At 66.4% G+C, this 56,995-nt stretch carries 50 protein-coding genes (1 of these 50 cut by a window edge); 18 read left to right on the top strand and 32 right to left on the bottom strand.

The features are described from left to right. Positions 1–581, bottom strand: partial view of an N-acyl amino acid synthase FeeM domain-containing protein gene (locus tag E4O92_RS02260; RefSeq protein WP_135188122.1) — the 5' portion only. 163 nt of this gene lie to the left of the window's left edge; only the first 581 of its 744 coding nucleotides appear in the window; it begins with the start codon at positions 579–581; its stop codon lies off the left edge, out of view. A gap of 374 nt (positions 582–955) precedes the next feature. Between E4O92_RS02260 and E4O92_RS02255 the strand changes: the two genes are divergently transcribed. Together E4O92_RS02255 and E4O92_RS02250 are read left to right on the top strand one after the other, a co-directional pair. Beyond that, entirely contained in the window at positions 956–2,200 is a 1,245-nt protein-coding gene (locus tag E4O92_RS02255; RefSeq protein ID WP_135188121.1) for a TIGR03087 family PEP-CTERM/XrtA system glycosyltransferase, read from the top strand. A 25-nt stretch (positions 2,201–2,225) separates the two neighbouring features. Next, positions 2,226–3,383, top strand: a complete 1,158-nt coding sequence (locus E4O92_RS02250) for a TIGR03088 family PEP-CTERM/XrtA system glycosyltransferase (protein ID WP_135188120.1) — start codon at positions 2,226–2,228, stop codon at positions 3,381–3,383. On the opposite strand, the gene E4O92_RS02245 is transcribed toward E4O92_RS02250, so the two are convergent. Together E4O92_RS02245 and E4O92_RS02240 are read right to left on the bottom strand one after the other, a co-directional pair. Beyond that, positions 3,353–4,393 carry a glycosyltransferase gene (locus E4O92_RS02245; protein ID WP_135188119.1) on the bottom strand — a complete coding sequence of 347 codons (1,041 nt, stop codon included), beginning with the start codon at positions 4,391–4,393 and terminating at the stop codon, positions 3,353–3,355. The genes E4O92_RS02250 and E4O92_RS02245 overlap by 31 nt on opposite strands. Continuing rightward, positions 4,390–6,213, bottom strand: coding sequence for an asparagine synthetase B family protein (locus E4O92_RS02240; protein ID WP_135188118.1), 1,824 nt, complete (start codon positions 6,211–6,213; stop codon positions 4,390–4,392). The genes E4O92_RS02245 and E4O92_RS02240 overlap by 4 nt, the downstream gene beginning before the upstream one ends. A gap of 306 nt (positions 6,214–6,519) precedes the next feature. On the opposite strand from E4O92_RS02240, the gene E4O92_RS02235 reads away from it, so the two are divergent. The 4 genes from E4O92_RS02235 to E4O92_RS02220 all read left to right on the top strand — a co-directional run bounded on the left by E4O92_RS02235 (position 6,520) and on the right by E4O92_RS02220 (position 10,852). After that, positions 6,520–7,368, top strand: a complete 849-nt coding sequence (locus E4O92_RS02235; RefSeq protein ID WP_135188117.1) for a hydrolase 2, exosortase A system-associated — start codon at positions 6,520–6,522, stop codon at positions 7,366–7,368. Continuing rightward, the gene (locus E4O92_RS02230) at positions 7,365–8,153 is read left to right on the top strand and encodes a hydrolase 1, exosortase A system-associated (RefSeq protein ID WP_135188116.1); all 789 of its coding nucleotides are present in this window, start codon (positions 7,365–7,367) and stop codon (positions 8,151–8,153) included. The genes E4O92_RS02235 and E4O92_RS02230 overlap by 4 nt, the downstream gene beginning before the upstream one ends. 112 nt (positions 8,154–8,265) lie before the next feature. After that, on the top strand, positions 8,266–9,900 hold the full coding sequence (gene nadB / locus E4O92_RS02225; RefSeq protein WP_135188115.1) for an L-aspartate oxidase: 1,635 nt from the start codon (positions 8,266–8,268) through the stop codon (positions 9,898–9,900). 55 nt (positions 9,901–9,955) lie between these two features. Next, positions 9,956–10,852 carry a DMT family transporter gene (locus E4O92_RS02220; protein WP_135188114.1) on the top strand — a complete coding sequence of 299 codons (897 nt, stop codon included), beginning with the start codon at positions 9,956–9,958 and terminating at the stop codon, positions 10,850–10,852. A 558-nt stretch (positions 10,853–11,410) separates the two neighbouring features. On the opposite strand, the gene E4O92_RS02215 is transcribed toward E4O92_RS02220, so the two are convergent. Both E4O92_RS02215 and E4O92_RS02210 read right to left on the bottom strand, forming a co-directional pair. Continuing rightward, entirely contained in the window at positions 11,411–11,860 is a 450-nt protein-coding gene (locus tag E4O92_RS02215; RefSeq protein ID WP_135188113.1) for a hypothetical protein, read from the bottom strand. Between the two features lie 142 nt (positions 11,861–12,002). After that, positions 12,003–13,148 (bottom strand): family 1 glycosylhydrolase, encoded by a 1,146-nt coding sequence (locus E4O92_RS02210; protein ID WP_135188112.1) that lies wholly within the window; start codon positions 13,146–13,148, stop codon positions 12,003–12,005. Between the two features lie 180 nt (positions 13,149–13,328). Here E4O92_RS02210 and E4O92_RS02205 point away from each other — a divergent pair, with 180 nt between their 5' ends. Beyond that, positions 13,329–14,168: an NAD-dependent protein deacetylase gene (locus tag E4O92_RS02205; protein WP_135188111.1), complete on the top strand. Its 840-nt coding sequence runs from the start codon at positions 13,329–13,331 to the stop codon at positions 14,166–14,168. 37 nt (positions 14,169–14,205) lie between these two features. Beyond that, a complete protein-coding gene (locus E4O92_RS02200) occupies positions 14,206–15,252 on the top strand; it encodes an alpha/beta fold hydrolase (RefSeq protein ID WP_229482954.1) in 1,047 nt (348 codons plus the stop codon). A 158-nt stretch (positions 15,253–15,410) separates the two neighbouring features. Here the strand turns inward: E4O92_RS02200 and nadC are convergent, their stop codons facing one another. The 3 genes from nadC to E4O92_RS02185 form a co-directional block, all read right to left on the bottom strand. Next, positions 15,411–16,277 carry a carboxylating nicotinate-nucleotide diphosphorylase gene (nadC, locus tag E4O92_RS02195; RefSeq protein WP_135188110.1) on the bottom strand — a complete coding sequence of 289 codons (867 nt, stop codon included), beginning with the start codon at positions 16,275–16,277 and terminating at the stop codon, positions 15,411–15,413. Next, on the bottom strand, positions 16,274–17,407 hold the full coding sequence (gene nadA / locus E4O92_RS02190) for a quinolinate synthase NadA (protein WP_135188109.1): 1,134 nt from the start codon (positions 17,405–17,407) through the stop codon (positions 16,274–16,276). The genes nadC and nadA overlap by 4 nt, the downstream gene beginning before the upstream one ends. Before the next feature lie 180 nt (positions 17,408–17,587). Then, on the bottom strand, positions 17,588–19,189 hold the full coding sequence (locus E4O92_RS02185) for an ABC-F family ATPase (protein WP_135188108.1): 1,602 nt from the start codon (positions 19,187–19,189) through the stop codon (positions 17,588–17,590). Between the two features lie 195 nt (positions 19,190–19,384). Here E4O92_RS02185 and E4O92_RS02180 point away from each other — a divergent pair, with 195 nt between their 5' ends. Beyond that, entirely contained in the window at positions 19,385–19,570 is a 186-nt protein-coding gene (locus E4O92_RS02180) for a hypothetical protein (protein WP_167759670.1), read from the top strand. A 3-nt stretch (positions 19,571–19,573) separates the two neighbouring features. Here E4O92_RS02180 and E4O92_RS02175 read toward each other — a convergent pair whose 3' ends face one another. The 6 genes from E4O92_RS02175 to queE all read right to left on the bottom strand — a co-directional run bounded on the left by E4O92_RS02175 (position 19,574) and on the right by queE (position 24,431). Further along, entirely contained in the window at positions 19,574–20,839 is a 1,266-nt protein-coding gene (locus E4O92_RS02175) for an NAD(P)/FAD-dependent oxidoreductase (RefSeq protein WP_167759671.1), read from the bottom strand. A 4-nt stretch (positions 20,840–20,843) separates the two neighbouring features. Next, positions 20,844–21,767: an LD-carboxypeptidase gene (locus tag E4O92_RS02170; RefSeq protein WP_135188106.1), complete on the bottom strand. Its 924-nt coding sequence runs from the start codon at positions 21,765–21,767 to the stop codon at positions 20,844–20,846. After that, on the bottom strand, positions 21,764–22,690 hold the full coding sequence (locus E4O92_RS02165; protein ID WP_135188105.1) for an alpha/beta fold hydrolase: 927 nt from the start codon (positions 22,688–22,690) through the stop codon (positions 21,764–21,766). The genes E4O92_RS02170 and E4O92_RS02165 overlap by 4 nt, the downstream gene beginning before the upstream one ends. Before the next feature lie 174 nt (positions 22,691–22,864). Then, positions 22,865–23,350 (bottom strand): tRNA adenosine(34) deaminase TadA, encoded by a 486-nt coding sequence (gene tadA / locus E4O92_RS02160; RefSeq protein ID WP_135188104.1) that lies wholly within the window; start codon positions 23,348–23,350, stop codon positions 22,865–22,867. After that, positions 23,343–23,789 (bottom strand): 6-carboxytetrahydropterin synthase QueD, encoded by a 447-nt coding sequence (gene queD / locus E4O92_RS02155; RefSeq protein WP_135188103.1) that lies wholly within the window; start codon positions 23,787–23,789, stop codon positions 23,343–23,345. The genes tadA and queD overlap by 8 nt, the downstream gene beginning before the upstream one ends. Positions 23,790–23,795: 6 nt before the next feature. Continuing rightward, complete coding sequence (queE, locus tag E4O92_RS02150) at positions 23,796–24,431, bottom strand: 7-carboxy-7-deazaguanine synthase (RefSeq protein WP_135188102.1); 636 nt, start codon at positions 24,429–24,431, stop codon at positions 23,796–23,798. A 226-nt stretch (positions 24,432–24,657) separates the two neighbouring features. Between queE and E4O92_RS02145 the strand changes: the two genes are divergently transcribed. Together E4O92_RS02145 and E4O92_RS02140 are read left to right on the top strand one after the other, a co-directional pair. After that, entirely contained in the window at positions 24,658–25,545 is an 888-nt protein-coding gene (locus E4O92_RS02145) for a sensor histidine kinase (RefSeq protein ID WP_167759669.1), read from the top strand. Between the two features lie 107 nt (positions 25,546–25,652). Continuing rightward, entirely contained in the window at positions 25,653–26,618 is a 966-nt protein-coding gene (locus E4O92_RS02140; RefSeq protein ID WP_167759668.1) for a sensor domain-containing diguanylate cyclase, read from the top strand. Between the two features lie 9 nt (positions 26,619–26,627). On the opposite strand, the gene E4O92_RS02135 is transcribed toward E4O92_RS02140, so the two are convergent. Next, positions 26,628–28,133, bottom strand: coding sequence for a YsnF/AvaK domain-containing protein (locus tag E4O92_RS02135; RefSeq protein WP_135188100.1), 1,506 nt, complete (start codon positions 28,131–28,133; stop codon positions 26,628–26,630). A gap of 24 nt (positions 28,134–28,157) precedes the next feature. Then, positions 28,158–28,580: a YsnF/AvaK domain-containing protein gene (locus E4O92_RS02130; protein WP_135188099.1), complete on the bottom strand. Its 423-nt coding sequence runs from the start codon at positions 28,578–28,580 to the stop codon at positions 28,158–28,160. Between the two features lie 165 nt (positions 28,581–28,745). Between E4O92_RS02130 and E4O92_RS02125 the strand changes: the two genes are divergently transcribed. Further along, a complete protein-coding gene (locus tag E4O92_RS02125; RefSeq protein ID WP_206076797.1) occupies positions 28,746–30,545 on the top strand; it encodes a PHA/PHB synthase family protein in 1,800 nt (599 codons plus the stop codon). Between the two features lie 247 nt (positions 30,546–30,792). Here the strand turns inward: E4O92_RS02125 and E4O92_RS02120 are convergent, their stop codons facing one another. Together E4O92_RS02120 and E4O92_RS02115 are read right to left on the bottom strand one after the other, a co-directional pair. Continuing rightward, entirely contained in the window at positions 30,793–31,056 is a 264-nt protein-coding gene (locus tag E4O92_RS02120) for a hypothetical protein (RefSeq protein ID WP_229482952.1), read from the bottom strand. Beyond that, positions 31,053–31,829 (bottom strand): DNA/RNA non-specific endonuclease, encoded by a 777-nt coding sequence (locus E4O92_RS02115; RefSeq protein WP_135188097.1) that lies wholly within the window; start codon positions 31,827–31,829, stop codon positions 31,053–31,055. The genes E4O92_RS02120 and E4O92_RS02115 overlap by 4 nt, the downstream gene beginning before the upstream one ends. Positions 31,830–31,961: 132 nt before the next feature. Between E4O92_RS02115 and E4O92_RS02110 the strand changes: the two genes are divergently transcribed. Genes E4O92_RS02110 through E4O92_RS02095 form a run of 4 tightly spaced genes read left to right on the top strand, consistent with a single transcriptional unit; the run spans position 31,962 to position 34,192 of the window. Beyond that, on the top strand, positions 31,962–33,221 hold the full coding sequence (locus E4O92_RS02110; protein ID WP_135188096.1) for a methyl-accepting chemotaxis protein: 1,260 nt from the start codon (positions 31,962–31,964) through the stop codon (positions 33,219–33,221). Positions 33,222–33,272: 51 nt separating this feature from the next. After that, complete coding sequence (locus tag E4O92_RS02105; protein ID WP_135188095.1) at positions 33,273–33,665, top strand: hypothetical protein; 393 nt, start codon at positions 33,273–33,275, stop codon at positions 33,663–33,665. Position 33,666: 1 nt separating this feature from the next. After that, the gene (locus tag E4O92_RS02100) at positions 33,667–33,927 is read left to right on the top strand and encodes a DUF5985 family protein (protein ID WP_135188094.1); all 261 of its coding nucleotides are present in this window, start codon (positions 33,667–33,669) and stop codon (positions 33,925–33,927) included. Position 33,928: 1 nt separating this feature from the next. Next, the gene (locus tag E4O92_RS02095) at positions 33,929–34,192 is read left to right on the top strand and encodes a DUF5985 family protein (RefSeq protein WP_135188093.1); all 264 of its coding nucleotides are present in this window, start codon (positions 33,929–33,931) and stop codon (positions 34,190–34,192) included. A gap of 4 nt (positions 34,193–34,196) precedes the next feature. Here the strand turns inward: E4O92_RS02095 and E4O92_RS02090 are convergent, their stop codons facing one another. Next, positions 34,197–34,622 carry an NUDIX hydrolase gene (locus tag E4O92_RS02090; protein WP_135188092.1) on the bottom strand — a complete coding sequence of 142 codons (426 nt, stop codon included), beginning with the start codon at positions 34,620–34,622 and terminating at the stop codon, positions 34,197–34,199. A 185-nt stretch (positions 34,623–34,807) separates the two neighbouring features. Here E4O92_RS02090 and E4O92_RS02085 point away from each other — a divergent pair, with 185 nt between their 5' ends. Further along, entirely contained in the window at positions 34,808–35,161 is a 354-nt protein-coding gene (locus E4O92_RS02085) for a KGG domain-containing protein (RefSeq protein WP_135188091.1), read from the top strand. 81 nt (positions 35,162–35,242) lie between these two features. Here the strand turns inward: E4O92_RS02085 and E4O92_RS02080 are convergent, their stop codons facing one another. The 7 genes from E4O92_RS02080 to E4O92_RS02050 all read right to left on the bottom strand — a co-directional run bounded on the left by E4O92_RS02080 (position 35,243) and on the right by E4O92_RS02050 (position 46,447). Then, positions 35,243–35,674 (bottom strand): YjjA family protein, encoded by a 432-nt coding sequence (locus E4O92_RS02080; protein WP_135188090.1) that lies wholly within the window; start codon positions 35,672–35,674, stop codon positions 35,243–35,245. A gap of 143 nt (positions 35,675–35,817) precedes the next feature. Further along, a complete protein-coding gene (locus tag E4O92_RS02075; protein ID WP_135188089.1) occupies positions 35,818–38,430 on the bottom strand; it encodes an NAD(P)-binding protein in 2,613 nt (870 codons plus the stop codon). A 697-nt stretch (positions 38,431–39,127) separates the two neighbouring features. After that, on the bottom strand, positions 39,128–40,345 hold the full coding sequence (locus tag E4O92_RS02070; protein ID WP_135188088.1) for a hypothetical protein: 1,218 nt from the start codon (positions 40,343–40,345) through the stop codon (positions 39,128–39,130). Positions 40,346–40,402: 57 nt separating this feature from the next. Then, positions 40,403–42,004, bottom strand: a complete 1,602-nt coding sequence (locus E4O92_RS02065) for a methyl-accepting chemotaxis protein (protein ID WP_135188087.1) — start codon at positions 42,002–42,004, stop codon at positions 40,403–40,405. Positions 42,005–42,085: 81 nt separating this feature from the next. Beyond that, entirely contained in the window at positions 42,086–42,802 is a 717-nt protein-coding gene (locus tag E4O92_RS02060) for a GntR family transcriptional regulator (protein ID WP_229482950.1), read from the bottom strand. 155 nt (positions 42,803–42,957) lie between these two features. After that, positions 42,958–45,093: a glycoside hydrolase family 28 protein gene (locus tag E4O92_RS02055; RefSeq protein ID WP_135188086.1), complete on the bottom strand. Its 2,136-nt coding sequence runs from the start codon at positions 45,091–45,093 to the stop codon at positions 42,958–42,960. A gap of 91 nt (positions 45,094–45,184) precedes the next feature. Continuing rightward, positions 45,185–46,447, bottom strand: a complete 1,263-nt coding sequence (locus E4O92_RS02050) for a porin (protein WP_135188085.1) — start codon at positions 46,445–46,447, stop codon at positions 45,185–45,187. A gap of 375 nt (positions 46,448–46,822) precedes the next feature. On the opposite strand from E4O92_RS02050, the gene E4O92_RS02045 reads away from it, so the two are divergent. Beyond that, entirely contained in the window at positions 46,823–48,115 is a 1,293-nt protein-coding gene (locus E4O92_RS02045) for an NCS2 family permease (RefSeq protein WP_135188084.1), read from the top strand. On the opposite strand, the gene E4O92_RS02040 is transcribed toward E4O92_RS02045, so the two are convergent. From E4O92_RS02040 to E4O92_RS24680, 6 genes are all read right to left on the bottom strand, one after another. After that, on the bottom strand, positions 48,090–51,215 hold the full coding sequence (locus E4O92_RS02040; RefSeq protein WP_135188083.1) for an EAL domain-containing protein: 3,126 nt from the start codon (positions 51,213–51,215) through the stop codon (positions 48,090–48,092). The genes E4O92_RS02045 and E4O92_RS02040 overlap by 26 nt on opposite strands. Positions 51,216–51,223: 8 nt before the next feature. Next, positions 51,224–52,288, bottom strand: coding sequence for a chemotaxis protein CheB (locus E4O92_RS02035; RefSeq protein ID WP_135188082.1), 1,065 nt, complete (start codon positions 52,286–52,288; stop codon positions 51,224–51,226). A gap of 10 nt (positions 52,289–52,298) precedes the next feature. Next, entirely contained in the window at positions 52,299–54,422 is a 2,124-nt protein-coding gene (locus E4O92_RS02030) for a hybrid sensor histidine kinase/response regulator (RefSeq protein WP_135188081.1), read from the bottom strand. Positions 54,423–54,425: 3 nt separating this feature from the next. Further along, entirely contained in the window at positions 54,426–56,060 is a 1,635-nt protein-coding gene (locus E4O92_RS02025; RefSeq protein ID WP_135188080.1) for a methyl-accepting chemotaxis protein, read from the bottom strand. Between the two features lie 13 nt (positions 56,061–56,073). Beyond that, the gene (locus E4O92_RS02020; RefSeq protein ID WP_167759667.1) at positions 56,074–56,676 is read right to left on the bottom strand and encodes a chemotaxis protein CheW; all 603 of its coding nucleotides are present in this window, start codon (positions 56,674–56,676) and stop codon (positions 56,074–56,076) included. After that, positions 56,673–56,995: hypothetical protein (locus E4O92_RS24680; RefSeq protein ID WP_206076796.1), on the bottom strand; the 323-nt coding region annotated here is incomplete at its 5' end. The genes E4O92_RS02020 and E4O92_RS24680, both read right to left, overlap by 4 nt.

Genomic DNA, 56,995 nt, shown 5'->3' with positions numbered 1-56,995 from the left:
GGCGCGTCCACGCGGGCGCACGGACGTTCGCCGCCGAAATCGGCAAAGCCGAGCATGCGCTTGTAGAACGCCACGTGGCGCGGGTTGACCTCGATGACGTAATCGGTAAAGCCCTGCAGCTTGTGCGCATACAGGTAGGAGATGTGGATCAGGGCCGCGAACACACGCTTGGTCACGCCCTTGTCGATTGCCAGCCGGGCCGGCTCCGCAAGGCGCCGGCCCTGGCGCCTGAGCGCGTCGAGCTTGTCGCCGAAGTTCTCGTCGGCCGGCAGCTGTCCGGCCCGGTCCAGGCACAGGCTCATGGTGCCCACCAGCGTGCCGCCGGTTTCCGCGAACAGGGTGATCTGGTTGGCGTCGTGGTCGTCGCTGACCTCGAACGCATAGCCGCGCCAGGCATACATCTTTCGCAGCAGCAGGCTGGCCGCCTTGCGCGGTTCCGACGCCGTCGCCAGCCTTACGTGAAACACCTGAGCGCCGCACGCCGTTCCATGGGCGATGTCGGCGCGGCGTTCGCTGATGCCCAGCGTCCGCAACGCGGGGGGCGCTTCAAATGTCGCAATACAATCCTCTTCTACCAGCATACTCGTCTTCCTCCGGTTGGGCGTCCGGGCGTGGCGGCCTGGACGGATATTGGTCCCAGTCAGACAAGGTCAGCAGCAGCCCGGTTCCGCGCCAGCCGCCGTTGCGTTTGCCGTATAAACATGGATCAAGCCCAAGAAACATCGCGCTCAAGGATCGCTGAAATCGCAGCGCGCAAGGCCCCGCCACGCACCTTTGATACGAGTCAACGGCCCGGAGAAGTCGGCGTTTGCCGTGTCCGCTCGGCCATATAATCGTCAGGTGGCAAGGCCGGCATTGGCGCTGGCGGACAGACAAACGGAGAGCGACAGGACATGAAGCACATCACCGGCCCGCTGCTGTCCAGGCATGGCCCTCTTATTGCACGGGGGCACCGATGAGCGCCGCGCTGCTGCCCCTGGCGGCCCAGCCAGAACTGCTGCTGCTCGCACCAAGCCTGCCCGCCCCGATCGACCGCGGCGAGCGCCTGCGCTGGTACCACATGCTGCGCTACTTGAGCCAACATTACCGGGTGCACCTGGGCTGCTTCATTGACGAGCGGCACGACCGCGCCCACATCAGCCGCATCAAGGCGCTGTGCTACGAAACCTGTTTGGTGCCGATTCCCCGTACCGCGCGGCTCGCTAGCCTGCACTGGCTCGGGCGCGCACGCACGGCCGCGATCGCGCGCCAGCCCGATCCCGCGATAGCAAGCTGGACCGAACGCCTGCTGCGGCGGCACCCCATCCAAGCCGTGCTGGCCTGCTCGGCCCGCATGGGAGCCTACCTTGCGCCAGCGGCTGGTTGCCTGCGCGTGGTCGATCTGGTCGACGTCGAATCGGACCAGCGGCGCCACGCCGCGTCGCGCCTGCGCTGGCCGCTTGCGGCGCTCGCGCGGCGCGACGCGACCCGGCTCCTCGACCACGAACGCACCCTTGCACGCTCGGCCGACCATCTGCTGTTCGCAGCAAACGGCCATGCCGACCTGTTCGCCCGGCTCGATCCCGAATCGGCCCACAAGCTGCACGTCATCGGTAATGGCGTGGATGCCGATTACTATTCGCCCCATATCCTGCACCGCAATCCGTTCCCGGCCGGCCAGCGCGCCCTGGTATTCGCGGCAAGCATGGACGACCGCGCCAATGCTGCCGCGGCCATCTGGTTCGCGCGCCACGTGTTGGTTCCGCTGCGCGCGGACGATCCGTCGCTGCACCTGTGGGTGGTCGGCGCACGGACCGCCCCGCGGTTGCGCGCTCTGGCGGGCATCGCCGGCGTGAGCGTTACCGGCGGGGTGTCCGATGTGCGCCCCTACCTCGCGCACGCGGCGCTGGTGGTGGCGCCGCTGCAGGCCGGCCACGGCTTCAGGCACAAGGTGCTGGAGGCGATGGCAATGCAAAAGCTGGTGATCGCCTCGCCGCAGGCAGTGGACGATCTGTCGCTGCGGCCGGGCGATGAACTGCTGATCGCCGACGGCGCGCACGCTTACCTCAATCAGGTGCGCGCGGCGCTTGGCCGCATCGACACGGCGGCCATCGGACGCGCCGCGCGCGCCCGGGTCCTGCACGAGCACGGGTGGGCCGCGCGCATGGCGCCGCTCGCGGCCCTGATCGAGTCCTGTGGCGCGCGCCACGCCAGCGCCTGACGCGAGGTCGCACAGCGGAGCCATCATGCACGATCCCACCGAACAACCGCCGCTGGTCGTCCACGTCGTCAGCCAGCTTGACCTGGGCGGCATGGAAAATGGCCTGATCAACCTGATCACCCACATGCCGGCCGGGCGCTACCGGCACGCCATCGTGTGCCTGAAGGACCACGGCGACTATCACGCGCACATCCGCGAACGCGGGGTCGAGATCATCAGCCTGCACAAGCGCGACGGCAAGGATCTGGGCCACTACCTGCGCATGTACCGCACGCTGCGCAAGCTGCAGCCGGACCTGGTCCACACGCGCAACCTGCCGGGCCTGAAGGGCCAGCTGGTCGCGGCGCTGGCCGGCGTCAAGCTGCGCGTGCATGGCGAGCACGCGCGCGACCTGTGCGACCTGCATGGCACGCGCCGCCGCTACCGGCTGCTGCGGCGCGCGCTGCGCCCGCTGATCGGCCATTTCATCACCGTCAGCGCAGAGCTCAGGCGCTGGCTGATCGAGCACGATGGGGCCGAGCCCGAGCGCGTATCGCAAATTCCAAATGGGGTCGACAGCGTGCAGTTCCATCCGCGCCTGGGCCCGCCGGCGGCGGTGGGCCCCGCCGGCTTCATGCAGGACAACGCGTTCGTGATCGGCAGCGTCGGCCGCATGGACGAGGTCAAGAGCCACGTGACCCTGGTCGACGCCTTCCTGCGCCTGATCGCCTCGCCGCATCCGGCGCACCAGCGCCTGCGCCTGATGATCATCGGTGACGGGCCGATGCGCGCGGAATGCCAGGCCATGCTCAGCCGGGCCGGCGCGGCGCACCGCGCGTGGCTGCCAGGCGAGCGCACCGACATCGCCCAGCTGCTGCGTGCGATGGACCTGTTCGTGCTGCCCTCGCGGGCCGAGGGCAGCTCCAACACAATCCTGGAGGCGATGGCCACCGGGCTGCCGGTGGTGGCGACCAATGTCGGAGGCAACCCCGAGCTGGTCCATCCCGGCTTCACCGGCATCCTGGTGCCGCCGTGCTCGCCCGATCTCATGGCGGCGGCGATCGCCGACTACTGCCGCATTCCGGAAATGGGCACACGCCACGGTGCGCGCGCACGCAGCCAGGTGATCGCGCACCACAGCCTGCCGGCGATGGCGCGCAGCTACCTTGCCATCTACGATGCTTTGGCCAGCGCCGCGCGGTAGCAGGCAACGAGGGCAATACCGACGGTATTCCAGTCGAGATGGCGCACCAGCGCGCGCACCGCGTCGCGCCGGGGCGGCGCCGCCAGCAGGCCGGATACCTGCCGCTTGAGCATCTCGCCATCTCCCCGGTCCACCGTGCGCACCGCGAACCCGGCGCCTGCCAGGCCAGGCAACGTCGGTGCACCGATCACGGGCGTGCCCGCGGCGAGCGCCTCGGCGCAGGCCATCGCGCCGGCCACATGCGCGCCCTGCACGAACACCGAGGCCGCCGCGTAGGCGCTGGCCAGGAGCGGATCCTCGTGCCTGAGCGGGCCGGTGCAGCTCACGGTGCGCAGGCTGCGCAGTTCATCGAGGTAGGCGCAATCGCGCTCGCGCGCTTCGCCAATCACGACCAGCGGCAGCGCCAGCTCCGCCAGCGTGCGCGCCACCGCCAGCTGGCCAGCATAGGGCGAAACCCGGCCAACCATCAAGGCAAAGCGGCCGAGGATGTGCTGGCGCGCGCGGAACAGCTCCGGATCGGCATCGAAGAAACGCGCGGACACTCCGTTCGGCACCACTCGCACCTTGGCCGGGTCGACCAGGAATGCCTCGCAGATCGCGTGGCGTTCGGCCTCGTGCTGTGCCAGCACCAGGGCCGCGTGACCGAGCGCGCGCCGGATCTGCGCGTATCCGCTGTCCAGGTCGCAATCGTTACGGTTGCCGAACACCCTGTCCGCCACCCGCGCCCTGCTCCCGTTCGCCCGGCTCCATCCGGGAGCCAGCCGCGGCGACAGCACCACCGGCAACGCCTGCGAAGCCGCATCCTCGACCGCGCGCGCCAACGGCTCGCCGCTGCCAAACACGTGCAGCAGGTCGCACGGATCCGCCAGCGGCCGCGCCAGGCCGACGATCGCAGCCTCGATGCCCAGCGCCTGCAACGCGCCCAAGGTGGCGCGCAGCTGTGCCCGCAGGCCGCCATGCCGCTCCGCCTGCAACGGATCGGCCAGGAGCGCAACGCGCATCGTGCTCATGATTCGCTCACGCTGGCTTGAACCCGCCGGCGCACCGGCGCGAGGCCCGACCCGCCGGGATGCTGGGCCAGCCACTGCTCGAGCATCATCAACATCCACACCATGGCGCCGTGGCGCGCCGGCTGCGCGGGCAGATGGCGCGCCAGTAGCGTGTCGATGAAATCCCCGCGCACGATGTGCCGCCGGCGCAGGCCATTCAGGCTGTCGAAGGCGATCGTGCGCAACCGGGTATCGGCCTGCAGCCAGCGTCCCAGCGGCAGCTCGAAGCAGCGCCCGCGCGCCGCCGCCAGCCGCGGCGGCAGCACGGTGCGCAACGCACTGTGGAGCAGGCCGCGCGACCACGCGGTCTGCCGCTTCAGGCGTGGCTCGACCCGCGCCGCGAACGCGACCATCGCGTCGGAGAGGTAGGGCCAGGCCACCTCGATGCCCGCCAGCTGGCAGGCCTGCTCCAGCGCCGGCAGCGTGCGGTCCGCCAGTCCGTACTGCAGTTCGACGGCGATCATCCGGTTCAGCTCATCCCTGCCCTGTGCCAGCCACCAGGCCTGTTCCTGCGCCGCCTGCGGCGCGCCCGGGTCGAGCGCGTCCAGGAAGTCCGCCTCGAACACGTTGGAGGCGCCGTAGGCGGCCAGCGCACTGGCGTGCCGCAACCGCGCAGGCAGCGGTTCCATCGCCTGCACCACGCGTTCGCGCAGGGCCGCCACCGGTCCGTGCAGGCTGCCCGCGACCCGGAACAGCATCGGCTCGAAGACCAGCTGGCGCAGCGCGGCAGGCAGGCGTTCGTAGCTGGACAAGCGCAGTTGCGCGGCGCATGGCGGGCGCACGCCGAACAGCAGCGAGGCGCCGGTGCCGCCCAGCAGGCGCTGTATCCCGGCCTCGCGCGCCGCCAGCGCGCAATGGAAGGCGCCCAGCGCCGCGGGATCGCCGTATGGCTGGTCGAACCCGGCCGCGAGCTGGGGGATCGCGTCCGCCACGTCGCCAGGTCCCACCACGCGCTCGTGGTGGGTGCTGTTCAGGCGCCGCGCTGCACCCAGGGCCCCGCGCCCGTGCGTATCGGCGCCGGCCGCACAGGTCGGCACGGCGCCGCCAGCCTCCGTCTGCGCGAGCGCGGCAAGCGCGGCGCTGTGGACGCCACCGCCCAGCATCACGCCCACCTGGTGCTGGCCGAGGCTGCCCTCCACCGCGCCGCGCAGGGTGTCGACCAGCTCGTCCCGTAGTAGCGGCAATTCGCCCGCTTCGTGTTCGTGAAAGCGCAGGCGCCAGTAGCGTCCACGTTCCAGGCGCCCGCCGTGCAAGTGGATAAATTCGCCCGGCGCCAGCTTGCGCTGGCCCTTGTAGATCACGGCGGGGCCAGGCACGCCGCAGAAATGCACGTAGTTGTACAGCGTCTGGGGATCGATGTCGCGCCCGGCGCCGGGATGCAGCACCAGGGCGTCGGCACGGCTCGCGAACACCAGGGTGTGGCCGACCAGCTGGTAGTACAGCGGGCGGGTGCCGGCCCGGTCGACCGCCAGCAAGGCTTCGCCGCGGCGCTCGTCAAGCAGCGCGAACGCAAAATGGCCGGACAGTGCCGAACAGGCCTTGGCCCCATGCAGCCGCCACAGGCGCGCCAGCGCGTCGACGCGCTCGCCCCAGTACGCGATCAAGAGGCCGTCCTCATGGTACAGGCCGGCGCGATCGAGCCCGCCCGCCAGCGCGACCGTCCCGGCACTATGCGAGGCCGTGCGCAGCGGCGCCTGGTCCAGCCGGGACAGCGGCGCGGCCATGCGCGCGATCGGCAGTGCCGCCGGCTCGTGTGAGAACCATCCGCACAGGCCGCTCATGGCCGGGCCCCGGGCAGCCGCCGGTCATGCGACAACGCATGCTTCCCCAGCGCTCGTTGGCAGATCAATGGGTGGACCAGCCTTGCCATCTCGCCTCCCTGGAAAATGCCTCCCGTAAAGATTCATCATTCAGAAAAAGCCGTTCCCGCTCATTGACTCGGCTCAACGAACCCTGCTTCCGCGCCCTTGTGGGCAATCAACACTTGCCACTGGCGGGGGTGTCTAATTGACATAAATGCATGCCGTCTACCGAGTGGCGAGGTGCTGCGCGTGACCCGTCACACTTGTGCAGGAGATGCTCGCGCCATGAATGCCCCGCTGCTGTCCACGCCGCGCGTGGAGCCCTTCTTCTTCGATGCCGAGCCTGGCACGCGCTTTTGCCTGTACCACGCACCCAATCCGCATGTCGAGCCGCGCGGCGCGATCCTGTACGTGCACCCGTTTGCTGAAGAGCTTAACCGCACTCGGCGCATGGCGTCGCTCCAATCGCGCGCGTTCGCCGCCATGGGCTACACGGTGTTGCAGATCGACCTATTCGGCTGTGGCGACAGTTGCGGCGAATTCAACGCCGGCCGCTGGGAACTGTGGAAACTCGACCTCGGCGTGGCGGCGCGCTGGCTGCGCGACCGCACCAACGGCCCGCTGCTGCTGTGGGGCGTGCGCCTGGGGGGCCTCCTGGCGCTCGACTTCGCACAACACGCCCAGGTGGCCGGCCTTATCTTGTGGCAACCGTTCATGAGCGGCCGCGCCTGCATCAACCAGTTCCTGCGCCTGCGCCTGGCCGAATTGCAGCAGAACGCGCCCGCCAACGCGCCGCGTAGCACCGCCGCCCTGCGCGCCCAACTGGCCGTGCATGGAGTGATCGAAGTAGGCGGCTACGAGGTCGCGGTCCCGCTGGTGAAGGCGATCGACGCCTGCCACGCGTCGAACATCAAGCTGCCGCCCTGCACCGTGCACTGGTTTGCGAATGGCGACCCGGTGTCGCCCCGGCTCATTGCCACCGCCGGCGCTCTGGCGACGCAATGGGCAAACGATGGGGTCACGCTGCACTTTCATACGGTGAACGGTGCGGAATTCTGGGGTGGCGACGACGTGATCGAATGCACCGCGCTGCTCGATGCCACCAGCGCCGTATTTTCCGGGAGCGCATCATGAAGATGGAACAGCGCGCACTCAGCTTTTTCTGCAAGGGCAGCAGCCTGGTGGGCATCATCGACGTGCCCGAACGCCCGCTGCAGCGCGGCCTGCTGGTGCTGGCCGACGCGCCCCAGTACCGGGTTGGCGGCCACCGCCAGTTCACCCTGCTCTCGCGCGCGCTGGCGGTGCGCGGGATTCCCGTGATGCGCTTTGACCGCCGCGGCATGGGCGACAGCGAAGGCGAACCGCGCGCCAGCGACACGGTCGACGAGGACGTGCGCAGCGCGCTCAAGGAGTTCTTCGCCCACATGCCGGAGATGAAGGAAGTGGTGATCCTCGGCCTGGGCGACGGCGCCACCGCGGCCGCGCTCTACGCGCCACAGGACGAACGGGTGCGCGGCCTGGTGCTGCTCAACCCGCAAATGCGCAAAACCCACGGCAGCGTGCACCACTCGCTGGGCCACCACTACCTGGCGCGGCTGGGCGAAGTCGCGTTCTGGAAGAAGATCGCCGCCGGCAAGGTGGACCTGGCCGCCAGCGCCGCGGCCCTGCGCCAGAACGTGCGCGAGCACCGCCAGACGCTGCCGCGCCGCCTGATCGCGAGCCTGGCCGGCTTTTCGGGCCAGGTGCTGGTGGTGCTCGGCGGCGCCGATCCGGCGGCCCAGGAGGCCACGCGCCTGCTGGCGCGCCATCACGTGCGCTGCCGCCGGGTCGAGATTCCCGAAGCCGACCACGCATTTGCCAGCCGCGCCTGGCGCGAACAGGTCGCCGCCACCAGCGCCAACTGGATCGTCTCCTGGTAGCACCGCGCAGGCGGACCGCAAGTCTTGATCGCGATGCAAAAAGCATCCGGGCCGCCACGCGGCCGGGCCAAATGGTCTATAGTGATGCCTCTCTACAAAAACCAGACTTCCCATGAAATTCGACGTCGCAATTGTCGGCAGCGGCCTCGCCGGCCTGACGGTGGCGCTGCACCTGGCCCAGACGCGCCGGGTCGCCATCATTTCGAAACGTGAACTGCTGGACGGCGCCAGCAACTGGGCCCAGGGCGGCATCGCGGCGGTGCTCGATTCGGGCGACAGCCACGACCAGCACATCGCCGACACCCTGGTCGCCGGCGCCGGCCTGTGCGACGAGGGGGCCACGCGCTTCATCGTCGAGCACGGACGCGAAGCGATCGAATGGCTGATCGCGCAGGGCGTGCCGTTCACCCGCGACGAGTCGGCCGAACTGGGCTTCCACCTGACCCGCGAGGGCGGCCACAGCCAGCGCCGCATCATCCACGCCGCCGACGCCACCGGGCACGCGGTCCAGGTCACGCTGGAACAGAAGGTGCGTGCGCACCCGAACATCACGCTGTTCGAGCACCATTGTGCGATCGACCTGATCACCTCCGACAAGCTGGCCGCAATGGGCGTACCAAGTGGCGTTGGCGCGCCCCAGCCGGTCGGCCAGCCGCACTGCCACGGCCTGTACGTGCAGGACACCCGGAGCAGCAAGGTGCTGACCGTCGAGGCCGCCCACTGTGTACTGGCCACCGGCGGCGCCGGCAAGGTCTACCTGTACACCACCAACCCCGACACCTCCACCGGCGACGGCATCGCCATGGCCTGGCGCGCCGGCTGCCGCGTCTCGAACATGGAGTTCATCCAGTTCCACCCGACCTGCCTGTACCACCCGTATGCCAAGTCATTCCTGATCAGCGAGGCGGTGCGCGGCGAAGGCGGACTGCTCAAGCTGCCGCCCGAGGCCGGGGCGGCGGCGGGCACGCGCTTCATGCCGGCCCACGACGAGCGCGGCGAACTGGCCCCGCGCGACGTGGTGGCGCGCGCGATCGACTTCGAAATGAAAAAGCGCGGCCTGGACTACGTCCACCTCGACATCACGCACCAGAGCCCGGAATTCATCCGCGAACACTTCCCCACCATCCACGCGCGCTGCCTCGAACTGGGCATCGACATCACCAAACAGCCGATCCCGGTGGTGCCGGCGGTGCACTTCACGTGCGGAGGCATCGTCACCGACCTGACCGGGCGCACCGACATCGCCGGCCTGTACGCGGTCGGCGAAACGGCCTGCACCGGCCTGCATGGCGCCAATCGCCTGGCCAGCAATTCGCTGCTCGAATGCCTGGTGATCGGCCGCGCCTGCGCCCAGCAAATCGCCGCCGCGCCCAAGCGCGAGGAGCCGACGCTGCCGGCCTGGGACGAAAGCCGCGTCACCAACGCCGACGAGGAAGTGGTCATCGCCAACAACTGGGACGAGCTGCGCCGCTTCATGTGGAACTACGTGGGCATCGTGCGCACCACCAAGCGCCTGGAACGCGCCCAGCACCGCATTGCGCTGCTCAAGGATGAGATCGACGAGTACTACCGCAATTTCCGCATCACGCCAGACCTGCTCGAGCTGCGCAACCTGGTCGAAGTGGCCGAGCTGATCGTCGGCAGCGCGCTGCAGCGCCGCGAAAGCCGCGGCCTGCACTATTCGCGCGACTACCCCGACACCCTGCCCAAGGCGCTGCCCTCGGTGCTCACGCCGCCGCGGCGCTAAGCGCTCGCGTCTCATCCGCCCGCGCCGCCGCGGGCGGTTCGGTACGTTCCTGCCCATGACCCGCAAGCTATCCTTCTCGACTGCTGTCCTGCTCACCATCCCGCCCCTGCTCTGGGCGGGCAATGCCATCGTCGGGCGCCTGGTGCGCGACGCGGTGCCGCCCATGACACTGAACCTGCTGCGCTGGCTGGGCGCGCTGGTGCTGCTGCTGCCGCTCGGGCGCGCCGCTTTCCGCTACAGGAGCAGCATACTGGCCAACTGGCGCCGATACAGCATGCTGGGCCTGCTCAGCGTGTGCCTGTATAACTCGCTGCAGTACCTCGCGCTGCACACCTCCACGCCGATCAACGTCACCCTGGTCGCCTCCGGCATCCCGGTCTGGATGCTGCTGATCGGTCGCCTGTTCTACGGAGTGCCGGTCCGTGCGCGCCAGGTGACCGGCGCGCTGCTCTCGATCGCCGGCGTGCTGGTGGTCCTGTGCCGCGGCGACTGGCACCAGTTGGCCGCGTTGCGGCTGGTGGCCGGCGACCTGTACGTGATCCTGGCGACGATTGCCTGGTCGTTCTACAGCTGGATGCTGCTGCAGAAGAATGACGAGCCTGCGCTGCGCGCCGACTGGGCCGCGTTCCTGCTGGTGCAGGTTGGCTTCGGCGTGCTGTGTTCGCTCGGCCTGACCGGGGCTGAGGCGGCACTGACGGGCATCCACATCGCGTGGAGCTGGCAGCTCGCCGCGGTGCTGCTGTACCTGGCGATTGGCCCGGCCATTCTCGCCATGGTCTGCTGGGGTGCTGGCGTGCAGCGCGCCGGGCCCGGCATCAGCGGCTTCTTCATCAACCTGACCCCGTTGTTCACTGCGCTGCTCTCGTCCGCCTTCCTTGGCGAGCTGCCGCACCTGTACCACGTGATCGCGTTTGCGCTGATCGTTGGCGGCATCGCCTGGTCGTCGCGCTAGTGTCCGGAATTGCTGATTCGTTGAAAAAATAGATTTGGCGGAATCAAGCTGGGACAAGGAACAATGCGCGCAAGGCCGAGGCCTTGCGCGCATTTGTGAGGCAGTATCAGTGGTGATCAAGTGTGCCGCTTTCGATCCAAAGCAGACCTCCGTGCTTCCACATCGAGCTATACGCACGCCGGAGCCCACAGGCACCCAGGAACGAAAGCAACTATGAAATATGCTACGTAAGACCAAATGCAAACTGCTGCTATCCGGAGCAGTTTCGCCGCCCACGAACGTTCAAAATAGCTTGCGGCCAAAATTGCTGCTCCTAATGCAAGAAGGAGTGCAATAGGCTCCAAGCCCTTGGGTAACGGCCACTGCAATCGGTACTCCCCGTACATCAGCGTGATCTTGGTAGCAGGAACACATCCTGTTGCGAACACAATCGCTATGATGTCCAGTTTTTGATCGGGTTTGTTTGAGTTCCTAGCATGTCCGAATGACTGCTTCTGGCCGACTGTTGCCTGTCGCGGTCGGCAATACCCGACCATTGCAGGCGCTTCGTGCCTCTTCTCATGCAGAGAAGTAGCCCGACACCCCAATCCCGACCGTGGAAAAATACGGCACTTCTTTGTCGTCGTTGTCAGTCCTCCAGAAAGCCAGCTCAAGAGAGGGAAAGATATACGTGTATCCGAGTTCCGGATCGGTTTCGTCAAGTTTGGCACGATGTTCGACCTCACGGATTAGGACCGGCGCCGCTGTAGCAAAGACCGGTAGCCCGAACAGAACCGCCTCAAAGTTGTGGCCGTTAGATAGTTCGATGAACGCAACCGTAGGTTGGTCACCTTCGTAGAACACCTGGAATCCATTCTCGAACCACGCGTCGGTTGGATACCTCGAGTCTGGCGTCTTATAGAAGCTAGACGTTGGTGTGCCGAGGGCTGCAAGCACCGCTTCTCGACTTGCCCCAAGACGGATGAGACTGAGGCCGTTCAGCGGATCGAGGACAAATTCCTTTTTCATCAACATCCTTCGTCTATGGATTGAACGAGTCCGCACATCCGCTCTGGTAGAGAGTCCGCTTTTGGCGATAGCGGTCGTTCGTCGAGGCTTCAGTCTAGGGCTCATGTTACTCTGATTGCAAGTTAAGATTTTGTTAGGCGCTCTAAGCGCGCCTGGCGGCGGCGCCGTCCAGCGCCTGCCCAACCCGCTCCTGCGCACTTGTCAGCGCCCGCAGCATCGGCCGGTCGATCACGCGGCGCATGCGGCGCGCCGGATCGAGGTCCCACAGGCCCATCGGCATCCAGCGCCCGGGCGCGTGCCAGTCGAACATGCCGATAATCGGGTAGATGCACACCCCGCGCAGCGGCACTCCGGCTTCGAGCAGGAACGCCACCTCATCGGCCAGCTCCCGCATCCAGCCGGCGCGGTTCTCGCCCCAATGCGCGGTCTCCGAGATCACGATGTCTGTGCCAAAGCGGCGCCACACCCTGAGCACCAGTTCGCGCAGCGGCAGGCGGCGCGGATCGTCGTCGGCGAGCCAGGTATCGTCGGCGCCGATCTCCCACTGTGAATTCCAGAAGTAGTTGATGCCGATGACATCGAGGTGATCCGGCGAGCCGCCCAGCTCCGGGCGTGCCCGGCCGCACAGCATGTCCCAGCTTTCGAAGACCCCGCATTCGTTGACATGGCGCGCCGCCTCCTCGGATGCCGGGTCGTCCGCGCAGGGTGCGAGATTGAGGATTGGGTCGGTATTGAGAAAGCGCGCATCTGGCGCCTCGGCCCGGATCGCGTCGATACCGCAGATGGCCGCCCGCACGAAGGCCACCTTGAACTCTTCATGACAGCCCACCACATGCGGCGCGAAGCGCCCCGCCTGCCCGGCCGCCCATGAAAAATACGATGGCTCGTTCATCGGCGTGAACCACAGCGGGCCGTCGCTGCGATTGCGCAGGTAGCGCGCGCAGGCCGCGCAGTAGTCGGAAAAGCGTTCGGCGAAGCCTTCCGACAGCGGGTCCAGGCCGCGCGGCAAGCCGAAATGACAGAGGTCCCACACCACGTCGACCCCGTGCCTGCGTGCGGCCCTGGCCATCGGTTCGACCGAGGAAAAATCGAAACCGCCTTTGCCACGGTCCACCACGGGCCAACGGATGCCGTCGCGCACCGCATGGATGCCGACTTCGCACAGGCGCCGGTAGTCGGCGTCGACGTACTTCAGGTGCGAAGTGGCCTGCACCATATCCACCCAGTCGCCGTCGCGGTTGTAGCCTGCCATGCACTCGAACCCGCCGAGGAAGAAGCTCCTGAACATAGGCCACCCTCCCTTCCGCTTATTGGAACATCACGTTCGGACAGATGGGCGCGCAAAACGTTCAGCGCGACTTGCTGGCTGGATTGCCTGGGGCGGCGCACGGAGGGGCGTATCCGGAAACGTGTTCCGGTCCCAACGGCAACGGTGATACGATCCCGACCAAATTGAGGATGCAACATCATGGCCGAAGGATTCACCATTCACGACCACGCGCAGGCGCTGGCGGACTTCCTGGCACGTTATCCGTACGCGTTGTTGCTGACCGGCGCCGGGCTGTCGACGGCGTCAGGCATCCCCGATTACCGCGACCGCGACGGGGTCAGGCGCGGCAAACTGCCGATCCAGGGTCCGGAATTCCGCAAGTCAACCGACGTGCAGCGGCGCTACTGGGCGCGCAGCATGGTTGGCTGGCCGCTGCTCGCGAACGCACGGCCGAACGCCGGCCACTTCGCCATTGCTCAACTTCAAGTGCAGGGCCGTCTGGGACCGGTGCTCACGCAAAACGTTGACGGCCTGCACCAGCAGGCTGGCAGTCGCGACGTCATTGAACTGCACGGCAATATTCACACGGTAGTCTGCCTCGTGTGCCACTCCCGCTTTGCACGCGCCGATGTCCAGACTCAGTTACTCGACGCAAACCCTCAACTGGCCGGCGCACTGGCCACGCCGCTGCCCGATGGCGACGCCCGGCTCGAACCCGAAGCGCTGGAACAGTTCCGGCTGCCCTGCTGCGCGCACTGCGGCGGCGCACTCGCACCGGATGTGGTGTTCTTCGGCGACGGGATTCCGCCCGCGCGCAGCGCACAGGCGCAGGCCCTGATGGAGGCCGCGGACGCGCTGCTGGTCGTCGGGTCTTCGCTGATAGTCTATTCGGGCTACCGCTTCTGCCGGATGGCAACCGAAACCGGCAAGCCAATCGCCGCACTCAACCTCGGCCGCACGCGTGCCGACCATCTGATCAACCTGAAGATCGAGCAATCCGTCGAGCGCGTCCTGCCGCTCGTGCCAAGGCTGCTGTAAAGCCGGCGGCGGTTCGCTACTTTCGAGGAGGAATGCCGTGATCAACGCACTAACCAACATATTGCCGACTACTCGCGCGTCAAACGGCTGGCGCAACGCCGTGCTAGTGGCCGGTCTTGGCATGGCAGCGTCCTACCTGTTTGTGCGCGCCAAAACCCGACAGGCAGAGCGCGAGCATCCGCCACAGGGCAAGTTCGTCGAGGTCGACGGTGTGCGCCTGCACTACCTGGAGCGCGGCCGCGGTCCCGCGCTGGTACTCTTGCACGGAAACATCGTCGCCTCGGATGACTTCGACCAGAGCGGCGTGATTGATCGTGCTGCCGAACGCTACCGCGTCATCGCGTTCGACCGTCCTGGCTACGGTTACAGCGAACGCCCACGCACAACCCTGTGGACACCGCAGGAGCAGGCGCGGCTGCTGCACCACGCGCTGCAGGAGCTCGGCGTGGACTCGGCGCTGGTGCTTGGGCACTCGTGGGGAACGATGGTCGCGCTGGCGATGGCGCAGGACGTGCCCGATTTCGTGCGGGGACTGATCCTGCTATCGGGATACTACTACCCCAGCTTGCGGCTGGACGTCCCGCTGATGTCGCCGCCGGCGATCCCGGTCCTTGGCGACCTGCTGCGCTACACGGTGTCGCCGCTCGTCTGGCGCCTGCGCTGGCCGCTGATGGCAAAGTTCATGTTCTCGCCGCAGCCGGTTCCGGAGCGCTTTTGGCGCATTCCGCCATGGCTGATGGTCAACCCGCGCCAGCTGAGGGCCAGCGCCGCAGAGAGCCTGCTCATGGTGCCATCGGCAATGGTGCTGTCCAGGCACTACGCGGAACTGAAAGTACCGGCGGCGATTGTCGCTGGCACGCACGACAAGATGGCCAGCTTTAAGCACAACGCGGAGCATCTCGCCGAACAGGTTCCGGAAAACGAGCTGACGCTCGAGCCCGGTGTTGGGCACATGACGCATTACGCGCACCCGGAAAAGGTGATGGAGGCGATTGATGCCATGGCGGCGGCGGTTGGTGAACCGCCGGCGATTCGCAGTCCGCGTGCCGAGGCGTTGGCGCGTGCCAGCGAAAGCGGGGTGTAGTCAGGGGGGCAAGCGGATGCCAACACCGGGCAAACGTACCGCGTGCGCACAGGTGCGCACCCTACGGATTGTTCAGCGCTACGGCTTAAGCCATCGTAGGGTGCGCACCTGTGCGCACGCGGTTCGCGAAGGCGGCTCAGCGAAAGATCATCCGCAAGTCACTCCACAATGCGCAACGAATAGTCGGTGGCCCGCACATCCTTGGTCAGGCTGCCGATCGATATCCGGTCCACACCCGTCTCCGCGATGGCGCGCACGGTCTGCATGTTGATGCCGCCGGAAGCCTCGAGCAGCGCCCGGCCTGCATTGACCTTCACCGCCTCGCGCATCGACTCCAGATCGAAGTTGTCCAGCAGGACCGATGTGGCGCCCGCAGCCAGTGCCTCCTGTAGTTCCGCAATCGTCTCGACCTCGATCTGGACCGGCACCCCAGCGCCAAGCGCGTTCGCCGCCTCCAGCGCGCGGGTCACGCCGCCAGCGGCCGCGATGTGGTTTTCCTTGATCAGGATGCCGTCATACAGCGCCATGCGCTGGTTCTTGCCGCCGCCGACACGCACCGCGTACTTCTGCGCCAGGCGCAGCCCCGGCAGCGTCTTGCGGGTGTCGAGGATCGCGGCATTGGTGCCGGCCACCACGTCGACGTACTTGCGCGTCGCCGTCGCCACGCCCGATAGCAGTTGCATGAAGTTGAGCGCCGCGCGCTCGGCCGTGAGCAGCGAGCGCGGCGATCCTTCGATCGTGCACACCACCGAATCAGGCGCCATCAGGTCGCCCTCGGCGTAGTTCCAGTCGATATCGATCGACTGGTCGATCGCCAGCATCACGCCTTCGAACCACGGCGCGCCGCACAGCACCGCCTGCTCGCGCACGATCACGCGCGCCTGCACCCGGGGCTCTTCCGGAACCAGCTTGCCGGTCAGGTCGCCGCTGCCGACGTCTTCCAGCAGCGCCGCCAGGATATTCTGCTCGAAAGCCGCCTGCAGCTTGTCGTCGAACTCATTGTAGGGATTGCGCAGGGTCGTCATGCCGGGCCCACTCCCGAGAACAGTTTCGCTTCCGTTTCCAGCGAACCGGTCGGCAGCGCCTTGGCCTTCTTGGCGGCCGCAAAATCCAGCATGCGGTCGATCGCGCGCACCGCCTGGCGGCCGATTTCGGGGTCGACGAAGATTTCGTTTTTGCCGCTTTCGAGCACTTCGACCAGATTCTGCAGGCCGTTCATCGCCATCCACGGGCAGTGCGCGCAGCTCTTGCAGGTTGCGCTGTTGCCGGCCGTCGGCGCCTCGATGAAGTGCTTGCCCGGAGCAGCCATGCGCATCTTGTGCAGGATGCCGTTGTCGGTGGCGACGATGAAGGTGGTGGCGTCCATCGTCTGCGCGGCATTGATCAGTTGGGTGGTCGAGCCGACCACGTCCGCCTGCGCCACGACCGAAGCCGGCGATTCGGGGTGCACCAGCACCTTGGCGTCCGGATGTTCGGCACGCAGCAGGTCCAGTTCGACGCCCTTGAATTCGTCGTGGACCAGGCACGAGCCCTGCCACAGCAGCATGTCGGCCCCGGTCTTCTTCTGGATGTACGCACCCAGGTGGCGATCCGGCGCCCACAAGATCTTTTTGCCCTGCGCGTGCAGGTGTTCGACGATATCCAGGCCGATCGACGAGGTCACCATCCAGTCGGCGCGCGCCTTGACGGCAGCGCTGGTGTTGGCGTACACGACCACCGTGCGGTCGGGATGCTGGTCGCAGAACTTTGCAAACTCGTCGGCCGGGCAGCCCAGGTCGAGCGAGCAGGTGGCGTCCAGGTCCGGCATCAGGATCGTCTTTTCCGGGCTCAGGATCTTGGCGGTTTCGCCCATGAAGCGAACGCCAGCCACGACGAGGGTCTTGGCCGGGTGGTCGCGGCCGAAGCGCGCCATTTCCAGCGAGTCCGAGACGCAGCCGCCGGTTTCTTCTGCCAGATCCTGCAGGTCGGCATCCACGTAGTAGTGCGCGACCAGCACCGCCTCGCGCTCCTTGAGCAGGCGGCGGATGCGCTCCTTGAGCTCAGCCTTTTCATGGGCGGACGGGATGGCGGGAGTGCGCGCCCAGGCTTCTGCGGTCGAGCAGACGCCACCGAGCGGACGGTCGTATTCGAAGGTTTTGATGGGTTGGGTGTTCATGCGAATATGATCTCACATTGCGTGAGAACGTGCCGGGCTGGGCATAAGGTGTTACGAACGGCGAGCGCTGGTTGAACGCGTGGGCGGGAGACCCGCCCACCCTACAGGATACGCAGCGTGTCGCGTAGGGTGGGCAGATTTCTGCCCACGCGTTCAAACAGTGCCAGCGCAGCCGATAAATCAGTCGATACCCTGGCTCTGCAGGTATTCCTCGTAATTGCCGCGGAAATCGATGACCTGGCCATCCTTCACTTCGAGGATGCGCGTGGCCAGCGAGGACACGAACTCGCGGTCGTGCGACACGAAGATCAGCGTGCCGGCGTACTTGTCGAGCGCGATGTTGAGCGACTCGATCGATTCCATGTCCATGTGGTTGGTCGGCTCGTCCAGCAGCAGCACGTTGTGCCGGCCCAGCATCAGCTTACCGTACATCATGCGGCCCTTTTCGCCACCGGACAGCACGCGTACCGACTTCTTCACCTCGTCGCCACCGAACAGCAGGCGGCCCAGGATCGAGCGCACGGCCTGGTCGTCGTCGCCTTCCTTGGTCCACTGGCCCATCCAGTCGGTCAGGGTCGCGTCCGTCGCGAACTCCTCGGTCGGGTCCTGCGGCATGTAGCCGGGGTTGGCGTTTTCCGCCCACTTGACGCGGCCGGTATCAGCCGCCAGGCCCGTGATCTCTTCACCGCCGATCGAACGCAGCAGTGTGGTCTTACCGGCGCCGTTGGCGCCGATGATCGCGATGCGCTCGCCCGCCTCGACCATGATCGAGAAGTTTTTGAAGATCTGATGATCGTATGCCTTCGACAGGCCCTGGGTCTCCACCGCCAGGCGGTGCAGCTTCTTCTCGCCTTCGAAACGGACGAACGGATAGGCGCGCGAGGACGGCTTGAATTCCTCGATCTTGATCTTGTCGATCTGCTTCAGGCGCGAAGTGGCCTGGCGTGCCTTGGACTTGTTGGCCGAGAAGCGGCGCACGAAGTCCTGCAGTTCGGCGACCTTCTCCTTGGCCTTGGCGTTGTTGGCCAGCTGCTGGTTACGTGCCTGGGTCGACGCTTCCATGTAGTCGTCGTAGTTACCTGGATAGACCTTCAGCGTGCCGTAGTCCATATCCGCGACGTGCGTGCAGACCTGATTCAGGAAGTGACGGTCGTGCGAGATGATGATCATGGTCGAGTTGCGCTCGTTGAGCACGTTCTCGAGCCAGCGGATGGTGTGGATGTCCAGGTTGTTGGTCGGTTCGTCGAGCAGCAGGATGTCCGGATCGGAGAACAGCGCCTGCGCCAGCAGCACCCGCAGCTTCCAGCCCGGCGCCACGGCGCTCATTGGGCCCTGGTGCAGGTCGGACGCGATGCCCACACCCAGCAGCAGCTCGCCGGCGCGCGCTTCGGCGGAGTAACCGTCGTATTCGGCGACCTTCCCCTCCAGATCGGCGGCGCGCATGTAGTCGTCATCGGTCGCGTCCGGGTTGGCGTAGATCGCGTCGCGCTCGCTGATCGCGTTCCACAGTTCGGTGTGGCCCATCATGACCACGTCAAGCACGCGCACGTCTTCGTATGCAAACTGGTCCTGGCGCAGCTTACCCAGGCGCTCGTTCGGATCAAGCATGACGTTGCCTGCCGACGGTTCAAGGTCGCCGCCGAGGATCTTCATGAAGGTCGACTTGCCGCAGCCGTTCGCGCCGATCAGGCCGTAGCGGTTGCCGTCGCCAAATTTGACGGAAATGTTCTCGAACAACGGCTTGGCGCCGAATTGCATCGTGATGTTGGCTGTACTTAGCACTGGTAGGAAACCTTTAGAAGCAGAGTTTTCGATTAACCGCGCATTTTAACATTTTGCGGTGCGCCTGGCGCGGTTGTCTGACCCATCGGCGGCGGCGATGCTCTCCGTGCTCTGTTTGACAAGTGTCGTGGCGTGCGAAGCCTGCATGTGCAAGAGTGTTAGAGTGTCAAACAGGAGATCACCATGGAGCCGAGCATGGACTTCGAAGAGCAGATTACGGCGCGAATGGCGAAAGTCGAGCAAGAACTCGCCGTTATCAAGTCAAATTACGCGACCAAAGCCGATGTGCTCGAAGCGAAGAACAGCATCATCATGTGGGTGATCAGTGCGGTGTTTCTTGCACAGGTGCTACCTGCGCTTCTGAAGCAATTCGGCCAGTAAGGCTTAGCCGCGCAGCAAGTCACGCAGCTGGTAATACCAATAGGTCAACTGCGCAGCGGCGAGACCGGCACGGCCACCCGTTGCAGCAAGGCCCCAGCGGCCAAATTCCGACAGGGCAGCAGAATCGCCCTCGATCGCCTCAGCCAACAATTCGCCGGCCAGTGTCGTCGTCGCCACGCCATGCCCGCCAAAGCCCATCCCATACCACATGCCGTCCGGCAGGCGACCGATCTGCGGCATCTTATGACGCGCGTAGCTCATCAGGCCACTCCATGCATGCTCGATCCGCACTCCCGCCAGTTGCGGGTAGACCTTCAGCATGTCCCGGTACAGCAACCGGGCGACCACGTCGGGCTGTTTGTCGCTGACCGAAATCCGCCCGCCCCACAGCAGGCGCGTATCCGCTAAGGGCCGGTAGTAGTCGAACGCGAAACGGGTGTCGTAGACTGCGGCGTCGGTGCGGATCGCGCCCGCGAGCCGCTCGCCGAGTGGCTCGGTCACGATCACGTAAGTCGCGACCGGCAGGACCGCTGCCGCGAGCCGAGGATGCAAGCGGTCGATATATCCACCACAGCACATCACCAGTTCGCGCGCCCTCACCTCGCCGTGCGCGGTGCCGATGTGCCAGGCCGCGCCAGCGCGCCCGATGCGTTCCACCCTGCTCCGTTCATGGATCGCCACGCCGTTCCGGCTGGCTGCGCGCGCCAGCCCCTGTACATACTTGAGCGGGTGGAAGTGGAAGGCATCCGGCTCAAACAGGCCGCCGAAGTAGCGTCGCGTCTCGAGCATGCCGGCCAGTTCGCCGCGCGACAGGCGCTGCCACTCCACGCCGAGTTCGCGCGACATGAAGCGCTGCTGTTCGTCGAGGATGCGATCGTCGTCGAACCAGTTCGCCAAGATGACGCCGGCTTCGCGCAAGTCGCATTCGATTTCGTGGGAAGCGATGCGGCGCCGGATGGTGCGGCCCGCATCCAAAGTCTGGTGGTACAGCCTGCGTCCGGCATCCTTTCCGGCGGCTGCGAGGAGACTGCGCTCACCCAGCGAAAAACCGCCGAACACGAAGCCGCCGTTGCGCCCCGACGCGCCGAATCCCACGTGCTCCGCTTCGAGGATCACGATGTCGCGCACGCCGCGTTCAAGCAGCGACATGGCAGTCGCCAACCCGGCAAAACCGGCGCCGATAATGCAAACGGCGCACTCGCGCGCGCCGTTCAATGCATCATAACGGATGGGCGAGCAGGTCGCCCTGTAGTAGTCCTGCGGTGCCAGCCGGTCACGCACGGTGCACGGTCGGATAGTCCGACAGCGTGAGCGTGAACCGGCCGCCGCGCGAGACCACCTCCGCCTGCGCGCCGAACGGTATCGTCGCACGGCGCGGGATATGCCCGAACGGCAGTCCCACCAGCACCGGGATCGGCAGCAGGTTACGCAGATAGGCGAGCATCACGTCGAAATCGTAGCCGTTGTCGTGGGGGCTCAGGCGGTAGCGCGAAAAGTCGCCCAGCACCAGCGCCTTCTGCCGCGCCAGCACGCCGGACTGCATCAGCTGCAGCAGCATGCGCTCTACCCGGTACGGATGTTCGGACACGTCTTCGAAGAACAGGATGCCGCCTTCGATATGCGGAAAGTATTCGGTCCCGAGCAGCGACACGAACATCGCCAGGTTGCCGCCCCAGATGGTGCCCTGCGCTTCGCACTCCGGATTGCCGGCGCTCGCGTCATCGCTTTCTATGGCATGCGTCGGCCCGGCCAGGCAGCTCCAGAACTGCTCCATCGTGTAGTCCACCGGCTCCGGGTTGGTGAAGTCGTCGCAGATCATCGGGCCGGCATAGCTGATGGCGCCAGTCTTGGCCATCAGCGCCATGTGCAGCGCAGTGATGTCGGAGTAGCCGACGAACACCTTGCCGCTCGCGGCGAGCAAATCATAGTCGATGTGCGGCAGCAGGCGCGTGATGCCGTATTGACCGCGCAGCGCCATCACCACTTGCACCTGCGGGTCGGTTGCCGCGGCATGTAGCTGCGCCAGGCGCGCCGAGTCGGTGCCACCGAAACGCTGGTGCACTTTTTGGTGTTCGTAGTAGCTGTGGACGACGCAGCCTTGGGCGCGCAGGCGCGCGATGGCGCGCTCGACCGCGTCACCGTCAGGTGCGGCGCCGCCAGTCGCGGCAACCGCGATACCGATGTTAGGTGTGATCACTGTTTGACGAATAGCCGGGGTGTTGAATCCGGCGTCATCTTACCGTGCGCATGAGCGTCGATCAAGGCGATGATCCGCTCCAGCAGCTGTCCGGGCAGGTCGTGCCCCATGCCCTCGATGACTTCGAGGCGCGCGCCCGGGATCTGCTCGGCAGTGTCGATGCCGCAGGCGACCGGCACCAGGGGGTCGGCGGCGCCATGGATCACGAGGGTGGGCACAGCGATGGTGCCCAGCAACGCGCTACGCTCGCCCGAGGCGGCCACGGCCAGCATCTGGCGCGCCACGCCCGAGGGACAGCAGCAGCGCCGCAGCGCGCGCGATACGCGCCGCCGCAGCAGCTTGTCGGGCGTCGGGTAGGCCGGGCTGCCGATCGCCTTGAACAGCGCCAGCGCGTGCTCGATCATCGCGTCGCTGTCGGCCAGGCGCGGCGGCCGGCGCAGCAGCGCCCGGCGCGCTAGCCGGGTCGGACCGGGCAGTCCGCGCCGGCCGCTGCTGGACATGATCGAGGTCAGGCTCAGAACCCGGCCCGGGTGGCGCGCCGCGAGGATCTGCGCAACCATGCCGCCCATCGAAACGCCGACCACGTGCGCGCGCGCGACGCCGAGCGCCGACATCACGCCAAGCGCGTCGTCGGCCATGTCGTCGAGTGTGTATGGCGGGCGCAGCGGCCAGCCGATCTTCGATTTGAGCCAGACCAGCGCGAGGTTGGGCGTGCCGGCGCGGTCGAACTTGGTCGACAGGCCGCAGTCGCGGTTGTCGAAGCGGATCACGTAAAACCCTAGGTCGGCCAGGCCTTCGACCAGCTCGTCCGGCCAGGCTGTGAGCTGCATGCCCAGGCCGTGCACCAGCAGCAGCGGCGCGGCCTTCGGGTCGCCGGTTGTATCGAAGGCGATGCGAATTCCGTTTGCACTCAGGGTAGGCATGGCAGACCACCGACGCCGGGGCCGCCCACGAGGGGCGGTATGCGGCACAAAACGAATGCGAGAAACAAGCTGAAATCTCCTGCCACCGGGCGGCGGCGACCTGGAAACCAGCATACCATTTTTGCCACGGCGACGGCGCTCGTGGCAATCGCGCGCACTCCCCCGGGAGGGTGATCAGTCGCCGGTCGCGGCCAGCCGGCGCGCCTGCGCGAGTGCGCGCCGTTCGGCGAAGAAGCGTTTGAGCATATCCGACGCCTCATCGGCGAGCACGCCGCCCACCACGTCGGTATGGTGGTTGAGCTGCTCCTGCGCGAACAGGTCGAGCACCGAGCCGCAGGCGCCGGTCTTGGGATCGCATGCGGCGTAGACCACGCGCGCAAGCCGCGCATGCATCATCGCGCCCGAGCACATCGCGCACGGCTCCAGGGTCACGTACAACTCGCAGCCCGGCAAGCGGTAATTGCCGAGCTTTTCGGCGGCCGCGCGCAGCGCCACGATTTCGGCGTGCGCGGTCGGGTCGCGGGAGCCGATCGGCTGGTTGCAGCCAGTGGCGATCACCTCGCCGTCCTTGACCACCACCGCGCCCACCGGCACCTCGCCCAGTGACCAGGCGCGCTGGGCGGCGGCCAGCGCCAGCTCCATGAAGCGCTCGTCAGGCATCGGTGATCTCGGCCCAGCAGTTGGGGGTCTCGTGCAGTACCAGCTTGTGCAGGCGCAGGCCGGTCCCGTAACGGTCGGTATAGGCGGCCTTGAGGATCTCGAACGCGGCCTGGGCCAGGTTCTCGACCGTGGGAATGCGGTCGATCACGACCGTCTTGTGGCCAGGCAGGCTGGCCAGGAATTCGCGCACCCGGTCGTCCTTTTCGTAGACGAGGAAGGCGTGGTCCCAGACATCGACCAGGTGCTGCTTGGCCAGCGCCTTGACGTCGGAGAAGTCCATGATCATGCCGTTGTCGGAATTGCCGTCGGCATCGATCACGTCCCCAAGCAGGGTGATCTCGAGCGTGTAGCGGTGGCCGTGCAGGTTGCGGCACTGGCTCTTGTGGTCAGGAATGCGGTGCCCGGCGTCGAACTCGAGCTTGCGTGTAATCGTCAGCATGGAAGCTTAGGGAATCTGTAACAGTTTATGGGTCTGGAGGCTGAGCTTCCACTTCGGGTTGCGGCGGCAGGTCTCGATCGCCAGGCGCGTGTTGTGCGCGGCCAGCGGGCCGTCCATCGGCTGCACGTAAAAATTGTCGAACTGCAGGTGCTCGTAGGCCGCCAGGTCCTGGCCCGTCTGCGGGATCACGACCTTGATTTCGTTGCCCTTCTCGACCACCAGGGTGCTGCCCATCTTCGGGCTCACGCAGACCCAGTCCACACCGGGCGGGACCGGAAGCGTGCCGTTGGTTTCGATTGCGATGGTAAAGCCGCGCGCATGCATGGCGTCGATCAGCGCGCTGTCGAGCTGCAGCAGCGGTTCGCCGCCGGTAAAGACCACGTATTTGCTCGCCGGCCAAGCTGCCGGCCACAGGCTGTCGATTTCGCTCGCGAGGTCCGCCGCGTCCTTGAACTTGCCGCCACGCTCGCCATCGGTGCCGACAAAGTCCGTATCGCAGAACTTGCAGACGGCATCCGCGCGGTCGCTTTCTCGCCCAGACCACAAGTTGCAGCCGGAAAAGCGGCAGAACACGGCCGGACGCCCCGAGTGTGCGCCCTCGCCCTGCAGCGTATAAAAGATTTCTTTGATGCTGTAAGTCACATTGAGCCTTTCGTAACCTTTCATTATACCGCGCGCGCCCCAAACCGCCGATGCGCCCTGCATTTTTTCCTTCTTTGCGCTGGCGCAAGATGTTCGGCGTGATGGGGTTGAGGCTGAACAATATTCGCCCAGCGCCGGGGCGTAACCTTCTGTACGGAAACTTCTTAATCAGGTCGGAAGGGATGCCATGCTCAGTGTAAGAAAGCGACTTACCCGCGCGGTGTTAATGCTGGCCTTGCTGGCGGCCTGCGGCCCGGCGCTGGCGGCGCCCGCCCGGCTGTCGGCACCGGTGTCGGCAGCGCTGCTGATCCTGCTGGTCGTCGGCGCCGCCTTTTGCCTGGGATGGCACAAGATCCGGTCCGACGACCGGGCCGCCGAGGCCGATGACCGCCTGGAACAGGAACGCGACGCGCTCGAACAGGCAGAACGCGAGCTGGCCGACAGCCACAGCCTGCTTTGCAAGCTGGTGCTCGAACAGGCCGGCGTACGTGATGCCGAGCGCAGCCGCATTGCGCGCGACATCCACGACGACCTGGGCCAGACCCTGTTGTCGCTGCGGGTCGATATGTCACTACTGGAGCTTTGCACGAGCACGATGCATCCCACCGCGCACGAAAAAATCAGCGACATGGGAACGAAGCTCGATTACGCGATCCGCACGTTGCGTGTCGTCATCAACGACCTGCGGCCGCTGGGTCTGGGCGAAGGGCTGCGGGCCGCGATCGAGCGCCAGCTTGCTGAATTTTCACGCGTCACCGGCATCACGCATTGCCTGGATGTGAACCCCGAAGCGCTCGCGCACATCGCCGGCCAGCGCGCGCTGGAAGCCATCTTGTACCGGGTCACGCAGGAGGCCCTGGCCAACGTGGCGCGCCACTCCCACGCAAGCCGCGTCCGGGTGAGTCTGCACAGCGACGGCGAGCGCCTGATGCTGCGGGTGCAGGATGACGGCGTCGGGCTCGCCGCCGGCGCACTGGAACGCGGATACGGCCTGGCCGGGATGCGCGAACGGGCCCGGATTGCCTGTGGCGAACTGAGCATTGAGCGCGGCCCCGGGGGCGGAACCGTGCTGGCGCTCTGCCTACCGCTCGTCAAGGAGACTGTCGCTGGTTAAGCCTACGCTCGTCCTTCTTGCTCTACATCAATTAATAAGCTGCCGACGACAGGCACAATGCGCCTTGTCAGCAGTCAATTAATTGCTTAACGGACAGAGGACGGCCCATGACCAGCTCCAGCATACAGCGCCTGATCGGCTCCTCGGCAAGCGGCCATGACCGGGCGTTTGCCAGTCAGTTGATGGAAATGCTGGCCATTCCGGTGTTCGTGCTGGACACCGATTCGCGGGTCATGATCTGGAACCGGGCCTGCGAACGCCTGACTGGGGTCCAAGCCGCCGAAATCGTCGGCACCGACCAGCACTGGCGCACCTTCTACGAGCAGCGGCAGCCGACGTTGGCCGACCTGGTGCTGCAGAATCGGCTTGATGATATCCCCCACGCGTGCCACGACGCGGTGCACGGCAACCTGTCCGCCGAAAGCTGGTGCGACATGCCGCGCCTTGGCCGGCGGCGCTACCTGGCGGCCGACGCCAGCCCGATCTTCGACGAGCGCGGGACGATGTCGGCGGTGGTCGAGACGCTGCGCGACCAGACCGACGAAAAGCTGGCGCAGATCGCGCTCCAGCAGCTCGCCACCCGCGACGGCCTGACGGGGCTGGCGAACCGCCGCTGCTTCGACGAGACCCTGCACGCCGAATGGGCGCGCGCGCTGCGCCAGAAGCAGCCGCTGTCGCTGTTGATGGTCGATGTCGACAACTTCAAGGCCTACAACGACGCCAACGGCCACCTGGGCGGCGACGAGTGCCTCAAGCGTATCGCCACCGCGGTGGCGAGCGAAATGCGCGTGAACGACCTGGTCGCACGCTACGGCGGCGAGGAGTTCGCCGTGATCCTGCCCAACCAGTCGCTCAAGGGCGCGGCCGCGGTGGCCGAGCGCATCCGCTGCCGGGTCGAGCGGATGCAGGTGCCCCACAGGCTGGCGCCGACCCAGCACGTGACCGTGTCGATCGGCGCCGCCACCGCGATCGCCGGGCCGGACAACGATGCCAGCCAGTTGATCGCCATCGCCGATGCGGCACTGTACCGGGCCAAGCACCTCGGCCGTAACCGCATCAGCCTGCCGGTCTGAGCCCGGCACTCACGAGGACACGCGGTCCCAGCCGAGCCGGATCGCGTCCTTGAACCGATCCCAGGTCGAGGGCCCGCCGGCGTTACGCGCCTCCCAGTTGTGGCGCAGTTCGTTTTCCACCTGGTTCCAGGACAGGCCCTTGTACTTGTCGTTGCGGGCCATCTCGTAGCCGTAACGGTAGGCCGGCGCGTACTCGTCATAGGAGCCGCCGGCGGGTGCGTAGTTGCTGTTCCAGTGGCTACGGTAGATGTCGTTCAGGTCGGATTCGGACCTCATGCGCTCCCAGCCGTGGCGGGCCGCCGCCTTGAAGCGCTCCCAGGTGGGCGCCGCGCCGGGGCCCTGGCGCGTTATCCAGCCGTTCTTCACGTCGTTTTCGATATCGTTCCAGCTTCGGCCCCGGTACTGGTCGCTGCCTGCCATCTCGGCGCCGTAGCGGTACGCCGGCGCATACTCGTCGTAGTTGCCACCCGCTCCCGAATAATTCCTGGTCCAGTCTTGCCGGTACTCGTCCTCGAGCAGGGCGCCGCCCAGGCGCTCGATCTGCACCTCGGTGTGGCGCAGTGTGTCGTGAATCTCCTGCTGGCGTTCGGTGACCTGCTTGCCGACCGTCACCTCCTCGACCACGCGCGCGGTCTTCTCGACCACCGGTTCCTCGGCGGTCTCGCGCACCTCGATCTGCTGCTCCCTGAACGCGGTGCTGGCGTCGGCACCCAGCGGCTGGTCAACCTGGTGGCGCTCCACGTTCACATGCTCCTCGCGTAGCCCGATGTTTTCGGTGACCGGGGTTTCGACCACCCGCGAATAGACTCGCACCCCGCCGCGCTGCACCTCGCGCTTGCCGACCTTGAGGCGCTCCTCGATCACGGGAATCGCGGTGGTGCCGGAAACAGAGGTATCGCGCTGCAGCGAGCCCGAGGTTGCGGCCGCACCCTGGAGCGAAGCGCCGGTGGCGGCCCCGGCCTGCTGCGGCTGGTAGCTGGTGGCTTCCTGCCGCGCCAGGCTCTCCATCGTTTGCGTGCCGGCACCCTTGGTCAGGTCAGACTGCGACGACAGCGGAGCACTCTGCTGCATGCCGCCCGCGCCGCTCATGCGCATCGATTCCGGATGCGTTGCCGGCGCCTCGCGGGCCCACTGTTCGACCTTTTCGTCGATGTCCACCGGGCCGTGCTTCTCGACGATGTCGGCGGCGCGCTCCACTTCCGGCTCGTCGGCGGTGGTCACGGTCAGCACGTGGTGCCCGCGGCCCACAGCATCGGTGTATTTCTGCGCATGCGGACTGGTATCGGTGCCGAACAGGCCCTGGAACATGTGGCGGATGTTACCGGTAAAGCCTTCCGGTTCTGGCGGCTCGGCGCGCTCGATGATCGGGCGGCCGGTCACACTGTCGGTCTGGCCGGTGGCGTCGGCCTTCGAAATCTTGACGTCCTGCTTGTTAAAACCCGACGCCAGCAGCTCGTCCTGAGCACGCTCGGCGTCGCTGCGGTCCTCGAAAACCGCTATCAGTATGTGTTGCATTTCGTCCTCCCAAATGTTGAGAAATCACTTTGCAGGCGGGGTATCCTCGTCGAGGCGCTCGACGCTGACCTGCTCCGACCTGAGAATCACCGTGCCTTGGCGGCGCTCCGGATGCCGTACCCGGGTGATGTGCAGCTCTTCCTTGATGCGCACGCGGCGCTCGACCACCAGTTCCTCTTCGAGGACCGGCACCACCAGGGTCTCGCCTTCGTAACGGGTAACGGGCGCCTCGCCGGGCGCGACCAGGCGGTCGACAGGGACATGCCGCACCACCACTTCGTCGCGCGACACGGATTGATCGAATGCGGCCGGATGTTCGCTGACCGTCTTGTGGATGCGTACCCCGCCCCCGGTCTCCACCGTGCGGGTGCCGACCGACAGCTGCTCCTCCACAACGGGCACCGTGGCGGTGCGCGTGTCTCCGGGGTCTCCTGGCGTGCCTGCCATGTGGTCCGCTCCTGCTAAGATGCTCGCGTCAGTCTTTTTGAATTTACCTGATTCGCCACGCCGACCGCGCACCATTGACCCCCCTCAAGTTTCATCCTGACCCCGGCGCGATGCTGGTCACTTCGCTTCCCATGTCATGGAACGAACCGGAGAACCGAAATGGAGATGAGCTCGCTCGCGCCGGACGTCCCCGTCCTGCGCCCACCGGAAGAACACCTCGCGCTGCCGCACGAGGACGTGGTGGCGCTGCACCGGACGGTGCCTGAGCCGCCCAGTGACGCCGACCGCCTGCTGCGCGCAATGGTCGGCCACATTACCCAGGGCATCGCGCCAACCAGCCTGACGCTGGCCGGGCTGGACTGGATCGCCCACCTGGCGCTGTCGCCGGCCAAGTGGCAACGCCTGCTGGAAAAGGCATGGAAAAAGGACATGCGCTGGCTCGCCTACGCGATCCGCAACCTGCTCGGCATGCCGACCGAGCCGTGCATCACCCCGCTGCCGCAGGACCGGCGCTTTCGCAGCGACGCCTGGCAGCGCTGGCCGTACAACCTGCTGCAGCAAGCCTTCCTGCTCAACCAGCAGTGGTGGCACAACGCTACCACCGGCATCGACGGCGTCACCCGCCACCACGAACAGCTTGTCGCGTTCGTTGCGCGGCAACTGCTCGACACGGTGTCGCCGCTGAACTTCGTCGCCACCAATCCGGACGTGATCGCCGCCACCATCGAAGAAGGCGGCCTGAATTTCGTGCGCGGCCTCACCTACTGGGCCGAGGACATGCAGCGCCGCGCCAGCAGCCAACCGCCACCGGGTGCCGAGCAGTTCCGGCCGGGCCACGAAGTCGCGCTCACCTCGGGCGAGGTCATCTACCGCAACCGGCTCATCGAGCTGATCCAGTACCGGCCCAAGACCACGACCGTGGCCGCCGAGCCGATCCTGATCGTGCCGGCCTGGATCATGAAGTACTACATCCTCGACCTGTCGCCGCACAACTCGCTGGTGCGCTACCTGGTCGAGCACGGCCATACGGTATTCATGATCTCATGGCATAACCCGACCGAAGCCGACCGCGAGCTTTCGCTGAACGACTACCTCGACGACGGGGTAATGGCCGCGATCGACGTCATCCACGCCCTCATCCCCGGGCATCCGGTCAACGCGGTCGGCTACTGCCTGGGCGGCACATTGCTCGCGATCGCCGCCGCCGCGCTGGCCTGCAGCGGGCGCAAGCTCCTCAACTCAATGACGCTGCTGGCGGCGCAGACCGATTTTTCCGAAGCGGGCGAACTGTCGCTGTTCATCGACGAAAGTCAGGTCACGTGGCTGGAAGACCTGATGTGGGAACAGGGCTACCTGGACAACCGCCAGATGGCCGGCGCGTTCCGGCTGCTGCGTTCGAACGACCTGGTGTGGTCGCTCGCGGTCCAGCAGTACCTGCTCGGGCGACGCCAGCGGATGAACGACCTGATGGCGTGGAACGCGGACACCACGCGCATGCCGTACCGCATGCACAGCGACTACCTGCGGCGGCTGTTCCTGCGTAACGACCTGTCCTCCGGCCGCTACCGCGTCGACGGCAAGCCGGTCGCGCTGACCGACGTGCAAAAACCGATCTTCACCGTGGCCACGATGAGCGACCACGTCTCCCCGTGGCGTTCGGTGCACCGGATCCACCTGCTGGCCAATTGCGACGTGACCTTCGTGCTGACCAACGGCGGGCACAATGCGGGCATCGTCAGCGAACCGGGGCACCGGGGCCGGCACTACTACATCGGCGAGCGGCACCGGGGCGACTGCTATATCGATGCGGACACCTGGCTGGACCAGGCAACGCGGCGCGACGGCTCGTGGTGGCCGGCGTGGATCGACTGGTTGCGGCATGAATCGCACGCGCCGCCGGTGCCGGCGCGCCAGGTGGGGCCGTCGCTTGCGCCGGCGCCGGGGACCTATGTGCTTGAACGGTGAGGTGAAAAGGGATGTGAGGTTGCGCGCGCTTTGACCACATTGACTCGCGGTTCCACTAGGCCACTTTCGCGCACCGCGTGCGCACAGGTGCGCACCCTACGATCTGCTACGGCTACGGGCTTCGGCAGGCCGTAGGGTGCGCACCTGTGCGCACGCGGTGCGGCGCCGGCACGTCACCGACGTATCCAACGGAAGGCGCGCGAGACACAGGAAAAACTGGCGGATAACTCGCGTGCAAGCAAACCCGTCAACTAAACGGATTATTCACCGTCTTCACATCCGGCGGCGGCAGCCGGTCCGGCAGCGCCTGCGCTTCCAGCTTCGCCACCACCTGCCCCAGCAACTCATGCAGGATCCTGGCCGCGGCCAGCCCCTGCCGGTCCGCCGTCAGGTCCAGATCGCCCGACAGCGAGATCCGGTCGAGCCGGTTCTCCAGCGTCAGGTTGCCGACATGCAGTACGTCAGCCTCGTTCGCAAACGGCTCGAAACCGCCCTTGCCCTTCTTCATCATGCCCCCCGTTTCTTCTCGCGAATCTTCGGCAGGCGCAGCATGCGTTCCTTCTGCGCCTCCGACAGCGACGGCAGCAGCTCGATGCCGACGATCCGCTCCAATTCCGCAACCGGAATCACGTTCGGCTGCGCGTCCGCCCGGTTCTCAATGAACCAGGCGGCGCCCGCCTTCTGGCGCGGGCTGTAGACCACCTTGTACAGGTGGCTCGGCACCAGCACATTGCCGACCTTGCGCAGGTTCTTGCCTAGGAAGGCCGGCCCGGTAATCACATACAACGCACCCTCGCGCTTGGCCATCTTGCGCACCGCGCCCTCAATGGCGGCCCAGACATGGCGGTTGTTGTCGCCGTCCTGCGGGACCATGTTGGCCAGGGTGAAGCTCTCCTGCTGCGAGCGCCGGTCCGGCATGTCGCCGTTCGGCGCCATGTGCCCGCGGTCGAAGCCGCTGCGCGCATAATCGGACAGCTCGGCGCGCTCGGCCGGTGGCAGCTTGGGTTCGGCGTGGAACGAGTTTTCCCGGCTCAGCCCCTGGGCTGCCTCAACGTTGTCGGCCTTCAGGAATTCAGCCGACCACAGGGGCGTGCGCGTGAGCCCCGAATGCATGACGCCGAACACACCGTAGCATAACTCGCGGGTGGCAGGGGCCAGCTTGGGATTGCGGATTTCGGGCAGGCGCCCCTCGACATAGTGGGCAGGACAGCCGCCGGCCCAGGCGGCGTTGCTCGCCAGCGCCGCGCACAGCAGCGCCACGCGGGCCAGGGTTTTGTGAAACATGCTTAACTTTGTGAAACAAAAGTCACATTGTAGCTGAGGCGCCATTGCCACGCGACTCGATAAATTTCTGCCAATTAATTGTCATTAAGGCTAGAATGTTTCCGCCCGGCTCGGGCTGGAGGAGAGACGTTCATGCAAATAACGAATTTCAGGATTGGCTTTCGGCTCAACTTCGCTTTCGCGCTGACCATTGCCCTGCTGGCGGTGGTGGTCGCGCTCGGCGCCACCGAGCTACGGGCTGCCGCTGGCGCGATCGAGCAGCAGGCCACGCTGCATGGCGCAGCCTCCCCCGCCGCATTGACCGCGAGTAGCGCCGCGCGCCGCGCCGCGGTGGCGCTGCTGGTGCTGGGGGCCGGCGGCGCCTTCCTTTCCGTGCTGACCGGCTGGGTGATCGCCGGCGGTATCGTCCGTCCCGTCCGTCATGCGGTGAAAGTGGCGCGCACGGTTGCCGCGGGCGACCTCGCGAGCCACATCGAAGTGCGCTCGCAGGACGAGGTCGGGCAGCTGTCCGCCGCGCTCAAGGAGATGAACGAAAGCCTCTCGTCGATCGTCATGGGCGTGCGCAACGGCACCGCCGAAATCCACCGCGCCTCCAGCGACATCGCCTCCGGTAACCGGGATTTGTCGCAACGCACCGAGACCCAGGCCGCCGCGCTGCAGCAGACCGCGGCCTCGATGGAGCAGTTGCTGGGCACCGTGCGCCAGAACGCCGACAGTGCGCAGCAGGCCAACCAGCTGGTCATGTCCGCCTCCGCCGTCGCGCAGCGCGGCGGCGCCGCGGTGGGTGAAGTGGTGGCCAAGATGGATGCGATCAACGTGGCCTCGCGCAAGGTGGTCGACATCATCGGCGTGATCGATTCGATCGCGTTCCAGACCAACATCCTGGCCCTGAATGCGGCGGTCGAGGCTGCGCGCGCGGGCGAACAGGGCCGCGGCTTTGCCGTGGTCGCCGGTGAAGTACGCACCCTCGCCCAGCGGTCAGCCGCCGCTGCGCAACAGGTCAAGGCGCTGATCGGCGACTCGGCCGGCCAAGTGGATGCCGGCGCCAGGCTGGCAACCGACGCCGGCCGCACCATGGAACAGGTAGTGGCCAGTGTGCAGCGCGTGGCCAACATCATGTCGGAAATTAGCGCCGCCAGCGCGGAGCAGGTGGCCGGAATCGAACAGGTCAATTCAGCCATTGCGCAGATGGACCAGACGACCCGGCAGAACGCCGCGCTGGTCGGGCAGGCGGCGGCCGCCGCGACGGCGATGCGCGAGCAGGCGCGCCAGCTGGCCGATGCGGTGGGCGTGTTCCGCCTTGCCGGGGGACGCGCGGGGGAACCGGCCGCCGGCAGGCAGGCGCTGGCGGCACCGCGCACGATTGAAACTACCTTGCACGGAGGAATGTAATAGAATGTTGTCTTCTTTTTTACGTTCCAGGCGGAAAGTGCAATACCGGCGATGGAAAGAACACCGATTCCGGAGGAACTGCAGCGTTTTGTGCTGACCAGTATTCCTTCGGTCCCATTTTTGGAAGCGCTGCTGCTGCTGCGTGGCGACCCGGCCCAGCAGTGGCACCCTGACACGCTGGCGCGGCGGCTGTATATCCGCGACCGGATGGCACAGTCCCTGCTTGAGGACCTGTGCCGGGCCGGAATGGCTGTGCGGTGCGCGCCGCCGGCGGAGCATTGCTTCCATTACCAGCCATCGTCAACGGCGATGCGCAGGAGGATCGACCAACTAGCTGATCTGTATTCGAAACAACTGGTCGAGGTGACCACGCTGATTCATTCGAGTCTCGAGCGCAAGGCGCAGCAGTTCGCCGATGCTTTCAAGTTGCGAAAGGATTCTTAAAATGGGCGAAATCATTTACACCCTGTGCACGCTCACCTCGCTCGCGTGCGCCTGGCTGCTGTACGGTAGTTATCGACGCACCGGGCACCGGCTGCTGTTCTGGAGCGGCTCTTGCTTCGCGGTGATGACAGTCAATAATATCCTGCTCCTGCTCGACAAGCTGGTGTTACCGACCACCATCAACCTGGTGACGGCCCGCCTGGGGACCGCGCTGGTGGCCGTGCTGCTGTTGCTGTTTGGTCTGATCTACGAAAAAGAATGACATGAACAATCTTCTCGCCGGCGCAATCATGATGGGCTCGCTTGTCATCGCGCTGTTCTTCCTCCGCTTCTGGCGCAGCACGCGCGACCGTTTCTTCCTGTACTTTGCGCTGTCGTTTTTCATCCAGGGTGCGCACCGCCTGTATCCCGCGCTCAGGGACGAAGGCGAGGATTCTCCGCTGCACTACTTGATCCGGCTGGCCGCGTACGGGCTGATCCTGTGGGCGATTTGGGAAAAGAACATGCCGCAAAAGACGCGCGGCTAGGCCACTACCAGTCAATCGACTCAAGCACCCCGGCCATGCGCGGCCAGCACAGCTTGCGTACTTCTTCCCGTCCAACCCAGCGGAAGCTGTCCACCTCCGGCGTCGGCTTGCCGGTCGTACGGTGTGCAAAGAAACTGCTGCACGCCAAGTGATCGAGCGTCGGCAGGTCGTCCCCCACATCGATGCGGAACAGGTGCAGGCGCTTGGCGGGCCGGTAGTCGAACGGGCCCAGGTCGACGAAGCGATCGATTGCAAACACCAGCCCGGTCTCCTCGTACAGCTCGCGCATCGCGCCCTGCAGCGGCGTTTCCCCCGGATCCTGCTCGCCTTTCGGGATGTCCCACTTCGCCGTGTGCGTCGTGTGACACAGCAGCACCTGGCCACGGCTGTTGACCACCAGGGTGCCGCATGAGGTCGATTGCCTGCTCACCGGCGACGCTCCCCGGCAGGCATCGCCGACGTTAAGGTAGACGGAATCATCCTACACCCCTGCCATGAACAGTCCTATTCATTCCCCCTCGATGCGAGCTTAAGATGGCCTCGCCTCTTCCCGATCAGCCTGTCACCCGACATTGATCCGGCAGGGGATTCGTTCAATTCGAAAAGGAGGACGATATGACATCGAATACCAATAACAGCAACAGTAACAACAAGCAGAGCGGCAATCACGGCAACGACCAGAGCAGCAACCGCGGCTTTGCTTCGATGGACCCGCAAAAGCAGCGCGAGATTGCATCCGAAGGCGGCCGTGCCGCACACGCTTCGGGTCATGCCCATGAGTTCACGCCGGAGGAAGCACGTGAAGCTGGCCGCATGAGCCACAAGAACGACGGCAACCAGCAGTCGGACAACCGCGGCAGCAATACCGGCAGCCAAAGTGGCGGCCACAATACCGGCGGACACAGCTCCGGCGGTCATAACACCGGTGGCCACAACACCGGTGGTCACAACACCGGCGGCCACCGCTAACGCGCCGTAACATGGCGCGCCCCGCCAGGCGCGGGGCATGCAAGGCTGGCGACCGACTTGTCGCCGGCTTTTTTTATCCGATCACAGCAGCTTTTTGCCTTGAGCCAGGACCTTGTCGCACACCTGCTTCGTGACTTGCTTGGTCATGTCGGAACCGGAGAGGTCGAACTGCTTACCGTTGTTGGCGTGCAGCAGCCCTTTTTGCCCGTCGGTGTACCCGCTGTCGGACGAGGAGGCCCCGCCAGGCAGCTTGGCCACCAGTTGGTCCTTCACAGAGGACGCCTCTGCGCCCCCAAGGTAGTTGTTGCCGATACAGTACTGCAGCAAACCCGCCACATTGCCCATACTCCCAGACGTGAGCGAACCGCCGCCCAATTCGCCGGCCAGTCCCTTCAGGCTGCTGGTGCTGCCCGCCCCCTTGTTGAGCAGACCCTCGACCTGCGCCTGCACACCTGTCGCCGGGATTGCTACGGCCAGCAACAGGCCCGCAATACGATATCCGAATGCTCTCATGGCTCCCTCCTTGCGGTAGGTAATCACAACTACGCGTCAGAACTGCGATGCAACCATGGTCGCACAGTGGCCGGGGATCGGCAATTGGACTGGGCAGTGGGAACGGCCCGAGGCGCGCCGGTGACGGCCGGCGCGCGAACCTTCTACTCGGCCTTGCCAGCAACCGCCTGCATCTCGGCCGGCAGTTCGTCGATACCGACGGCCTCCGCTGCCTTCTTGCCAGCAAGCAGAGCGTGGTCGGAGTTGTAGTACTCCCACTCGCTGTAGCGGCCCGCGAGCGTGATGCCGAACTGCTTCAGCCAGGCCTTGCAGGTCTCAACGTTCCTGGCGCGGTTGTGATCGTACAGCACGTAAGCGTACGGCATGTCGACCTGGTTGGCGGCCAGGATCGTGTCGCCTTCCTGGATCATCCCCACCTTGCGGCAATCCTCGATGGCGCGCGCGATCAACTCGTCGCCATCGACCGGCAGCGGCTTGTAGGGCGAATACGAGATTTCACAGGTGAAACCGAAGCCACCGGGCGGGTTGCAGCCGGGGCTGGCGTTACCCTGCACGAAGATGCGGTGGAAGATGGTGTCTTCCGGATAGTAGATCCAGTGCTTGTCGGTAGCGACCCGGTCGATGCCGATGTTCACGCAGCGGATCGACACATGGCGCAGCCCACGGGCGGCGTTGCGTACCTCTTCCGGCGCCTCGTCGCCGATGGCCTTGATCAACTCCGGCAGCGGCATGGTCGAGATCAGGTCGTCATAGCGCAGGCGCCGGCCGTCGCGCAATGCCACGATCCGTTCGCGCGGCAGCACCTGCACCACGTCGGCATTCAGTTCGATCCTGCCCCGGATGTGCGGCAGGAAGCCGTTCATCAGCGCCTGGAAGCCGCCCTTGAGCGGGTAGCCGAAGCGCGCATTGGGCCCCATCGGCCTGCCCACCGGCTCCAGTGCACCGGAAATGATTTCCTCCAGATTGGGCAGCGGCACCCGCCCGCCCAGCCACGACGTTTCCATCTCCGACAGCGGCACGGTCCAGATCTTGCGGTTGTAGGGAATCGCGAAATGCTTGGCGATGCCCTTGCCCCAGACCTGGTAGATAAACTGCTCGAAGTCCGTGGCCGCGCCCTTGACCGACTTGGCCGAGTTGCACACGTCCGCGGTGCCGTCGGCGCAGCAGTCGTCGATCTGCTGGGCCTCGAGCGCCTTGTTGGCGGCAGCCCCGGCCTCGGCAGCAGAGCGCGCTTCGATGGCGCCCATGATGCACTCGGTGATGACCTTCGGCGGCAATCCGTACAGCGCGCCCTGGAACGGGTAGCGGGTGTACACGTTCTTGCTGTAGACCCAGGCTTCGCGGTTTTGCCAATGCACGTTATCGCCCAGCAGCACCTCGTACATCTTCAGCACGTACGGGTCATTGGAAAACATGATGTGGCCGGCATAATCGAAGGTAAAGCCGTTGTCCACGATCGAACGGCACCAGCCGCCGATGGTCGCGTTGCGGTCGAGCAGCAGCGTGTCGGCGCCCAGGTGGTAGGCCGCGGACAGGCCGGTCGGGCCGGCGCCGATGACCACGCGTCGGTAGTGCGACTTGGCCGCCGCCGGCACCGGCAGCGGATTGACCGTGGCGCCGGTGGCTTCAAACGAGGATGCGGTCAGGCGCTGGGCCTTGTTGCCCGGTCCGGTGGTGCGGATCAGCTCGTGCATGCGCGCGGCGGTCTTGTCCCACGACGTGCCCGCAACGATAGCGCGCATGCGCTCGGCCATCGCGCGCTTCTGTTCGACGGTGGCCGAGAGCATGCGCTCGCAGGCGGCGATGAAGGCTTCCGGAGTGTCCGCGATCGCGACGATATCGCCGTACGGCACCTTGACGTCGGTGATCGGGGTCGAGACCGATGGCAGCTCGGCCGCCATATATTCGAGCACTTTCGTCGGGCTGATGTACCGGGTCGACGCGTTCAGTGCGAACGGCAGCAGGCACACGTCCCAGCCGGCGAGGAACTGTGGCAGCTCGTCGTAAGTGCGCTGGCCGAAGTAATGGATGTTCGATGCCTGCGGCAGCGTGGCAGGGTCGATCTTGATCACCGGCCCGACCAGCACGATCTGCCATTCGGGCCGGGCAGCGGCCACCGCGCGGATCAGTTCGGCGTCGAAGCGCTCGTCGATCACGCCGTAAAAGCCCAGCCGCGGCCCGGGCACGTGGGCCTGCGCCGGGTGGCTGTAGGCGCGGTCGCGCGCCTGCTGGAAGTGCTTGGCATCGACGCTGCTCGGGAAGCAATGGGCGTTGGCGTGGCGCGCGCGCTTCGATTCATACAGGCTCGGTCCGCCTGTGAAGACCAGGTCGGCGATATTGAGGAGCGCGCTCTCGCGCTGCAGCAGTTGCTTGGGCGCGTTCTTGAACGCGGCCAGTTCGTCCATGCAGTCATAAACGACCAGCGACGGATGCAGCCCTTGCAGCAGCGGCAGCGCCATCGGGGTGTAGAACCACACCACAGGCTGCTCGCCTTCCGGCACAAGGTCGGCCAGCAGCGCTTGCAGGGTCGGGATCTGGTCGTCATGAAAGCCAGGAGCATGAATGGCGGTATGCGGCTGGCACACCGTAATGGTCGGCGCGACGGCCGTTTTCTTCAGGTGCGCCCGCCCTTGGTCGTACACCGGTTCCTCGACAAACAGGATTTGGTAGTGTTCCGCCAGGCGAGTCATCAGGTGTTGTGGACGCTGGAACACGAAGTCCCAGCGCAGGTGGCAAAACACGATCAGGGTCGGCATGTTCATTTCCTTTCGCCTTTGTTGACGCTTCAAAGTGGTCTGAAATCGCCAAGCCGGTCCCTTCTACAACTGCCGTTTTGCACGGGTGGGGACCATGCTGGACTCGTCAATCGTAGCATGCCGATTTCTTAATATTTGCATTTATGCAATGCAATATTCTTTATGGGAAATGGGTTTTTGGGGGGAAAGCGGGCCGTTTCATAGGAGAGCCCGCTGAGAAATGATGAGTATGTAGGTCGCGTCCTACGCTGAGACAAGAAAAACCACTACGAAAACTCATCGATGGAGTCGAGCGACGCAAGCGTGCGCTAATGAACGCAGAACACCAATCAAGTTCATTCCTTTGTTGTCCCTAACTCGTCGTTCCCGCGTAGGCGGGAACCCATGCTGAGTTGGAGCGGTGATTGCGCACGCCGCAAGAATTCGGCGTCTGCATGGATTCCCGCCTTCGCGGGAACGACGAGCAAGCGGTTGAGGTGAAGTAAGTAAAGAATCGCACGCGGTTCGCGAAAGCAGCGGAGTGCCGTAGGGTGCGCACCTGTGCGCACGCGGTTCGCGAAAGAAGCGTAGTGACGCAACAGCCGCAAGTCAGCACACGTTGACCGCGTGCGCACTGGTGCGCACCCTACGACGGCTCATGCGCAGCGTGGCAGGTAGTCAGCGCAGGCGAGGAGCAAGCGCTCCCGCCTGCCGGCCCTTATTGCTCGTCCGCGTCCGGCGCATACGGTTCGGCGCCCTGCGGGTGCCCGTCCGCATCGAAGCCCTCGGCCACCGAAACGCCCTCCAGTCCCAGCGCCACCAACGCCTCGCACAAGTCGTCCAGCTCCGAACCCAGATCGGCCGACAAGTCGACCGGCTTTTCCAGCGTCGCCCACGGCGGCCCGCCGTCGACGGCATACAGGTTGATGCGCAGGACGATCTGCCCTACTCCTTCCAGCGGCGCGACTACCGCATGCACCTGTTGGGCCTCGAGCTGTTTTTCGGCCAGCACACGGCTCACTTCCGACAGCGTGCCCAGCATCGCCAGCTCGGACAGACCCTGCTCCTTGGCGCCATAGAACAAGTCCTGATACAGGAAGTTCAGCGTCAGCCGCCCCGGATCAAACGCGAGGCAGCGCGCCACCAGCGGCTCCACATCCGCAGTCCAGCGCTGGTAGCGCTCCATGCGCCGCTCGAAATACGCATCGGCGCCGGCTTCGTCGTCCGGCACCCGATAGAACGGGTCGTCGGCGCGCTTGAGCGAAAAGCCGAGCAGGAAACGCAGCTGCATCGCCATCTCGTCCGGCGCGAATCCTTCGCCGGTCCAGCCGCGCATGGAGGCTTCGATCAGCGGCGCCGGCGCCAGCTTCTTGTCAAGCAGCGAGGCCGCCGCCTCGCGCAGCATCTCGTGCAGGGTGCTGTAGTTGATGCCGTCGATTTCATCCAGGTCGTAGGCGTAGCGGATCAGCGCGACCTTGGCGTCAAGGCTGTCCAGGCCCGCCTGCTTGAAGCTGGCGGTAAGCGCCTCGTAAGCGGCGTCGTCCTGGAAGGCTTCGGCCGCATTCAGCCCGCCTGCGCTTTGCACGAAGATCGGCACCAGGAAGGCGTCGATCTCGAGCTCGGGCGCGTCTTCGCGCCGGATGCGCAGGGTCGCCGCTTCTTCCTCGATGCGCCCGCGCAGCAGGCGGCAGGCCTCCGGATCGCTGTAGCGCGCCAGCTCGACCGCGCCGTACAGGACCTCGTCGTGGCGGCGCCGCAGCGCGCGCCGCACCTCTGTCGCCAGCTCGGCCTCGCTCCCGGCTTGCTGCTGCAGGTCGTCGTCCTCGTGCTCGACGATCGCAAGCGCCAGGTCCGCCAGCGCCTGGGCCTGCGAGTCGACGTCGGGCCCGGTTATGTTGTTGGACTTGCGGGGAAGCGGACGCTTATGTCTGGGCATGGCATGATGCAAATGAATGAATAGGGCGACATGGTAGCACCGCCGCCCTGTTCACCACTAGGCCGTAAGCGCGCGTGTGCGCGCCTGCGCCGGCACCCGGGCCGCAACCTTCGCGGCCGGGCTGCCCTCGTCCAGCTGGAACACCGCCACCAGCTCGGCCAGTTCGCGCGCCAGTTCCTGCAGCGCCTGCGCGCTGGCGGCGGCTTCCTCGACCAGTGCCGCGTTCTGCTGCGTGGCCTCGTCCATGCCGGCCACCGCCTGGTTGACCTGGTCGATGCCCTGGGTCTGCTCCTGGCCCGCCGCGCTGATCTCGCCGATGATGGCCGACACCTCGGAGATGGCGGTGACGATGCCCTGCATCGCCGTGCCGGCCTGGTTGACCAGGCGGCTGCCGTTGCCGACCTCCGCCATCGAGTCGCCGATCAGCGCCTTGATCTCATGCGCCGCCGAAGCCGAGCGCTGCGCCAGGTTGCGCACCTCGCCCGCCACCACCGCGAAGCCGCGGCCCTGCTCGCCCGCGCGTGCCGCCTCCACCGCGGCATTGAGCGCCAGGATGTTGGTCTGGAACGCGATCGCGTCGATCACGCCGATGATGTCGCCGATGCGCTTGGACGAGGCCTCGATCGCGCCCATCGAACGCACCACGTCGGCCATGACGGCGCCGCCGCCTTGCGCCGCGGTCGACGCCTGCCGCGCCAATTCGTTGGCGTGGTGGGCGTGCTCGGCATTCTGGCGCACGGTGCCGGTCAGTTCTTCCATCGCGGCTGCGGTTTCCTCCAGCGAGCTGGCCTGCGCCTCGGTGCGCGCCGACAGGTCCAGGTTGCCCTCCGCGATCTGGCTCGAGGACGAGGCGATCGTCGCGGCGTGGGTGCGGATGCGGCGCACGGTCGCGGCCAGCTCGCGCTGCATCTGGGCGATCGCCTGCAGCAGGCTGCCTTCGGCCACGCCGTCCAGCACCACCGGTTCCGACAGGTCCTTGCCGGCGATGCGGCGCGTCACGGCGGCCGCTTCTGCCGGGTCGCCGCCCAGGGTGGTCCGGATGCTGACCACCAGGCGCCAGCCGTGCACCGAAATCACCAGCAGCGCCAGCGCGATGAAGGCGAACACGCGCCACGCCTGGCTCCAGAATTCGTTGTCGAGCTCGTCGTTGAAAAAGCCGGTGCCGATCCACCAGTTCCATGGCCGGAACTCGATCACGCCATTCAGCTTGGCGGCCATCTCGCCGGTCTTCGGGTGCTTGGTCTTCATGTTGACCAACGCGATCCGGTCCTGGGCCAGCCCTTCGCGATAGGCCTGCGCGTCGGGCTTGCCGTCCATCGTTTCGCCGGCGGCGATCTTGCCGATGTTCTTCGGGTTCGGGTGCACCAGGTTCAGGCCGTCCGGCAGGCGCACCCAGTAGTAGCTCTTGCCCTCGTTGTTCAGCTGGGTCAGCGCTTCCTTGGCTGCGGCCTGGGCCTGCTCTTCGGTCAGCTTGCCCTGCTGCTGTAGACCCTGGTAGTGCGCGACCAGGTGTTCGCCCATGATCAGCATGTTGCGGATCTGGGCCTCGCGGCCGGACAACTGCGAGCGTTGCAGGCTGTACAGGCTAAGGCCACCGAGTGCGGCAAGACCGGTCAAGGCGGTGCAGACGAGAATGACGAGGCGCGTGGAGACTTTCATCGGGTACCTTAAGACGAACCGGGTTAGTGAGACAGCGGCAGACCGCCGCGCTGGTGGGAAGAAACTTGATTCATAGCAATTTTAACGTGGACCTAGCTGCGCAGTGAAGAACTCCGGCCGCAATTTGCGGGTAATTTCCAACACGGGCAACACACGGTCGAGATGTTCATGCATGGCCTGCGCGGCGCGCGCCGGATCGCCCGAGGCGACCGCGTCCAGCACGTCGCGGTGCTGCTTGAGCACCTCTTGCATGCGGCCGGCCAGCGGCAGGGTCAATTGGCGGTAGCGGTCCACCTGGATCTTGGCCTGGGCGATGATCGGCCACACCCCGGGGTAGCCTGACAGCTCGGCCAGGGTCGAGTGGAACAGCTCGTCGGTGCGGTGGAAGGCGTGCAGGTCGCCTGACTCGATTGCCGCCTCCTGCTGCGCCAGGATCGCCCGCAGCCGGTCCACGCAGCCGGGCGTTGCGCGCGTCGCGGCTTTTTCGATGATCGCCGTCTCAAGCGCATCGCGCACCAGCATGGCCTGCTCCAGCCCGTCGAGCGGAATGCGCGCGACAAACGTGCCTGAACGCGGCACCACCTCGATCAGACCCTCGTCGGCCAGCCGCAGCACCGCCTCGTGCACCGGGGTGCGGCTGGTGCCGAATTCCTCGGCGATATCGCGTTCGACGATGCGCTCGCGCGGCAGCATGCGCATCTCCACAATGCGCTGGCGCAGCGATTGATATACCCGGCGCGACGCGGTCACGCCGCTGTCGGTCTCCGTCCCGGTGACTTTATTTATATTATTTTTCATAAATGCGAGTGTAGCGCTACTCTGCCGGATCACTCAAGCTACTCGGCCGCATCGCTCAACAATCTGGCCAAAAAAGAAGCGCCCCGGCCGCCCGAAGGCAGGCGGGGCGCTCCTGATTGCCCAACTAATGCTCTGACTGCCCTGGTCGTGCGCGATTAGCGCTGCGAATCCCAGGTCGAGCCGAAGTAGTTGGAGGCGCCGATCGCCGGGAAGTCGACAAAGGCCTTGGAGCAGTCCACCACCTTGTTCGGGTCGACAGCCTTGGTCGGCACGCCGTTGATCACGTTGCGGTTGTCCGCGGTGGCCACCAGCGGCAGGTTCACGCCCTTGATCGTCAGCTTGGCGTCCGACGAGATCACGTTGATCGCCGACGGGTCGTCCGCTACCACGTTATTCATCGTCATCACCAGCGGATACTGCGGGTTGCTATAGCCGCCGGTATTAGCCTGGAAGCCCTGCAGTTTAACGGTGGTCTTGCCCATGATGCGCACGTTGTTCATGGTGATGTCATGGAAGTTCGGGAACAGCGGGCCGTTGGCCGGCAGGGCCTTGGTGCTGTAGTACGGGGTGAACAGCAGGCCGTTGAGCGCATCCTTGATGCAGATGTTCTCGTAACGGATGTTGCTGACCTCACCGCCGCGGGCGTAGTCCGACTTGATGCGCAGGCCCTCTTCCGACCGCCAGAACGAGTTGTCGTACACCTCCACGTTGGTCACGCCGGCATTGGTCTCGGAACCGACCGAAATGCCGTGGCCCCAGTAGATGTGGTTGTGGGCCACGACCATGCCGTACTTGCGGTCCGAACGCACGTCGCGCTTGCCGTCGATCGCCAGCAGGCCCGAGCCGGCCGGGGACGGGTTGTTGCTGCCCTTGAACGCCATGTCGTCGTCGCCGGTCGACACGTAGTTATAGGCGAAGACGAAGTTCTTCAGGTAGCCGTCGAACGCCATCTTGGTGGCTGACTTGGACTTGGAGCCGGTGGTCAGGTAGTCGTCGAGCCGCTTGGAGGCCGAACCCGGGTCGAAGGCGTCGGTGTTCTTCACGTTGTCTTCGTTGTAGACCTCGCCGGTGTACAGCGGGTTGCCGTTGCCTGCCGGGTTGGCGAACGCGGCCAGCGACGGGGTCTGCACCTTCACGCCCCACACGGTCAGGCCGTCGACGCCGCTCGGTACCACGTGGAAGTTGGCGCTGTTGTTCAGGGTGATGCGGTACAGCGTCAGGTTCTTCGCGTAGTTAAACACCATCATGCGGAAGTTCGACTGCGAACCGTAGCCGGTGGTGCCGTTCTGGACCATGTTGCCCAGGTAGGCCAGGTCCCACCAGGTCATGTTGCGCGCGGACGACTTGGAATCGACCACGGTGCCGCCGTTGTCGCACGACGTGCCGTCGGCTGCCTGCTTGCCGGCCGCGTAAGACGTGTAGGTGTTCGAGCAGGTCATGTCGACCTTCATCAGCGGGTACAGCTTGTCGGTGGTGACAATCTCGGCGTACGCGCGGCTGTCGATGCGGCCGTCGCCCATCACGGCTGAGTTGACCAGGTTGTTACCGCCGATCAGCGGCAGGCAGTTGCCCGAGCTGCCGGCCTTGGACGCGGACACCGCGGTGTTGGCGCAGTACGGACCATTCAGGTTCGGCGCGAATGCCTTGGCGTCGCGGGTGGCGTACATGGTGACGCCCTTGTCGATCCACAGGGTCACGCCGGACGGCAGGGTCAGCGGGCCGGTGATGAAGCCGTTGCCCGGGCCCTTCGAGTTGACGACCAGGCGCACCGCGTACTTGCTGGCGCGGTACTGCGGCTTGGCCAGTTCCTCGCCCGAGACGCCGGCAATGTTGACGTTCGGCTTGGCAGCCGCCACCTGGGCCGCGGTTGCGGCAGCATCGGCGGAGGCGATCTTGGCGCCCACTTCGGAATCCACCAGCGCGCCGCAGGCGTCCAGCGCGGCCTGGATGCGGGCCTGGTCAGGGTTGGCGGTGGCCGGGTCGACCGCGACGCCCACGCCCGACTTGGATGGATCGGCTTCAGGCGGCAGCGAGCCGTCCGGACGGCTTACCAGGTTGTTCGATGCTTCCAGCGTGGCGCAGACGGCGCTTTCGCTTGGGAGGGTCGGCTCGGGCGGCAGGTTGGGGTCGAACGACGTGGTGCCGACCTGGAAAACGCTGCCGGCGGTATAGGTGACGGCCGATTCGGCCGAACCGCCATTGCCGCCGCCGCATGCTGCGAGCGAGGCCGCCACGGCCAGCATCGGCAGCGCCAGGCGCGCGCCCTGCAGTTTGTTGTCTTGCTTCTTCATTACTGACATCTCCGGTGATTCTTGCTTCTACTTCTTTTCGTCTGGCCGGCCAGTCTCGCCAAGGCCGGCCCGAAAGTCTGGGTTGCGGCGCTTAGAAGCGCGCGATCAGGCCAACGCCAAAGGCGCGCGGGCTGTCGCCCGGAGCCAGGAAGGCGTCATCCTTGCCGATGTTGTTGCTGTAGATCGGGGCCTGGCCGAAGTTCACGTTTTGCTGCGAACGATTGCGGATCTTGGTGTAGTACACGTACGGCATCAGGACCTTGTTCAGTGCGTAAGTGGCGCCGATCGAGAACTGGTTCGCGCCGAAGTCGCCCGGCTTGCCGAAGGTGGTGCCCTTCAGGTCGAACAGCTTGCCGTACGAGGCCATCACGGTGGCGGCGCCGAATTCCTGGGTGACCGAGCCCATGACCGCGTTCTGCTTCATGGTGCCGACGGTGGTGCCCGTGTAGAAATCCGACGAGGTCGGCACGGCGACGTCCAGGTAGCCATACTTGCCCTGCTCGAAGCCCAGGCCCAGGGTGGTGCGGGTCGGCAGCCTGTAGGTGGCGACGACCTTGGCAAAGCTGGTGTTCACGCCAGGCACCACGGTAGTGCGCATGCCGTAGCCTTCGATCAGCGCATCGGTGTTCACGCCGGTGTGGCGCTGACGGTCATAGCCCACGCCCACCGACAACGGACCGTAGGTGTACTTGGCGGCCACCGACCAGCGGCTGCGGTTCACGATGCTGCCCTGGTTCTCGTCGAAGCCGTAGGAGCCGCCCACCTGCAGGCCGTACACCGTCGGCGACAGGTAGTGCACCGAATTTTTGTAGCGCGCCTCGCCGCGCGAGAACACGCTGTCGGCATTGCCCGACAGCTGCGCGGTGGTGTTGTTCCACACGTCCAGGCCGTGCACCGTCAGGCCCAGGTTGCCACCTAGCTCGCCGCCCGAGCCGATCAGGCTGCGATACACCGAGTCGTTGTTACCGACCACCAGCTGGCCGAAGCGCGCGCTCTCGATACCCACATAGGTATTGCGCGAGCTGAGGGTGAACGATTCGCCTTTGGTGTTGACGCCGCCCTGGTCGAAGCTGTTCATCGCCGCCTCGATCTGCCAGATGCCCTTCAGGTCATCGGTCACGGCGATGTTGCCCTTGAAGCCGATACGCGAATTGCCGTCCGAGACGCGGCCGCGGGTGTCGTAGGGGGTTGCACCGCCGGTCGCCTGGACCGACTCGAGCTGGCCGTTCAGGAAGCCGTAGATCGTGGTATCGACCTTCAGGTTGGTGTCGGCCAGCGCGGCATTGGACAGGCAAGCCAGGGCAGCCGCCGCCAGGATCGATTTCCCGTTCGGGGAGATAATGGAGTACTTCATGTGATGCTCTCTTCTTTCAATCGCCCGAAAACGGGCACGGTGGTACAAACTCTTGGGAAAGGGGGATGAAACCGGACAGGAGTTAACAGCTCAGGGAGTGCGGCGTTGGGATGTTGCGTTGTTGTTGCTTTGTTGCGTTGTTGTTGCTTTGTTGCGTTGGTGATATATCAGAATGGTATGCGTAATATATTACTGAACGCAAATATTTTTTCTGTAGAGTAATATTTTGCGTGGACACGCAACAACAGTTGACAGGCAGCCGGATCGTATAGACGCCCTTCCCGGCCGCCCGGGCGGGTTTTGCAATGCTATGCTTTCAACATTTGCAACCGGCGGCGGCCGGCGCCCCACAAGCCAGCGAAAGGCCTTTGGAACATGCTCGAAAACTATTTCAGACTCAAAGAAAGCGGCACCGACACCCGCACCGAACTGACGGCCGGCCTGACCACCTTCCTGACGATGGCCTACATCATCTTCGTCAACCCGGCCATCCTGGGTGCCGCCGGCATGCCCAAGGACGCCGTCTTCGTGGCGACCTGCCTGGTCTCGGCGCTGGGCACCGCGATCATGGGCCTGTATGCCAACTACCCGATCGCGCTGGCGCCGGGCATGGGCCTGAACGCCTACTTCGCGTTCACCGTGGTGCTTGGCATGGGCATCGCGTGGCCGGCTGCGCTGGGCGCGGTGTTCATCTCCGGGTGCCTGTTCATCGTCATCACGCTGCTGGGACTGCGCGGCATGATCGTGAACGGCATCCCGCCATCGCTACGCACCGGCATCACGGTCGGCATTGGCCTGTTCCTGGGGCTGATCGCCATGAAAAGCGCCGGCATCGTGGTCGGCAGCGAGCCCACCCTGGTCAAGGCCGGCGACCTGCACCAGCCGCCCGCGCTGATGGCGATCGTCGGCTTCATCCTGATCGTCACCCTCGACCGCCTGCGCGTGAAGGGCGCGATCCTGATCGGTATCGTCGTTGTCACGATCCTGAGCTTCATCTTCGGCGGCAACCAGTTCAACGGCGTGTTCTCGCTCCCGCCGTCGATCGTTCCTACCCTGTTCAAGCTGGATATCCCGGGCGCGCTGTCGGCCGGCATCCTGAACGTGGTGCTGGTGTTCTTCCTGGTCGAACTGTTTGACGCCACCGGCACCCTGATGGGGGTGGCCAGCCGCGCGGGCCTGCTGGTGGAGGGCAAGATGGAAAGGCTGAACAAGGCGCTCCTGGCCGACAGCGGCTCGATCGTGGTCGGCGCCGCGCTGGGCACGTCCAGCGCCACCGCTTTTGTGGAAAGCGCGGCCGGGGTGCAGGCCGGCGGGCGCACGGGACTGACCGCGCTCACCGTCGCCGTGCTGTTCCTGGCGTGCCTGTTCATCTCGCCGCTGGCGGCCGTGGTGCCGCCCTACGCAACCTCGCCGGCGCTGCTGTTCGTGGCGTGCCTGATGCTGCACGACCTGGTCGACATCGCATGGCACGACACCACCGAGAGCGTGCCGGCGGTGGTCACCGCGCTGACCATGCCGTTCACCTACTCGATCGCGGACGGCATCGCGTTCGGTTTCATCGCCTACTGCGCGCTCAAGCTCACCACCGGCCGTGCACGCGAAGTGGCGCCGGTGATCTGGGTCATCGCCGCGCTGTTCCTGTTCAAGATCGGTTATATCGGCGCGTGACGGCGCCCGCCGCATTGGCCGCGCTGAACGCCTCGTCCAGCGCATCGCCCAGCACGCCGTCGGCCGCGGGCTCGGCCAGACACCAGAACGGCGCATTGCGCGGCGCCGTGCCACTGACTAGCAGGATGCGCACCACTTCCGGATACATCGACCCGACCCGTGCCAACAGCTCGGTGCTCGGCAAGTCGCCGGCCTGCTCCGCGCACAGGACGACCCCGACCTCGGCCAGCGCCAGCAGCTCGAATGCTTCCTTCGCATCGGCCGCGCCCAGCACATCATAGCCGCGCTCGGCCAGCGCGCGCCGCCTTGCATCGCGCAGCTCGGCGTTCGCCTCCACGTACAGCACGGTGCGCCGTCCCGGCGCGGGCCGCATCGCATCAACCGAAAGCGCCACGCCGTCGCACAACAGGCGCGCGCACTCGCTGGCCGGCACCGGGCGGCTGAAAAAATAGCCCTGCATTTCGTCGCAGCCGTGCCGCGCCAGCAGCGCCAGTTGGGCGGCGCTCTCGACGCCCTCGGCGATCACCGTCAGGCGCAGCCCATGGCCCAGCGCGATCACGGCACGCGCGATCGACAGGTCGTGCGGATCGGACACGATCTCGCGCACGAACGACTGGTCCAGCTTCAGCTTGTCCACCGGGAAGCGCTTCAGGTAGTTCAGGCTCGAGTAGCCGGTCCCGAAGTCGTCGATCGCCAGCGACACTCCCATCTCCTTGAGCCGGCGCAGGATCTCGAACGTCCGCTTCGGGTCGTCCATCGACGCGCTTTCGGTCAGCTCCAGCTCCAAGAGCGCCGGATCGAGCCCGGTCTCATCCAGGATGCGCCGCACCGTTTCCGGAATATGCTCCGCAAACTGGCGCGCCGACAGGTTCACGGACACCGGCACCACCGGCACCCCGTTCTGCTGCCAGGCCCGGGTTTGCTCGCAAGCGCGGCGCAGCACCCACTCCCCGATCGGGAGGATCAGCCCGGTTTCCTCCGCCAGCTCGATGAAGGCGCCCGGCCCGAGCAGCCCACGCTCCGGATGGCGCCAGCGCAGCAGGGCTTCCACGCCGATGATCGCGCCGGAGCCCAGGGCGACCTGCGGCTGGTAGTGCAGTTCGAACTCGCTGCGCTCGAGCGCGCGGCGCAAGGCGCCTTCGAGCTTGAAGCGCTCGCTGGCGCCGCGGTTCAGTTCCGGCCGGTAGAACTCGAAGCGCTGTTCGCGCGAATTGGCTGCGCCGCGCAGCGCCGCCTCAGCTGCGCGCACCAGGTCTTCGAACTCGGCGCCGTCGTTCGGGAACACCGCGATCCCCACCATACCCTCCAGGTGCAGTTCCTCCTGCTCGAGCACGAACGGGGTGTCGAACACGCGCAGTACCGCCTGGGCCGCATCGGCCAGCCGGGCTGGCTCGCTGCGCACGGCGAGCAGCGCGAACGTGGCATCCGAAAAGCGCGCGACGAAGTCGGCGCCGCCAGGCTGCAGCAGGCGCTGCGCGATCTGCTGCAGCAGCGCCTTTTCGGCGTCCAGCCCGAGCGTCTCGCGGACCAAATACTGCCGGTCCAGGCGCAGCAACATCAGGCCCAGCACCTGCCCGGCGACACGCGCCTGGCTTGATAACTGGTGCACGCGCTCGCCGAGCAGGATCCGGTTCGGCAGCCCGGTGAGCACATCGAATTTGCTGACGTATTCCAGGCGCTCCTCGGCGCCGCGCAATTCGGTCGTATCCAGCCCGCTGAACAGGACGTACTCGAGCGAGCCATCGGCGCGCGCGAGGCCCGTGCCCGACCAGATCACCGAACGCGCAGCACCGTCGCGCGCCAGCCACTGGCCGCCCATCTGCAGCGGCATCCGTTCGGACGGATGGCCCTGAAAAAAACGCCTGACCGCGTGATCGTCACCGGCCATGCGGAACACCTCCCACGCCGGCCGTCCGAGCGCCTCGTCGGCCGGCCAGCCGAGCGCCATCTCGCAGGCGCGGTTGTAAAGCACGATCTGCCCGCTGGGCGCGCACAGCGCCACCAGCGCGCCCGACGTCTCGACCACCGCGGAGAGCAGGTTGCGCTCCGAGGCCAGCGCCTCGGTGCGCGAGCGCACCAGCGACTCCATCCTGCCATACAGGTGCGCGCGTCCGATCGCGATCGCGATCTGGTTACCGATCGTCCCCAGCACGTGCAGTTGGTCGGCGTCGAGCGGTTCCGGCCCGGTGCGCAGGTGCAGCAGCCCGAGCGCGCGTTCCCCGCTCAACAGCGGCACGCAGGCGTGGGTGCCGCCCAGCGCCTGACAACCATGCAGCACCTCCGGCGCACGCAACGTGCCGTCCAGGAGCCGGCGCGCGCAGTCACAGTCCAGCTGCGCGCCCGGCGCCGGGGCATCGGACCCGGCAGCCTGCAGTGCCGCCACCCGCAGCACGCCTTGGTCGTCGACCAGCGCGAGGCAGCCGCCGGCCACGCCCGGAAAGTCGAGCACGCGCTCGAGCGCCGCCTCCGCCACCGCGCGCTCTGTCAGGGCCGGATTGAGCGCCTCGGTGATCTTGTACAGTCCTTCCAGGGTCTGGTACGAGCGCTCGGTCCGCGCCTGCTGCGCCTTGAGTTCCTCGGTCAACTGGATCGCCTCCTCGTAGGTTGCGATCAAGAGGTCGAAAATCTGCTGGCGTTCGGCGGTAATGAAATGGGTCTGTCCGCTGAGGGTCACCTGCATCCCCAACTGCACCCGCTCGTCGCGGCGCAGGGCACGGTTGGCGAGGATGAAGCGCACTCGTCCCAGCAGGTACTTGCTGTCGAACGGCTTGCGGATGAAGTTGTCCGCTCCGCAGTCCAGCCCGCGGATCACGTCGTACAGGCTGGTGAGCGAAGTCAGGAGGATCACCGGCACATCGCGCAGCGCGGGATCGCCCTTGATCTCCCGGCACAGCTCAAACCCGTCCATGACGGGCATCTTAATGTCGCTCACGATCAGCGTCGGCGTGGCCTCGCGCGCCGCCGCCAGCCCCTCTGCGCCATTGGCGGCCACGCGCACCGTATAACCACCCTGCTCGGCGAGAAGGTGCGCGAGCTGGCATGCCTGGGTGGGGCTGTCCTCGACCACGAGGATGTCCACTGTTTCCTGTTCTTGTTGCATATGTCCCCTCACTCCTCTCGTGGTCCGAGCAGCGACAAGTCGCCGCCAGGATGATTGGCGATAGCCCGCAGCACCCGGCCGATCTGTGTCGGCTCCAGCACCAGCCGCGCGGCATCGAGCCGGACCGCCTCGCCCGGCATGCCGTACACCGCGGCGCTGGCGCGGTCCTGGACGATCGTGATGGCACCGTCGTCCCGTAGCTGCTTCAGTTCCTGCGCTCCGTCCTTGCCCATCCCGGTCAGGAGCGCGGCCACCGTCTGTTCGCGCAGTTCGGGCGGCACGCTGCGAAACAAGTGTGCCACAGCCGGGCGCATGCCGTGCTCGGGCGGCGCCAGCGACAACTCGGCGCACAGCGTGCGCGAGACGCCCAATTGGTACCCATCCGGCGCCAGCCAGGCGCAGCCCGGGCTCAAGGGCTGGTCGTGCCCCGCCAGCGCCACCGGAAAGCCGCTGGCGTGGGCGAGCCAGCCGGCCAGGCCAGCGCTGAACCCCGGCGGCAGGTGCTGCACGATCACCACCGACAGCGCAAAGTCCTGTCCCAGTTCGGCCAGGATATCGCGCAGTACCGCCGGGCCGCCGGTCGACGCGCCCAGCAGCACCAGCCGGTGCGGCTTCGGGCTTGCCGGCCGCGAGGCGCCGTGCGCTCCCCGCCGCGCCGGCCAGCGCCGCACCACCCGCACTTCGGCCATCGACTTGACCGTGCGCACCAGCGCCTGTGCCGCCGTGGCGTGGTCCGGGTGCGCCGGTTCCGGAGGACGGCGCACCAGCACCAGCGCGCCGGCCTCGATCGCGCGAAAGCCGGCATCCACCTCGTCCGGGCTGTCGCTGCCGCCGAGCACCACGATCGGGGTCGGATATTCCCGCATGATGCGCCGGATCGCCTCCAGGCAATCCATGCCGGACATCTGCAGGTCAATCGTCACCACGTGCGGACGCAGTCGCGCGCACATCGCCAGCGCCTGCTCGCCGCCGGGCGCGCGGCCCACCACCTGCAGGCGCGGGTCGGCGTCCAGTATCTGCGCCAGCAGTTCGCGCACCGAAGGGGAATGGTCGACCACCAGCACCCGGATCATGTCGCTCCCTTCAGGCCAGCCGGCGCAGCGTGGCCAGCAGCCGGTCCTGGTCGAACGCGCCCTTGGTCAGGTAGGCGTCGGCCCCCGCATGCAGGCCGCGCTCGCGCTCTTCCGGGGTCTGCAGCGAGGTCACCAGGATCACCGGCAGCTCGGCGGTCTCACGCGCCGCGCGGATCGCCGCGGTCAGCGCCAGGCCATCCATGTGCGGCATCTCGACGTCGCTCACCACCGCGTCAAAGCGCCCCTGGCGCAGCCGCGACAGCGCCTCCAGCCCGTCGGCCGCGGTCTCGGCCAGGTAGCCGGCGCCCTCCAGGATGTGCTTGAGCAGCACCCGCGAAGTCACCGAGTCTTCCACCACCAGCACCCGCCGCGCACCGGCATCGATATCGTGGGCGCAAGCCGCCTCGTTCGACACCGGGGCAGCCGCGCCGATGTCGTCCAGCGCGATCAGCGGCACCAGCGCACCGTCGCCGAGCAAGGTCGCGCCGCTGAAGTAGCGCACCCGGCGCAGCAGCGGGCCCAGGTGCCGGGGCAAGACGTCCTGCTCGGCCACGATCTCGTCCACCAGCAGCGCGAATGGACGATCGCCTGCGGCGACCAGGGCCACGCCGCCAGCCTGCGCTGAGGGTGCGGCGCCGAACAGCGCCCCAAGCCGCACCAGCGGCAGCACGCGATCGCCCACCACCACCGTCTCGCGGTTGCCGACGGTCTGCACGTCGATTAGGGTGACCGTGCGGACCGACGCCAGCGCGGAGAGCGGCAATGCATAGCGCTGGCCAGCCGCCTGCACCACCACCGCGCGCAGGCTGGCCAGGCTGACCGGCAGCAGCAGTTCAAAACTGCAACCGCGCCCAGGCGCGCTGTCGATCGTTAGCGTCCCGCCCACCTGCGCCACCTTGCCAGCCACCACCGCCAGTCCCAGCCCCCGGCCGGACACCGGCGTGACCTGCGCGGCCGTCGAGACACCCGGCCGCAGCGCCAACCGGAGCCGCTCGTGCTCGCCCATCTGCTGCAGTGCCGCCAGCTCGACTCCGGCGGCGCGCGCCAGCGCCTCCACATCCAGGCCGGCGCCGTCATCAAGCACGCGCACCAGCACCTGGCGCGTGTCGCGCTGGATCGCGCTCACCCGCAGCGTGCCGGCGCCCGGTTTGCCGGCATCCACGCGCTGGGCCGGCGGCTCGATGCCATGGTCGACCGCATTGGTGACCAGGTGGATCAGCGCTTCGCGCAGCGCGGCGGCGACGCGGCGGTCGACCAGCAGGCGCTCGCCCTCGACGCTGAGCACAACCTCGCGCCCGCGGCTGCGCGCCAGCTTGCGCACCAGCGCCGGCAACTCGTCGAACACGGTCGCGAACGGCACCAGCGCGGCTTCCAGCACCGCGCCCATCAAGCGCCGCCGGGCGGCCGCCATGTCGGCGCAGGTAGCATCCAGTTCCCCGGCCAGCCGCGCGCAGCGCAGCTCCGGTCCGGCAGCAGCAGCTTGAACCCCGCGTGCGGTGCGCCGCTGCTGCGCCATCTCGGCTGCCAGAGTGCGCAGCTCGGCGGCCTGGTGGGCAAAGCGCAGTTCGGCGCCCAGCAGGTCCTCGACCTCCGCGCGCAGCGTGTCGAGCAAGGCCGCGTCCACCCGCACCAGGCCGCGCAATGCCTCAGGCGCAGCGCTCGCTGGCGCAGCCGGCGCAGGCGAATCATCCTCAGGCGCCGCCGCAGGCAGGGCACCATCCACCGGCGCGCCTTGCAGCCGCGCGGCCAGCAGCTCAAGCTGCGCGCACAACGCGACAGCCTGATTGCGCACCCTGCCCGCCGGCGAACCGGCCAGCTCGCGCGCCACCGCCACGCACTGGTACAGGCAGTCGAAATCGCTGGCGCCAAGCGCGCCTGGCGCACCGGCCGCCGCCGTCAACGCTCCTTCCAGCGCATGGCACAGGCGTTCCAGGGCATCCAGGTCCACCGAGCGCGCCGCCCCTTTCAAGGTATGCAGCGTCTTGAGCAGCTGCTCGGTCAGGGCCGCGTACGCCGGCGCGCCGGTCTGCTCCAGGCCGAGCAGTCCGGCCTCGATCTGCTGCAGGTGCTCGCGCGCCTCGTCGGCGAAGATCGCGCGCAACCGCTGCAGGAAGGCCTGGGTCGGCTCGCTCATCGATCAGACCCGGAAGCGCTCGCTCAACTGGCGCAGCTTCTGGCCCAGCTCGTGCAGGTTCTGTGCCGCCTGCTCCGACTGGCGCGAACCGGCCGCATTCTCGGCGCTGACCTGGTTGATGTTATCCATCGCCTGCGCCACCTGGTCCATGCCGGCCAGTTGCTGCTGGCTCGAGGCGGCGATCTGCGCCGCGGCCTCGGCGGCGCGGGCGATGCTCTCGGACAGCGACCGGATCGCCTCGCCGGCCTCGGTGGTCTGGATCACGCCCTGCCCGACTGTCCTCGCGCCCTGCTCAGTGATCATCACCGCCGCGCCGATCGATTTCTGGATTTCGCCCAGGATCTCGCGCACCTGGCGCGTCGCCTCGCGCGACTGCTCGGCCAGCGTGCGCACTTCCTGCGCCACCACCGCGAAACCCTTGCCGTGTTCGCCCGCCTTGGCCGCCTCGATCGCCGCGTTCACCGCCAGCAGGTTCGACTGGTCGGACAGGCCACCGACGGATACGATGATCTCGGCGATCGCCTGGCTGCGTTCGGACAGGCGCACAATGGTATCGGCGATCGATTCCATGGTCGCACGCACGCTCTCCATGCCGCGCATGCCCTCCTCGATTGCCTGGCGTCCGCGGTTGGCCACGCGCGCCGCCTCCTGCGAGGCATCCGACACCACGCGCGACTTCTCGCTTGCCAGGAGCGCGGTCTGCTTGACCTCGTCCACCGTGGTGCTGGTTTCGCTGACCGCGGCCGCAGTCTGGGACGCCCCGACCGCGCCCTGCATGGTGCTGGCCAGGATCTCGCCGGTGGCCGCGGAGAGCGTGGCGATGCCGCTGTTGGTCTCGGCCACCAGGTGGCGCCACGAGTCGACCATGCGCGCCAGCGCCGCCAGCAACTGGCCCACCTCGTCGCTGCCCTGCGCGGGCGGCACCTCGACCGTCAGGTCGCCCGTGGCAATACGCCCGGCGGCCTCGGTGGCCTTCGTGAGCGGGACCGCGATCCTGCGGTCGAGCCAGATCACCAGCCCGATTGCGGCCAGCAGCGCCGCCACGTTGCACACGACCATGGTCAAACGCGAATGGTCGACCAGTGCCTCCGAGCTGCGCATGCGGCGCGCAGCCTGCGCAAACTGCTCGGCGCTGATCTGGTCGGCGATGTCGCGCAGCGGTTCGAACTTGCGCTGCAGCTCGCCGGCGATCGCAGGCGCCGCGACGGCGGCGCGCCCGGCCTTCAGCGCCGGCAGCACCTGTTGGTCGCGCACCGCCTGGTACTCGCGCAGCGCGACCTTGAGCCGGGCCAGCGAATGGCCGAATTCCGGGTCGCGCACCACGTTGGCGTCGAGCTTGGCGTCCACCGCCGCCAGGCTGCGCTGGGCCTCGGCCATACGCTCGATCAGCGCGGCATGATCCGCGCCATCGGCCACAGCCAGGGTCAGCATGGCCACGCGCTCGCGATTGAGTTCATTGCGCAGGTTGGTCACGTTGAATGCGGCCGCCAGGTCGTCGTCAAGCAGCGCCTGCTGCGCTTTCTTGAGCTCGCTGATGTCGCGGTAGTTCGAGGCGCTGTCAAACGCCAGGAACAGGATCAGCACGCCAAATCCGGCCACCAGCTTGCCGCGCGTGCTCATGTTCGTAAGTACGGTCATGGGTTTCCTTTACTCAGGCACCGGCCTGCACAACCAGTGCCGGATCGTTCAATAACTTCTCCGCGTCCAGGACCGCGGTGCGGTCCGGTGTCACTCCCAGCAGGTAGCCGGGACGCATCCGGCCGAGCCGCTCCGGCTCCGGCCCGAGGTCGGCGAGCCGGTAGCGCCGCACGCCGGCAATCGCATCGGCCAGCAGCGCAAATTCCACCGCCGCGCCTTGCAAGAGCACCAGCCCGGTCGGCTCGACCAGGCGCGACAAAGGCAGCGCCAGCAGCGAACGCAGGTCGAGCACCGCCAGCACCCGGCCGCCGTACGGAACGATCCCGACCACGTGGTTGGGCGTGCCCGGAAGCGCCGTCAGCGCCGGCATCGGCAGCGCCCGGGCAACCCAGGTATTGGCCACCGCGTAGCGTTCACCCGCGACCTCGAACACCAGCACCTCGAACTGGTCGGCGCTGGCGCTGTCGACCAGCTCGGGCGCGGGACGCGCCAGCGCCGCGGCGCGCGCCTGCAGCACCCGGTTGCGTTCCTCTGTGTCGGCCGCGTCCGGATCGGCCGCGGACTGGCTGCGCGCCAGCCGGCGCGCGATCTCATCCCAATCAAAAGTTCGGCTCATGCGGCACGCTCCATCCATGTCGCCACCAAGGCGCGCAGCGCCCCGGCTTGCCAACCGTCCGCGCCCGGCACCGGCGCGTCGTCGGCCAATCCGTCAAGCAGCACGGCGCTCACGCCGAACTGGCGCCGCGCTCGCGTACGCGAGCCGGTGGCCATGTGGGCGATCCCGCTCAGGTAGTGCCCGAGGATCGAGTCCGGCTCGAGGTACAGCAGTCGCTTGAGATGATGCCGGGCGCCGGCGCCGTCGCCATGGTCCAGCGCCAGTTGCGCCGCCGCCAGGCGCTCGCGCGCGGGCGCGTAGCCGCGCTTGGGTCTGTCTC

This window comes from Massilia horti, from assembly GCF_004614195.1.
GTDB classification, from domain to species: domain Bacteria; phylum Pseudomonadota; class Gammaproteobacteria; order Burkholderiales; family Burkholderiaceae_D; genus Telluria; species Telluria horti.
The sequence above is the reverse complement of the archived record's forward strand: the minus strand, read 5'-3'. Positions and strand labels throughout refer to the sequence as shown.

Bases quoted from the DNA above. Each gene is read 5' to 3' on its own strand.
- E4O92_RS02215 (WP_135188113.1), bottom strand. From the start codon at position 11,860: ATGAAAAAGGAATTTGTCCTCGATCCGCTGAACGGCCTCAGTCTCATC.
- E4O92_RS02220 (WP_135188114.1), top strand. From the start codon at position 9,956: ATGACCCGCAAGCTATCCTTCTCGACTGCTGTCCTGCTCACCATCCCG.
- E4O92_RS02125 (WP_206076797.1), top strand. From the start codon at position 28,746: ATGAGCTCGCTCGCGCCGGACGTCCCCGTCCTGCGCCCACCGGAAGAA.
- tadA (WP_135188104.1), bottom strand. From the start codon at position 23,350: ATGCCTGACGAGCGCTTCATGGAGCTGGCGCTGGCCGCCGCCCAGCGC.
- E4O92_RS02060 (WP_229482950.1), bottom strand. From the start codon at position 42,802: ATGAAAAATAATATAAATAAAGTCACCGGGACGGAGACCGACAGCGGC.
- E4O92_RS02050 (WP_135188085.1), bottom strand. From the start codon at position 46,447: ATGAAGTACTCCATTATCTCCCCGAACGGGAAATCGATCCTGGCGGCG.
- E4O92_RS02070 (WP_135188088.1), bottom strand. From the start codon at position 40,345: ATGCCCAGACATAAGCGTCCGCTTCCCCGCAAGTCCAACAACATAACC.
- E4O92_RS02205 (WP_135188111.1), top strand. From the start codon at position 13,329: ATGGCCGAAGGATTCACCATTCACGACCACGCGCAGGCGCTGGCGGAC.
- E4O92_RS02180 (WP_167759670.1), top strand. From the start codon at position 19,385: ATGGACTTCGAAGAGCAGATTACGGCGCGAATGGCGAAAGTCGAGCAA.
- E4O92_RS02130 (WP_135188099.1), bottom strand. From the start codon at position 28,580: ATGGCAGGCACGCCAGGAGACCCCGGAGACACGCGCACCGCCACGGTG.
- E4O92_RS02080 (WP_135188090.1), bottom strand. From the start codon at position 35,674: ATGAGAGCATTCGGATATCGTATTGCGGGCCTGTTGCTGGCCGTAGCA.
- E4O92_RS02120 (WP_229482952.1), bottom strand. From the start codon at position 31,056: ATGATGAAGAAGGGCAAGGGCGGTTTCGAGCCGTTTGCGAACGAGGCT.
- nadB (WP_135188115.1), top strand. From the start codon at position 8,266: ATGAAATTCGACGTCGCAATTGTCGGCAGCGGCCTCGCCGGCCTGACG.
- E4O92_RS02140 (WP_167759668.1), top strand. From the start codon at position 25,653: ATGACCAGCTCCAGCATACAGCGCCTGATCGGCTCCTCGGCAAGCGGC.
- nadC (WP_135188110.1), bottom strand. From the start codon at position 16,277: ATGACGACCCTGCGCAATCCCTACAATGAGTTCGACGACAAGCTGCAG.
- E4O92_RS02035 (WP_135188082.1), bottom strand. From the start codon at position 52,288: ATGATCCGGGTGCTGGTGGTCGACCATTCCCCTTCGGTGCGCGAACTG.
- E4O92_RS02135 (WP_135188100.1), bottom strand. From the start codon at position 28,133: ATGCAACACATACTGATAGCGGTTTTCGAGGACCGCAGCGACGCCGAG.
- E4O92_RS02040 (WP_135188083.1), bottom strand. From the start codon at position 51,215: ATGCAACAAGAACAGGAAACAGTGGACATCCTCGTGGTCGAGGACAGC.
- E4O92_RS02145 (WP_167759669.1), top strand. From the start codon at position 24,658: ATGCTGGCCTTGCTGGCGGCCTGCGGCCCGGCGCTGGCGGCGCCCGCC.
- E4O92_RS02100 (WP_135188094.1), top strand. From the start codon at position 33,667: ATGGGCGAAATCATTTACACCCTGTGCACGCTCACCTCGCTCGCGTGC.
- E4O92_RS02045 (WP_135188084.1), top strand. From the start codon at position 46,823: ATGCTCGAAAACTATTTCAGACTCAAAGAAAGCGGCACCGACACCCGC.
- E4O92_RS02065 (WP_135188087.1), bottom strand. From the start codon at position 42,004: ATGAAAGTCTCCACGCGCCTCGTCATTCTCGTCTGCACCGCCTTGACC.
- E4O92_RS02110 (WP_135188096.1), top strand. From the start codon at position 31,962: ATGCAAATAACGAATTTCAGGATTGGCTTTCGGCTCAACTTCGCTTTC.
- E4O92_RS02255 (WP_135188121.1), top strand. From the start codon at position 956: ATGAGCGCCGCGCTGCTGCCCCTGGCGGCCCAGCCAGAACTGCTGCTG.
- nadA (WP_135188109.1), bottom strand. From the start codon at position 17,407: ATGAACACCCAACCCATCAAAACCTTCGAATACGACCGTCCGCTCGGT.
- E4O92_RS02095 (WP_135188093.1), top strand. From the start codon at position 33,929: ATGAACAATCTTCTCGCCGGCGCAATCATGATGGGCTCGCTTGTCATC.
- E4O92_RS02025 (WP_135188080.1), bottom strand. From the start codon at position 56,060: ATGACCGTACTTACGAACATGAGCACGCGCGGCAAGCTGGTGGCCGGA.
- E4O92_RS02235 (WP_135188117.1), top strand. From the start codon at position 6,520: ATGAATGCCCCGCTGCTGTCCACGCCGCGCGTGGAGCCCTTCTTCTTC.
- E4O92_RS02020 (WP_167759667.1), bottom strand. From the start codon at position 56,676: ATGAGCCGAACTTTTGATTGGGATGAGATCGCGCGCCGGCTGGCGCGC.
- E4O92_RS02230 (WP_135188116.1), top strand. From the start codon at position 7,365: ATGAAGATGGAACAGCGCGCACTCAGCTTTTTCTGCAAGGGCAGCAGC.
- E4O92_RS02240 (WP_135188118.1), bottom strand. From the start codon at position 6,213: ATGAGCGGCCTGTGCGGATGGTTCTCACACGAGCCGGCGGCACTGCCG.
- E4O92_RS02075 (WP_135188089.1), bottom strand. From the start codon at position 38,430: ATGCCGACCCTGATCGTGTTTTGCCACCTGCGCTGGGACTTCGTGTTC.
- E4O92_RS02030 (WP_135188081.1), bottom strand. From the start codon at position 54,422: ATGAGCGAGCCGACCCAGGCCTTCCTGCAGCGGTTGCGCGCGATCTTC.
- E4O92_RS02250 (WP_135188120.1), top strand. From the start codon at position 2,226: ATGCACGATCCCACCGAACAACCGCCGCTGGTCGTCCACGTCGTCAGC.
- E4O92_RS02105 (WP_135188095.1), top strand. From the start codon at position 33,273: ATGGAAAGAACACCGATTCCGGAGGAACTGCAGCGTTTTGTGCTGACC.
- E4O92_RS02245 (WP_135188119.1), bottom strand. From the start codon at position 4,393: ATGAGCACGATGCGCGTTGCGCTCCTGGCCGATCCGTTGCAGGCGGAG.
- E4O92_RS02165 (WP_135188105.1), bottom strand. From the start codon at position 22,690: ATGCCTACCCTGAGTGCAAACGGAATTCGCATCGCCTTCGATACAACC.
- E4O92_RS02085 (WP_135188091.1), top strand. From the start codon at position 34,808: ATGACATCGAATACCAATAACAGCAACAGTAACAACAAGCAGAGCGGC.
- E4O92_RS02115 (WP_135188097.1), bottom strand. From the start codon at position 31,829: ATGTTTCACAAAACCCTGGCCCGCGTGGCGCTGCTGTGCGCGGCGCTG.
- E4O92_RS02210 (WP_135188112.1), bottom strand. From the start codon at position 13,148: ATGTTCAGGAGCTTCTTCCTCGGCGGGTTCGAGTGCATGGCAGGCTAC.
- E4O92_RS02055 (WP_135188086.1), bottom strand. From the start codon at position 45,093: ATGAAGAAGCAAGACAACAAACTGCAGGGCGCGCGCCTGGCGCTGCCG.
- queD (WP_135188103.1), bottom strand. From the start codon at position 23,789: ATGCTGACGATTACACGCAAGCTCGAGTTCGACGCCGGGCACCGCATT.